The organism is Tsukamurella pseudospumae (assembly GCF_001575205.1).
In the GTDB taxonomy this organism is placed as follows: domain Bacteria; phylum Actinomycetota; class Actinomycetes; order Mycobacteriales; family Mycobacteriaceae; genus Tsukamurella; species Tsukamurella pseudospumae.
The window spans coordinates 338,221-393,709 of sequence record NZ_LSRE01000012.1 but is presented as its reverse complement, the minus strand read 5'-3'; the positions used below and the strand labels follow the sequence as shown (position 1 = coordinate 393,709).

The 55,489-nt window shown below is 70.3% G+C and carries 58 protein-coding genes and 1 pseudogene (2 of these 59 running past the window's edge); 30 read left to right on the top strand and 29 right to left on the bottom strand.

Going from position 1 to position 55,489, the window contains the following annotated elements; all coding sequences use genetic code 11:
• Positions 1–968: the 3' portion of a glycosyltransferase gene (locus AXK61_RS25680; RefSeq protein WP_068745227.1), read on the top strand. The gene continues 289 nt to the left of window position 1, outside the view; 968 of the gene's 1,257 nt are visible here — the last part of the coding sequence; its start codon lies off the left edge, out of view; the stop codon is at positions 966–968.
• On the opposite strand, the pseudogene AXK61_RS24340 reads toward AXK61_RS25680, so the two are convergent.
• From AXK61_RS24340 to AXK61_RS10715, 6 genes and pseudogenes are all read right to left on the bottom strand, one after another.
• Positions 943–1,485: pseudogene (locus AXK61_RS24340) on the bottom strand (TetR family transcriptional regulator); the annotation flags it as partial. The gene AXK61_RS25680 and the pseudogene AXK61_RS24340 overlap by 26 nt on opposite strands.
• A complete protein-coding gene (locus AXK61_RS10735) occupies positions 1,430–2,965 on the bottom strand; it encodes an MFS transporter (RefSeq protein ID WP_068745225.1) in 1,536 nt (511 codons plus the stop codon). The gene AXK61_RS10735 and the pseudogene AXK61_RS24340, both read right to left, overlap by 56 nt.
• Before the next feature lie 74 nt (positions 2,966–3,039).
• A complete protein-coding gene (locus AXK61_RS10730; protein ID WP_068745223.1) occupies positions 3,040–4,110 on the bottom strand; it encodes an ABC transporter ATP-binding protein in 1,071 nt (356 codons plus the stop codon).
• 47 nt (positions 4,111–4,157) lie between these two features.
• Entirely contained in the window at positions 4,158–5,471 is a 1,314-nt protein-coding gene (locus AXK61_RS10725) for an ABC transporter substrate-binding protein (protein WP_068745220.1), read from the bottom strand.
• 41 nt (positions 5,472–5,512) lie between these two features.
• Entirely contained in the window at positions 5,513–6,316 is an 804-nt protein-coding gene (locus AXK61_RS10720) for a carbohydrate ABC transporter permease (RefSeq protein WP_156485632.1), read from the bottom strand.
• A 38-nt stretch (positions 6,317–6,354) separates the two neighbouring features.
• Complete coding sequence (locus AXK61_RS10715; protein WP_082789298.1) at positions 6,355–7,287, bottom strand: carbohydrate ABC transporter permease; 933 nt, start codon at positions 7,285–7,287, stop codon at positions 6,355–6,357.
• A 193-nt stretch (positions 7,288–7,480) separates the two neighbouring features.
• On the opposite strand from AXK61_RS10715, the gene AXK61_RS10710 reads away from it, so the two are divergent.
• The 9 genes from AXK61_RS10710 to phoU all read left to right on the top strand — a co-directional run bounded on the left by AXK61_RS10710 (position 7,481) and on the right by phoU (position 15,649).
• The gene (locus tag AXK61_RS10710; protein ID WP_068745217.1) at positions 7,481–7,759 is read left to right on the top strand and encodes a hypothetical protein; all 279 of its coding nucleotides are present in this window, start codon (positions 7,481–7,483) and stop codon (positions 7,757–7,759) included.
• Between the two features lie 47 nt (positions 7,760–7,806).
• A complete protein-coding gene (locus AXK61_RS10705; RefSeq protein WP_068745297.1) occupies positions 7,807–8,730 on the top strand; it encodes an ABC transporter ATP-binding protein in 924 nt (307 codons plus the stop codon).
• Positions 8,727–9,551, top strand: a complete 825-nt coding sequence (locus tag AXK61_RS10700; RefSeq protein ID WP_068745216.1) for an ABC transporter permease — start codon at positions 8,727–8,729, stop codon at positions 9,549–9,551. Before AXK61_RS10705 ends, AXK61_RS10700 begins: the two co-directional genes overlap by 4 nt.
• Positions 9,548–10,771, top strand: a complete 1,224-nt coding sequence (locus AXK61_RS10695; RefSeq protein WP_231855504.1) for a sensor histidine kinase — start codon at positions 9,548–9,550, stop codon at positions 10,769–10,771. The genes AXK61_RS10700 and AXK61_RS10695 overlap by 4 nt, the downstream gene beginning before the upstream one ends.
• Complete coding sequence (locus tag AXK61_RS10690; RefSeq protein ID WP_068745213.1) at positions 10,768–11,394, top strand: response regulator transcription factor; 627 nt, start codon at positions 10,768–10,770, stop codon at positions 11,392–11,394. Before AXK61_RS10695 ends, AXK61_RS10690 begins: the two co-directional genes overlap by 4 nt.
• A 116-nt stretch (positions 11,395–11,510) precedes the next feature.
• The gene (locus tag AXK61_RS10685; protein WP_068573102.1) at positions 11,511–12,488 is read left to right on the top strand and encodes an acyl-ACP desaturase; all 978 of its coding nucleotides are present in this window, start codon (positions 11,511–11,513) and stop codon (positions 12,486–12,488) included.
• Between the two features lie 123 nt (positions 12,489–12,611).
• Positions 12,612–13,598 (top strand): acyl-ACP desaturase, encoded by a 987-nt coding sequence (locus AXK61_RS10680; protein WP_082778091.1) that lies wholly within the window; start codon positions 12,612–12,614, stop codon positions 13,596–13,598.
• A 129-nt stretch (positions 13,599–13,727) separates the two neighbouring features.
• Positions 13,728–14,921: a tRNA dihydrouridine synthase DusB gene (dusB, locus tag AXK61_RS10675; protein WP_068745211.1), complete on the top strand. Its 1,194-nt coding sequence runs from the start codon at positions 13,728–13,730 to the stop codon at positions 14,919–14,921.
• A 65-nt stretch (positions 14,922–14,986) separates the two neighbouring features.
• Positions 14,987–15,649 (top strand): phosphate signaling complex protein PhoU, encoded by a 663-nt coding sequence (gene phoU / locus AXK61_RS10670; protein WP_068745210.1) that lies wholly within the window; start codon positions 14,987–14,989, stop codon positions 15,647–15,649.
• A gap of 3 nt (positions 15,650–15,652) precedes the next feature.
• Here the strand turns inward: phoU and AXK61_RS10665 are convergent, their stop codons facing one another.
• The 7 genes from AXK61_RS10665 to AXK61_RS10635 form a co-directional block, all read right to left on the bottom strand.
• Entirely contained in the window at positions 15,653–16,804 is a 1,152-nt protein-coding gene (locus tag AXK61_RS10665) for an FHA domain-containing protein (RefSeq protein WP_068745208.1), read from the bottom strand.
• Between the two features lie 49 nt (positions 16,805–16,853).
• Positions 16,854–17,630: a phosphate ABC transporter ATP-binding protein PstB gene (gene pstB, locus AXK61_RS10660; RefSeq protein WP_068573094.1), complete on the bottom strand. Its 777-nt coding sequence runs from the start codon at positions 17,628–17,630 to the stop codon at positions 16,854–16,856.
• Between the two features lie 13 nt (positions 17,631–17,643).
• Positions 17,644–18,570 (bottom strand): phosphate ABC transporter permease PstA, encoded by a 927-nt coding sequence (gene pstA, locus AXK61_RS10655; protein ID WP_068573092.1) that lies wholly within the window; start codon positions 18,568–18,570, stop codon positions 17,644–17,646.
• Positions 18,567–19,586, bottom strand: a complete 1,020-nt coding sequence (pstC, locus tag AXK61_RS10650; RefSeq protein WP_068573090.1) for a phosphate ABC transporter permease subunit PstC — start codon at positions 19,584–19,586, stop codon at positions 18,567–18,569. The genes pstA and pstC overlap by 4 nt, the downstream gene beginning before the upstream one ends.
• A gap of 108 nt (positions 19,587–19,694) precedes the next feature.
• Positions 19,695–20,813, bottom strand: a complete 1,119-nt coding sequence (gene pstS / locus AXK61_RS10645) for a phosphate ABC transporter substrate-binding protein PstS (protein ID WP_414929995.1) — start codon at positions 20,811–20,813, stop codon at positions 19,695–19,697.
• A 129-nt stretch (positions 20,814–20,942) separates the two neighbouring features.
• Positions 20,943–21,899: a mycothiol synthase gene (gene mshD, locus AXK61_RS10640; RefSeq protein WP_068573088.1), complete on the bottom strand. Its 957-nt coding sequence runs from the start codon at positions 21,897–21,899 to the stop codon at positions 20,943–20,945.
• A complete protein-coding gene (locus AXK61_RS10635) occupies positions 21,899–22,645 on the bottom strand; it encodes a winged helix-turn-helix domain-containing protein (protein ID WP_068573087.1) in 747 nt (248 codons plus the stop codon). The genes mshD and AXK61_RS10635 overlap by 1 nt, the downstream gene beginning before the upstream one ends.
• Positions 22,646–22,752: 107 nt before the next feature.
• Here AXK61_RS10635 and AXK61_RS10630 point away from each other — a divergent pair, with 107 nt between their 5' ends.
• The 8 genes from AXK61_RS10630 to AXK61_RS10595 all read left to right on the top strand — a co-directional run bounded on the left by AXK61_RS10630 (position 22,753) and on the right by AXK61_RS10595 (position 28,531).
• Positions 22,753–23,568 (top strand): LmeA family phospholipid-binding protein, encoded by an 816-nt coding sequence (locus tag AXK61_RS10630; RefSeq protein WP_068745206.1) that lies wholly within the window; start codon positions 22,753–22,755, stop codon positions 23,566–23,568.
• Positions 23,569–23,839: 271 nt separating this feature from the next.
• On the top strand, positions 23,840–24,667 hold the full coding sequence (locus tag AXK61_RS10625; RefSeq protein ID WP_068573083.1) for a sulfurtransferase: 828 nt from the start codon (positions 23,840–23,842) through the stop codon (positions 24,665–24,667).
• A gap of 11 nt (positions 24,668–24,678) precedes the next feature.
• Positions 24,679–24,984: a DUF1416 domain-containing protein gene (locus tag AXK61_RS10620; protein ID WP_068573081.1), complete on the top strand. Its 306-nt coding sequence runs from the start codon at positions 24,679–24,681 to the stop codon at positions 24,982–24,984.
• A gap of 151 nt (positions 24,985–25,135) precedes the next feature.
• The gene (locus tag AXK61_RS10615) at positions 25,136–25,654 is read left to right on the top strand and encodes a methylated-DNA--[protein]-cysteine S-methyltransferase (protein WP_068745204.1); all 519 of its coding nucleotides are present in this window, start codon (positions 25,136–25,138) and stop codon (positions 25,652–25,654) included.
• Positions 25,651–26,121, top strand: a complete 471-nt coding sequence (locus AXK61_RS10610) for an RNA polymerase sigma factor (protein WP_068573078.1) — start codon at positions 25,651–25,653, stop codon at positions 26,119–26,121. Before AXK61_RS10615 ends, AXK61_RS10610 begins: the two co-directional genes overlap by 4 nt.
• On the top strand, positions 26,118–26,717 hold the full coding sequence (locus AXK61_RS10605) for a methylated-DNA--[protein]-cysteine S-methyltransferase (RefSeq protein ID WP_068573076.1): 600 nt from the start codon (positions 26,118–26,120) through the stop codon (positions 26,715–26,717). Before AXK61_RS10610 ends, AXK61_RS10605 begins: the two co-directional genes overlap by 4 nt.
• Positions 26,714–27,427, top strand: a complete 714-nt coding sequence (locus AXK61_RS10600; RefSeq protein WP_068573074.1) for a 2OG-Fe(II) oxygenase — start codon at positions 26,714–26,716, stop codon at positions 27,425–27,427. Before AXK61_RS10605 ends, AXK61_RS10600 begins: the two co-directional genes overlap by 4 nt.
• 57 nt (positions 27,428–27,484) lie before the next feature.
• Entirely contained in the window at positions 27,485–28,531 is a 1,047-nt protein-coding gene (locus AXK61_RS10595) for an alpha/beta fold hydrolase (protein WP_068745202.1), read from the top strand.
• 7 nt (positions 28,532–28,538) lie between these two features.
• Here the strand turns inward: AXK61_RS10595 and AXK61_RS10590 are convergent, their stop codons facing one another.
• Genes AXK61_RS10590 through AXK61_RS10570 form a run of 5 tightly spaced genes read right to left on the bottom strand, consistent with a single transcriptional unit; the run spans position 28,539 to position 32,710 of the window.
• The gene (locus tag AXK61_RS10590; RefSeq protein ID WP_068573070.1) at positions 28,539–29,162 is read right to left on the bottom strand and encodes a nucleoside/nucleotide kinase family protein; all 624 of its coding nucleotides are present in this window, start codon (positions 29,160–29,162) and stop codon (positions 28,539–28,541) included.
• Entirely contained in the window at positions 29,144–29,974 is an 831-nt protein-coding gene (locus AXK61_RS10585) for a PfkB family carbohydrate kinase (RefSeq protein ID WP_068745200.1), read from the bottom strand. The genes AXK61_RS10590 and AXK61_RS10585 overlap by 19 nt, the downstream gene beginning before the upstream one ends.
• Complete coding sequence (locus AXK61_RS10580) at positions 29,964–30,758, bottom strand: ATP-binding cassette domain-containing protein (protein ID WP_068573066.1); 795 nt, start codon at positions 30,756–30,758, stop codon at positions 29,964–29,966. Before AXK61_RS10580 ends, AXK61_RS10585 begins: the two co-directional genes overlap by 11 nt.
• Entirely contained in the window at positions 30,755–31,708 is a 954-nt protein-coding gene (locus AXK61_RS10575) for an ABC transporter permease (RefSeq protein ID WP_068573063.1), read from the bottom strand. The genes AXK61_RS10580 and AXK61_RS10575 overlap by 4 nt, the downstream gene beginning before the upstream one ends.
• A 3-nt stretch (positions 31,709–31,711) precedes the next feature.
• Positions 31,712–32,710 (bottom strand): substrate-binding domain-containing protein, encoded by a 999-nt coding sequence (locus AXK61_RS10570; protein WP_068573061.1) that lies wholly within the window; start codon positions 32,708–32,710, stop codon positions 31,712–31,714.
• A 133-nt stretch (positions 32,711–32,843) separates the two neighbouring features.
• On the opposite strand from AXK61_RS10570, the gene AXK61_RS10565 reads away from it, so the two are divergent.
• From AXK61_RS10565 to AXK61_RS10545, 5 genes are all read left to right on the top strand, one after another.
• On the top strand, positions 32,844–33,863 hold the full coding sequence (locus tag AXK61_RS10565; protein ID WP_068745198.1) for a LacI family DNA-binding transcriptional regulator: 1,020 nt from the start codon (positions 32,844–32,846) through the stop codon (positions 33,861–33,863).
• A 115-nt stretch (positions 33,864–33,978) separates the two neighbouring features.
• Positions 33,979–34,626, top strand: coding sequence for a heme-binding beta-barrel domain-containing protein (locus tag AXK61_RS10560; protein WP_068573057.1), 648 nt, complete (start codon positions 33,979–33,981; stop codon positions 34,624–34,626).
• Positions 34,627–34,871: 245 nt separating this feature from the next.
• Positions 34,872–35,150: a type II toxin-antitoxin system RelE/ParE family toxin gene (locus AXK61_RS10555; RefSeq protein ID WP_068573424.1), complete on the top strand. Its 279-nt coding sequence runs from the start codon at positions 34,872–34,874 to the stop codon at positions 35,148–35,150.
• Between the two features lie 11 nt (positions 35,151–35,161).
• Positions 35,162–35,452 carry a HigA family addiction module antitoxin gene (locus AXK61_RS10550; protein WP_082778090.1) on the top strand — a complete coding sequence of 97 codons (291 nt, stop codon included), beginning with the start codon at positions 35,162–35,164 and terminating at the stop codon, positions 35,450–35,452.
• Between the two features lie 237 nt (positions 35,453–35,689).
• Positions 35,690–37,369: a hypothetical protein gene (locus tag AXK61_RS10545; RefSeq protein WP_156485630.1), complete on the top strand. Its 1,680-nt coding sequence runs from the start codon at positions 35,690–35,692 to the stop codon at positions 37,367–37,369.
• A gap of 214 nt (positions 37,370–37,583) precedes the next feature.
• On the opposite strand, the gene AXK61_RS10540 is transcribed toward AXK61_RS10545, so the two are convergent.
• Together AXK61_RS10540 and AXK61_RS10535 are read right to left on the bottom strand one after the other, a co-directional pair.
• Positions 37,584–38,270 (bottom strand): DUF899 family protein, encoded by a 687-nt coding sequence (locus AXK61_RS10540; RefSeq protein WP_068745194.1) that lies wholly within the window; start codon positions 38,268–38,270, stop codon positions 37,584–37,586.
• Between the two features lie 36 nt (positions 38,271–38,306).
• Complete coding sequence (locus tag AXK61_RS10535; RefSeq protein ID WP_068745192.1) at positions 38,307–38,840, bottom strand: pyridoxamine 5'-phosphate oxidase family protein; 534 nt, start codon at positions 38,838–38,840, stop codon at positions 38,307–38,309.
• Between the two features lie 54 nt (positions 38,841–38,894).
• Here AXK61_RS10535 and AXK61_RS10530 point away from each other — a divergent pair, with 54 nt between their 5' ends.
• Positions 38,895–39,494, top strand: coding sequence for a TetR/AcrR family transcriptional regulator (locus tag AXK61_RS10530; RefSeq protein WP_231855503.1), 600 nt, complete (start codon positions 38,895–38,897; stop codon positions 39,492–39,494).
• Between the two features lie 23 nt (positions 39,495–39,517).
• Positions 39,518–40,345, top strand: a complete 828-nt coding sequence (locus AXK61_RS10525; RefSeq protein WP_068745190.1) for an SDR family NAD(P)-dependent oxidoreductase — start codon at positions 39,518–39,520, stop codon at positions 40,343–40,345.
• Here the strand turns inward: AXK61_RS10525 and cydC are convergent.
• From cydC to AXK61_RS10495, 6 genes are all read right to left on the bottom strand, one after another.
• Positions 40,312–41,889 (bottom strand): thiol reductant ABC exporter subunit CydC, encoded by a 1,578-nt coding sequence (cydC, locus tag AXK61_RS10520; RefSeq protein ID WP_068745188.1) that lies wholly within the window; start codon positions 41,887–41,889, stop codon positions 40,312–40,314. The two genes, AXK61_RS10525 and cydC, sit on opposite strands and share 34 nt — an antisense overlap.
• Positions 41,882–43,555 carry a thiol reductant ABC exporter subunit CydD gene (gene cydD / locus AXK61_RS10515; RefSeq protein ID WP_068745186.1) on the bottom strand — a complete coding sequence of 558 codons (1,674 nt, stop codon included), beginning with the start codon at positions 43,553–43,555 and terminating at the stop codon, positions 41,882–41,884. Before cydD ends, cydC begins: the two co-directional genes overlap by 8 nt.
• Positions 43,548–44,582 (bottom strand): cytochrome d ubiquinol oxidase subunit II, encoded by a 1,035-nt coding sequence (cydB, locus tag AXK61_RS10510; RefSeq protein WP_068745184.1) that lies wholly within the window; start codon positions 44,580–44,582, stop codon positions 43,548–43,550. Before cydB ends, cydD begins: the two co-directional genes overlap by 8 nt.
• A gap of 9 nt (positions 44,583–44,591) precedes the next feature.
• Positions 44,592–46,106: a cytochrome ubiquinol oxidase subunit I gene (locus tag AXK61_RS10505; RefSeq protein ID WP_068573042.1), complete on the bottom strand. Its 1,515-nt coding sequence runs from the start codon at positions 46,104–46,106 to the stop codon at positions 44,592–44,594.
• Between the two features lie 96 nt (positions 46,107–46,202).
• Positions 46,203–47,597, bottom strand: a complete 1,395-nt coding sequence (locus AXK61_RS10500; RefSeq protein WP_082778108.1) for an amino acid permease — start codon at positions 47,595–47,597, stop codon at positions 46,203–46,205.
• Between the two features lie 61 nt (positions 47,598–47,658).
• Positions 47,659–48,522 (bottom strand): aminodeoxychorismate lyase, encoded by an 864-nt coding sequence (locus AXK61_RS10495; RefSeq protein ID WP_068573038.1) that lies wholly within the window; start codon positions 48,520–48,522, stop codon positions 47,659–47,661.
• Between the two features lie 93 nt (positions 48,523–48,615).
• Here AXK61_RS10495 and ygfZ point away from each other — a divergent pair, with 93 nt between their 5' ends.
• The 3 genes from ygfZ (at position 48,616) to AXK61_RS10480 (ending at position 50,603) form a co-directional block, all read left to right on the top strand.
• A complete protein-coding gene (ygfZ, locus tag AXK61_RS10490) occupies positions 48,616–49,632 on the top strand; it encodes a CAF17-like 4Fe-4S cluster assembly/insertion protein YgfZ (RefSeq protein WP_068573420.1) in 1,017 nt (338 codons plus the stop codon).
• A complete protein-coding gene (locus AXK61_RS10485; RefSeq protein ID WP_068745182.1) occupies positions 49,629–50,267 on the top strand; it encodes an MOSC domain-containing protein in 639 nt (212 codons plus the stop codon). The genes ygfZ and AXK61_RS10485 overlap by 4 nt, the downstream gene beginning before the upstream one ends.
• Positions 50,268–50,402: 135 nt before the next feature.
• Positions 50,403–50,603 carry a DUF3073 domain-containing protein gene (locus AXK61_RS10480; protein WP_068573033.1) on the top strand — a complete coding sequence of 67 codons (201 nt, stop codon included), beginning with the start codon at positions 50,403–50,405 and terminating at the stop codon, positions 50,601–50,603.
• 77 nt (positions 50,604–50,680) lie between these two features.
• On the opposite strand, the gene purM is transcribed toward AXK61_RS10480, so the two are convergent.
• On the bottom strand, positions 50,681–51,757 hold the full coding sequence (gene purM / locus AXK61_RS10475) for a phosphoribosylformylglycinamidine cyclo-ligase (protein ID WP_068573031.1): 1,077 nt from the start codon (positions 51,755–51,757) through the stop codon (positions 50,681–50,683).
• A 61-nt stretch (positions 51,758–51,818) separates the two neighbouring features.
• Positions 51,819–53,384: an amidophosphoribosyltransferase gene (gene purF / locus AXK61_RS10470; RefSeq protein ID WP_068573028.1), complete on the bottom strand. Its 1,566-nt coding sequence runs from the start codon at positions 53,382–53,384 to the stop codon at positions 51,819–51,821.
• Positions 53,385–53,487: 103 nt separating this feature from the next.
• Here purF and AXK61_RS10465 point away from each other — a divergent pair, with 103 nt between their 5' ends.
• Positions 53,488–53,868 carry a sterol carrier family protein gene (locus AXK61_RS10465; protein ID WP_068573026.1) on the top strand — a complete coding sequence of 127 codons (381 nt, stop codon included), beginning with the start codon at positions 53,488–53,490 and terminating at the stop codon, positions 53,866–53,868.
• 9 nt (positions 53,869–53,877) lie between these two features.
• On the opposite strand, the gene AXK61_RS10460 is transcribed toward AXK61_RS10465, so the two are convergent.
• Positions 53,878–54,915 (bottom strand): LacI family DNA-binding transcriptional regulator, encoded by a 1,038-nt coding sequence (locus tag AXK61_RS10460; protein WP_068573024.1) that lies wholly within the window; start codon positions 54,913–54,915, stop codon positions 53,878–53,880.
• Between the two features lie 126 nt (positions 54,916–55,041).
• Between AXK61_RS10460 and AXK61_RS10455 the strand changes: the two genes are divergently transcribed.
• On the top strand, positions 55,042–55,489 hold the 5' portion of the coding sequence (locus AXK61_RS10455; protein ID WP_068745180.1) for a purine-cytosine permease family protein. The gene runs 1,043 nt beyond the window's last position; only the first 448 of its 1,491 coding nucleotides appear in the window; it begins with the start codon at positions 55,042–55,044; its stop codon lies off the right edge, out of view.

Sequence of the window (55,489 nt, the reverse complement as noted above, 5' to 3'; positions counted from 1 at the left end):
TGCGCGGCATGGGCCCGTGGGCGAAGGCGCACGGCATCGGCTCGATCATGATCAGCCACGAGCGGCTGGACCGGATGATCGAGTTGGGGGCACCGTCGTCCGTCGCGACCTGGGCCTCCGACGTCGCGAACCTGGGCACGGCCCGCAGCTACGACACCGTCGTCTGCACCACGGCCTTCGCGGGCGAGGAGTTCGCGCGCGTGCAGGCGCCCAACGTCGAGACCGTGCCGCTCGGCGTCGACCTCGACACCTTCCGCCCCACGCGCGCCACGCGCACGGCCCGCGCCACCTGGTCCGACGGTGCCGACGTCCTCCTCGTGCAGTCCTGCCGGCTCTCGATGGAGAAGCATCCCGCGCGCGGGATCGAGGTCCTCCGGGCCCTGCTGGCCGACGGTGTCCCCGCCCGCCTCGTCATCGCCGGCGACGGTGCGATGGCCGGCGAACTCCGCAGGCAGGCTCGGGGACTGCCCGTCGCTTTCACCGGGCACCTCACGGATCGCAACGCACTGGCGGACCTGCTGGCGTGCGCGGACGTCGCGATCTGCCCCGGCCCGCACGAGACCTTCGGCCTCAGCGCGATGGAGGCACTGGCCTCGGGGACACCGATCGTGGTGTCCCGCAACAGCGCACTGGCCGAGGTGGCGCGCGGCGATTGCGGCCTGCCGGCGGCCGACACCGGCGCCGCCTTCGCCGCCGCCGTCCGCACCGTCCTCGCGCGGGGCGACTACGCCGAGACCGCGCGGGCGCGCGCGGAGCAGTACACCTGGGACCGGGCGGTCGAGACGATGCTCAGCCTGCACCGTTCGACGGCGGACCGTCGGCGGTTCCTGCGGACCACGTCCGCACCGAATCCCACAGCCCTGCTTCGGCGGTCGCTGATACCGGTAGCCCCGCCTCGAACAGGTCCGCAACGGCGCGCATGGCCTCCGGAAGCATCATCGCCGGATTCTCTCGAGCGAGCGCGCTGACCGCACCGATCATCGCGCCGACGGCGGCGCGCACCGCGAGCGGATCCGCCGGTCCGGTCACGTTGTCGAGGACCGCGCGCACGAGCGCCTCCTCGGTGGCCTCGACGTCACGCGCCTGCGCGGCACGCAGTTTCGGCGAGGAGTAGAGCAAGCGACCGCGCTCCATCTCGATCTCGCGCTCGTCCGGGTCGAGGGCCTCGAACTCGTCTGCACCACCGCGCAGGATCTGCGCGGGTAGATTCTCGCCCGGGTCGATCGGCGGGACGTCCGCGAGCAGGATCGCGTCGTAGTCGTCCTCGAGGATCAGCGCGTCCTTGGTCGCGAAGTACCGGAAGAAGGTGGCCTGCGAGACCTCCGCAGCCTCCGCGATCTGCGCCACCGTCGTCTCCTCGAAGCCCTGCTCGCGGAACAACTCGTAGGCCACTCTGCGCAGCGTCACGCGGGTGCGGAGCTTCTTGCGCTCACGCAGTCCGAGGGACGCCGTCACGCTCTTGCTCGTCCTCGTCGGCCTGCTCATGGGCCGATTGTGCCGGAATCAGCAGGCACAGTGCCACCAGAACCACGCAGACGGCACTCGCGACCAGTCCGGACGCGGCGAGTCCGTGCTCGTAGGCGGCGACGATGCCGCTCACCGCGTCGGGCGCCGCGGCACGCGCCACGGCGGTGCCCGCCACCACGCCGTCCTCCGCCACGGCGCGCACCGCCCGAGGCATATCCACGGTGCCGAGCCGCTGCAGGTACGCGGTCGAAACGACCGACCCCAGAACGGCGACGCCGAGCGCGCTCGCGATCTGCCGCAAGGATTGCAGCAGCGCCGATCCCGAGCCCGCGTCGGAATCGTGCAGGTCGAGCGTCGCGAGCGACATCGCGAGCGGGATCAGGCCGCCGAGCCCGAGCCCCAGCAGGACCGACATCACCGCGTACACGCCGTAGCCGCCGCTCGCCGCCGTCGCCTGGACCACGCAGGCGGCCAGCAGCAACAGGCACGCGCCGGCCGCGACGGTACGCCGACCGAGGGCCCGGACCGCGGGCTCACCGATCCGTGTGGCGACGATGAGCGCGCCGATGATGGGGAGCATCCGCAGTCCCACACCCAATGCATCGGCGCCGAAGGCCGCCGAGAACTCCTGGGAGAACTGGAAGGTGGCCCCCGCCAGCACCATCATGGACATCGCCGCCAGGATCGTGCCCGCGCGGAATCCCGGACGGCGCAGCAGGTCGAGGCGCACCAGCGGATACGCGACGCGCAGTTCGCGCACGACGAATGCCACCAGGAACGCCGCGGCGACGCCGAGCCACGCCAGGAACGCCGCCGATGTCCAGCCGCTGCGCCCGGCGTCGGTGAAGGCGTAGACGAGCGCACCGAAGCCCACGATCGACAGCAGCGAACCCGGCACATCGAACCGCGCGCCCGTGGCGACGCCGCGCGAATCGGGGATCATCCGCCACACTGCGATCGCGCCGATCATTGCGATCGGGACGTTGATCAAGAACACCGATCCCCACCAGAAATGCTGCAGCAGAACACCTCCGACGATCGGCCCCAGCGGCATTCCCAACGCCGACGAGGCCATCCAGATCCCCATGGCGCGCTGTCGCTCGCCCGGCTCGGGGAACAAGCCCGGCAGCACCGCCATCGACAGCGGGGTCGCGGCCGCGGCACAGAGGCCGAGCAGGGCGCGCCCGGCGATGAGCATGCCCGGCCCCGTACTCACGGCGCACAGCGCCGAGGCGGCACCGAAGCCGAGCAGTGAGAGCGCCAGGAGTCGACTGCGTCCCCACCTGTCACCGAGGGCGCCGAGAGGGATCATGAAGGCACCCAGGACCAGCGGATACACAGTGGTGATCCACTGCAGCTGATTCGTGGTCGCACCGAGCTCGGTACTCAGCGACGGCAAGGCGACCATGAGCACCATCGTGTCCAGACCGATGACGAGCATGGCGAGCGAGAGCACTCCGAGCGCCCGCCAGGACGACCGGGTGGCGGTGATGGACATGACGAAACCTCCAGATCGAGAGTAACTCTTATTTGAGAGTGACTCTCAGAACCTGGTTTGTCAATGCCCTGTCGTCAGCGGAGGCGGTCCCCCGACTCCGCGTGGAAGAACAGCGCCTGATCCGCGGCGGGGAGCAGCCCCGTCTCCTCGCCCGCGCGCAGCGTCGTCGAGCGGTCGACCCGGGCCACCACGGGCTTGTCCTGCCCGTCCACGTTCACGTAGACGAGAGCCTCGGCGCCGAGCTCCTCCACCAGGGCGACGGCGCCCTCGGCCGCCCCCGGCGTGCCGGGCGCGACCACCTCGAGTCCCTCGGGCCGCAGCCCGACGGTCACCGTCGAACCGGATTCGACGGTGCGCGGAACCGGCACCACGGCGCCGGCGAGGTCGGCGCCGGCGTCGGAGCGGGGCACCGTCAGGAGATTCATCCCCGGCGAGCCGAGGAAGCCCGCCACGAAGGTGTTGACCGGATCGTCGTAGAGCTCGCGCGGGGGCGCGACCTGCTGCAGCAGACCGTCTTTGAGCACGGCGACGCGGTCGCCCATCGTCATGGCCTCCACCTGGTCGTGCGTCACGTACAGCGTGGTGACGCCGAGCCGGCGCTGCAGCGCGGAGATCTGCGAGCGGGTCGAGACGCGCAGGCGCGCATCGAGGTTCGACAGCGGCTCGTCCATCGCGAACACCTTGGGGTGCCGGACGATGGCGCGGCCCATCGCCACCCGCTGGCGCTGCCCGCCCGAGAGCCGCGCGGGCTTCCGGTCGAGCAGCGGCTCCAGCTCGAGCATGGCGGCGGCCTCCGCCACGCGCTTGGCCGTGTCCTCCTTGGACACACCGGCATTGCGCAGCGCGAAGCCCATGTTCCCCGCCACCGTCATGTTCGGGTACAGGGCGTAGTTCTGGAACACCATGGCCACGTCGCGCTTCTTCGGCGACACCGCCGTCACGTCGACGTCGTCGATGAGGATGCGGCCGTCCGTGACCGCCTCCAGGCCCGCGAGGGCCCGCAGACTGGTCGACTTGCCGCAGCCCGACGGGCCGACGAGCACGACGAACTCACCGTCGGCGATGTCCAGGTCGAGCGAGCTGACCGACGGCCGCTCGGCGCCCGGGTACTGGACGGTCGCACCGTCGAAACGCACCGTTGCCATGGTGTTCCTGTCACTCCTAGTTCGTACGAAACCGACTGCGCCGGAATCTACTTCGGCAGCTTGGGCTTGATCTGCGAGTCGATCTTGCCCTGGATGGTCTTCTGCAGCGCACCGAGCACGGCCGCGGCGTCGCCGCCGGTCGCGATCTGCTGCAGGGCCTGCCCGATGTCGCGGCCGCCGCCCGGCACGAAGACGCGGGCGTTGTCCTGGACGCGGGTCAGCGGCAGCTGCTTGACCGCGGTGCCGTAGTTCGGGTTCTTCTCGATGAAGGCCTTCATCGTGGGCTCGTCGACGGCGGCCTTTCGGACCGGCATGTAGCCCGTGCCCTGCGAGAACTTCGCTGTGTTGGCCGTATTGGTGAGGAACTCGATGAACTTCACGGCGGCGGCCTTGCGCTCGGCGGAGATCCCCTCCGCCACGGCGACACCCGCGCCGCCCGTCGGGCAGGACTTGCCGGCGGGGCCCGGCAGGAAGGCCGTGCCCAATTCGAACTTGGCGGTGGTGCTGATGGTCTTGAGCGAGCCCGTGGACTGCAGGGTCACGGCGGCCAGGCCGGCGCCGAAATCGTTCTCCGGCTTGCTGGTCAGCCGGCCCCACTTGCCGATGACCTCCTTGAGCTGGTTCGCCGCGGCGATCGACTCGGGGGTGGTGAACTTCAGGTCCCAGCCATCGGAGTAGGCGCCGCCCTTGGACCAGTTCCAGCCCTCGAAGACCCAGTCGATGTAGTTCGCCGAGTCGGCGAGCACGATGGCCTTCTTGTCGCCGCCGATCGCGTCCTGGATGCGCGGGGCCCACTGCACGAACTCGTCCCAGTCCTTGGGGCCGCGGTCCTCGAGGCCGGCCTTCTTCCAGACGTCCTTGTTGTAGTAGAACAGCGGTGTCGACCGGGCGTACGGCACGGCGTAGTGCTTGCCGTCGAACTTCGTGTCTGCCAGCAGCGAATCGACGTACTCCTCGGGCTTGAGGCCGGCGCCGGCGAACAGCTCGTCCAGCGGCGCGATCTGCTTGTTGAGCGCGAAGTTGAACCAGGTCACGTCGGAGACGACGATGACATCGGGCTTGGCGCCGCCCGAAAGCGAGGTCTGGAACTTCTGCGCGACTTCCTCGTAGTCCTTGCCGCCGTCGAGCAACTCCACCTTGATGCCGGGGTTCGCCTTCTGGAAGGCGTCGATCAGCTCCTGCTCCACGGCCTTCGAACTGCCGGGATGGTTGGTGAGGAAGCGCAGCGTGATGTCGCCGCCGCTGCCCCCGCCGGAGTTCGACGAGCCGCCGCCGGAACCGGATCCCGCGCACGCCGCGGCGACGGCCGCGGTGGCGGCGAGTCCGGTCGCGAGGAAGCCGCGCCTGGTGAAGTCGACCATGAGTTTCTCCCTTGGTGTTTCGTATTCGGTGGTGGTCCCGGTCAGCCCTTGACGGCGCCGGACGTGAGGCCCTTGATCATCTGCCGTTGCAGGATCAGGAAGACGACGAGCATGGGTAGCGCGGTGAGCAGCGTGGCGGCCATGACCGGCCCCCAGTTCACGCCCTGCTCGGTGTTCTGCAGCAGGGTCAGGCCGACAGGCAGCGGCGCCACCGCGGCGTTGTCGGACATGAGGAACGGCCAGAGGTACTCGTTCCACTCGTTCACCAGGGTGATCACCGCGAAGGCCACCATCGTGGGGATCGAGATCGGCAGGATCACCCGGAACAGCAGCCGCAGGTGGCCGGCCCCGTCCATCCGCGCGGCCTCGACGATCTCCTTGGGCAGGGAGAGGAAGTGGTTGCGCATGAGGAAGGTGCCGAAGGCCACGCCGGCGAGCGGCACGATGATGCCGAAGAAGGTGTTCTTGTAGTCCGCCATGAGCGCGAAGTTCGAGATCACCGTGATCTGGTTGGGCACCATGAGCGCCGCGATGATCACCACGAACAGGACCTTCTTGAACGGGAAGCGCAGGAACACCAGCGCGTAGGCGCTGCTCACGCCGAGCACGAACTTGATCGAACTGGTGACCAGCGTGATGATCGCCGAGTTCCGCAGGTACTGCCAGTACGGGATCTCCTGCGTGACATAGCTGTAGTTGCCCGGGTACCACGTCGGCGGCCACCAGGTGGCGGGCGAAACGAAGATGTCCGGCCGGTCCTTGAACGAGGTGATGACGATGAAGTACACCGGCACCGCCACCAGCAGCAGCGTGGCCAGCATGCCGAGGTAGCCGACGATCTTCATCCCGACGCTGCCCGTCGGTCCGGACTTGAGCAGGCTGCTCACTTGTCGTCCCCCCGGTCCATCATCCGCACCTGCACCACGGTCACGATCAGCAGTACGAGGAACATGATCGTGGCGATGGTCGCGCCGTAGCCGGCGCGCTGGTTGCGGAAGGTCTGCCAGTAGATGTCGAACACCATGGTCGTGGTGCCGCTCTGCGGCCCACCGTCGGGGAACATGATGTTGAGGATGTCGAAGACCTGAAGGCTGTTGAGCAGCACCGTGATCGATAGGAAGTAGGTGGCGGGCCGCAGCTGCGGCAGCGTGACCCGCCAGAACTTGCGCCAGGCGGGCGTCCCGTCGATCGCCGCGGCCTCGTCGAGATCCTTGTTGAGCCCCTGCAGCGCGGCGAGGTAGATGACGAAGGTGTAGCCCAGGTTCTTCCAGATGTAGGTGAACGTCACCAGGAACAGCGCCCAACCGGGACTCTGGTAGAAGTCCGGGCTCTCGATGCCGAACCAGCCGAGGATCGACGCCACCGCGCCGAACTGCGGGTTGAAAACGAAGTAGAAGGCGGCGCCGATCGCGGCGCCCGAGATCACGAAGGGCGCGAACACCGCGGAACGGACCAGGTTGCGGCCCTTGAGGTTCTGGTCCAGCAACATCGCCAGGGCCAGGCCCAGCACCATCGAGAACACCACCGCGCTCACGGTGAAGATCAGCGTGACGGTGACGACCTGCCAGCTCTCCGCCTTGGTGAAGAACTCCCGATAGTTGTCCAGGCCGATCCACTTCGCGGGCTCGGAGCTCGCGAGCGACCAGTCGTGGAAGCTCAGCCGCACGTTGTCGATCAGTGGGCGATACGTGAAAACGGCGAGCAGCACCAGATTGGGCACCACGAACAACAGGAACAGCAGGTTGTCCTTGGGTACCAGGTCGGCGGCCAGCCCCCTCTTGGGTGATGGCTCCACCCGTTCCGTCGTGGCGGTCACTGCCGTAGCGTGCTGCACTTCCCCGTCCGGCGGACGAAAACCGAGAAAAGATTCGGTAACGAATTCATGATCGCACGGGGCGGGGGGGCCACCTGCGGCATGACAGATGTCATCGGGAACCGGTGACAACCAGCGGGAATCCTCTGACTGCGCGCACTACTGACGCGGCCCGAACCCGGCGAGGGTTGATCACATGAACGCCAACGACCTGCACACCGCCCACCGTCCGGAACACCGTCCGGCACCGTCGACCTCCGGTCTGCACGACCTGTTCGTCGACTCGTGCCGGCTCGGCCCCGCTCCTACCCGCGCCCGGGAGGGGGCGGTGATCATCGCCACCGTCGTGCTCATCGCGCTCGTCGTGGTCCTGCTGCAGCCCCCGCTGCTGCTCGCCGCGATCGTCACCGGCGTCGTCGCCGTGCACCTCGCCGTGCGCTGGGTCCTCGGCACCCGGAAGTGGGGCCGCTCGTGACCGCGGGCGAGGCGAGCACCGCCACCGTCGACCCCGTCATCGCGGCCATGGGCCTGCGCCGGACCTACGGCTCCGGCGCGGACGCCTTCGAGGCCGTCCGCGGCATCGACCTCGACATCCGCGCCGGCGAGGTCTTCGCCCTGCTCGGGACCAACGGCGCCGGCAAGACCTCCACCCTGGACCTGCTCGAGGGCCTCGCGGAGCCGAGCGGCGGCGAGCTCGCCGTCTTCGGACTCGACCCCCGCCGGGACCGGCGCCGCGTGCGGCCGCTCACCGGCATCATGCTGCAGTCCGGCGGCCTGCCCGGCGAGCTCACGGTCCGCGAAACGCTCGAGATGTGGCGCGGCACCTGCAGCAACCCGACCACCGCCGACGCCGTCCTCGAGCGCGTCCGCCTCACCGACCGCGCGGACGTGCGGGTGCGCGCGCTGTCGGGCGGCGAGCAGCGGCGCGTGGACCTCGCGTGCGCCCTCATCGGACAGCCGCGCCTGCTGTTCCTCGACGAGCCGACCACCGGACTCGATCCCGAGAGCCGCCGCGCCACCTGGCAGCTCCTCGCCGAGCTCAAGCGCGACGGCGTCACGATGGTCCTGACCACGCATTACCTCGACGAGGCCGAGGCGCTCGCCGACCGGATCGCGATCATGCACCGCGGCACCGTCGCGCGGCTCGGCACGCTCCGCGAGATCGTCGAGGGCCACCCCGCGGAGATCGTCCTCGACGATCCCGCCGTGCCCCTGCCCGCCCTCAGTGCCGCCTGGAACCAGGCGCCCGACGGTGCCGGCCGCGTCGCCCTACGCACCCACCGTCTCCAGGACGACCTGCACACCCTTCTCGACTGGGCCGCCGACCGCGGCCTCACGCTGTCCGGACTGCAGGCCCGTCACCCCTCCCTCGAGTCCGTCTTCCTCGCCATCGCGACCGAGGACGACGCGACCCACTCCCCCGAGCCGATCGGAGCGCGAGCATGACCACGGCCACCGCCCAGACCCGCCCCGGAGTCGGCTACGGCAGGCACCCGCTGCGCGCCCTCGCGCACGCCGAGTACCTGCAGTTCCGCCGCAACAAGACCCTGCTGTTCATGGGGACCGTCTTCCCCGTCGGGACCCCCTTGTTGCTGTTCTTCGTCGCCCGCGGCGACCAGGCGCCCAAGCCGGTGGGCGTGGCGACCACGATCGAGATGTTCGCGGTGTTCGCGCTGCTGTTCGTGCAGTACTACTCGGTGCTGTCGATGGTCACCACGCGCCGCTCGGAGGGCGTGCTCAAGCGGCTGCGCACGGGCGAGTCCTCGGACCTGCAGATCCTCACCGCCCCCGGTATCCCGGGCATCGGCCTCACCCTGGTCGGCGCGGCGATCGTGTGCGCCGCCGTCTACGGCGCCGGCGGGCCAGTCCCGGTGAACGCACTGCTCATGGTGTTCGCGCTCGCCGTCGGCCTGGTGATCTTCACCCTGCTGGCGCTGGCGACCAGCGCGGTCACCAAGAACGCCGAGGCCGCCCAGATCACCTCGATGCCGGTGATGATCGTGGCGATGGCGGGCATGGCGAACATCCGGCAGATCCTCCCGGAACGCCTGGCCCTGGTCGCCGACTGGACGCCCTTCGCCGCCGTCTCCGACCTCATCCGGCTCGGGCAGGCGGGCATCGCGCCCGGCATGTCCGACGACGCCGCGCCGCTCGGCTTCGCCGCCACCTTCGGCGAGACCGGCCGCCCACTTGCGACACTGGCGGTATGGACCGTGATCGCGCTCGTGATGGCCAAGCGCTGGTTCCGCTGGGACGATCGCGGGTGATCCCCGCCCGCTTCGGGAAGAGCCTCGACTGGTGGCACGCGAAGTCCAGCGCCGACAAGTTCCGGCTGTACACCCGCGCGGTGCTGCAGATCGTGATGATCACCTTCGTGGTCATGATGGCCACGTCGGGCACCACGCTCTGGCCGGTGATCGGCATCGTCGTCGCAGGTCTCGCGTCCATCGCGGGGATCGAGGCACAACCCGACCTGTCCATCCGCGCCACCGACCGCCAGCGTCGTATCGCGTGGCGGTTCGCGCTCGCCGGCCTCGGCGCGGTGTGGTCAGCCGGCGTCGTCGGCGCGCAGATCGCACCGCACATCGGCGCCGATCCCGCCGGCTCGCGGGTCATGTGCTCGGTCGCGTACGCGATGGCGACCTGCGCGGTGCTGCCCTTCGTCCGGCACCGATGGGCCCTCCTGCTGGTCGCCGCGGCGGCCACGGCCCTGCTCCTGCGCCCCACGAACGCTCCGGCCTTCTTCGCGCTGTTGCTCGCCATCGGCGTGCTGTTGATGTGGACCTCGCGCACCACGGTCTGGAGCCTGCAGATCCTCACCGAATTGGAGGAGGGCAAACGGGCGGCCGCGGAACTCGAGGTCGCCGAGGAACGACTGCGCTTCTCCCGCGACCTGCACGACGTCGTCGGGCGGGCCTTCTCGGCGGTCGCGGTCAAGAGCGAGCTGGCCGCGACCCTCGCCCGCGCGGGGGCCGTCGACCGCGCGGTCGCCGAGATGGACGAGGTGAAGGCGCTGGCCGTCTCGTCGATGGAGGACACCCGCTCCCTGGTTCGCGGCTACCGCGGGATCGACCTCGGCACCGAGGTCGCGGGCGCGCGCTCGCTGCTGTCCGCGGCCGGCTGCGAGCTCCGGGTCATCGGCACCCCCGACGACGTCCCCACCGACCTCCACGAGGCCGCCGCGTGGGTCGTCCGCGAGGGCGTCACCAACATCGTCAAGCACTCCGCTGCGGGCCAGGCCGTGCTCACGCTGAGCCCGTCGGGCCTGGTCCTGCGCAACGACGGGGTGCTGCGTCCCGAACGGGACGAGGGCGCACGAGCCGCCTCGCGAACGGAGCCACTGGACGGGGCCCGCGCGGCACCAGGATCGGTGGAGGGCTCGGGCCTGGACGGCCTGCAGGGCAGGCTCCGGGCCGTGGGCGCGGGCCTCGACGGTGCCCGCGAGGGCGAGGAGTTCGTCCTGACCGCGACCTGGGAGGAAGCATGACGATCGAGGTGATGCTCGCCGACGACGAGCACCTGATCCGGACCGCGGTGGCCGCGCTGCTCGACCTGGAGCCCGACATCACGGTCGCGGCCGAGGCGGCGTCGGGCACCGAGCTGATCGCGCTGTGGGAGCGGCGCGCCGCGGAGGGCCTGCCGTCCGCCGTCGCGGTGATCGACCTGCAGATGCCCGGCCCCGACGGCATCGACACCGCCGCCGAACTGCTGCGCCGCACCCCGGGCGCCGCGACCCTCATCGTGACGAGCCACGGCCGGCCCGGCTACCTCAAGCGCGCGCTCGCGACGGGCGTGCGCGGCTTCCTCCCCAAGACCGCACCGGCCGCGACGCTGGCGCAGGTCATCCGCACCGTCCATGCCGGCGGACGGTACGTCGACCCCGAGTTGGCCGCCGACGCGATCAGCGCGGGCGACTCGCCGCTCACGCCCCGGGAGGCCGACGTGCTCGAGTTCGCCATCGACGGTGCCTCGGTCGACGAGATCGCGCGGCGCGCGCACCTGAGTCCGGGCACGACCCGCAACTACCTCTCCTCGGCGATGGCGAAGCTGGGCGTCGCGAACCGGTACGAGGCGGCCGTGCGGGCCCGGGAACTGGGCTGGATACTGTGACCGTCGTCGCAGTACCGACCCGTTCAGGCGTTATGTGCGCCACAGATCGGTGAATGCCGGACCCGACCTGGCGGTTCTGCGTAACGTCCTCGTGGTTCTCGGCGATGAAAGGGACCATGCAGCGCGAATTGACCCAGATCGAGCTCCTCCAGGAGCTCTCCGGGGTGGCTGAGCAGAACGTGAACCGCCACCTGTCCATGACCAGGGACTGGAACCCGCACGACTACGTGCCGTGGGACGAGGGCCGCAACTTCTCCGCCCTCGGCGGCGCGGACTGGGATCCGGCGCAGTCGCAGCTCTCGGACGTGGCACGCGCGGCGATGATCACCAACCTGCTCACCGAGGACAATCTCCCCAGCTACCACCGGGAGATCGCGGACAACTTCTCCATGGACCACGCCTGGGGCCACTGGGTGGGCCGGTGGACCGCCGAGGAGAACCGCCACGGCATCGCGATGCGCGACTACCTGCTGGTCACCCGCGCCGTCGATCCGGTCAAGCTCGAGGAGTTCCGGATGACCCACATGGGCAACGGCGCCACCTCCGAGGGGCACACCGGCGCGGAGCTCGGCGACCGCAGCATCCTGCACCTCGTCTCGTACGTGACCTTCCAGGAGCTGGCCACCCGCGTCAGCCACCGCAACACCGGCAAGGCCTGCAACGATCCGACCGCGGACAAGTTGCTCCAGCGCATCGCGGCCGACGAGAACCTGCACATGATCTTCTACCGCAACATCTGCGGCGCGGCCCTCGACCTGGCCCCCGACCAGGCCCTGCGCGCCATCGCCGACATCGTCACCGGCTTCCAGATGCCCGGCCTCGGCATGCCCGACTTCCGCCGCAACGGCGTGCTCATGGCCAAGCACGGCATCTACGACCTGCGCCAGCACCGCGACGAGGTCGTCATGCCCGTGCTGCGCAAGTGGAAGATCTTCGAGCGCGAGGACTTCGGCGCTGTGGGCGAGCAGGCCCGCGACGAGCTGGCGGTGTTCCTGGCCGACCTGGAGGTCCAGGCCGCGAAGTTCGAGGAGATGCGCGACCGCTCGCTGGCCCGCGAGGCCGCGCGTCGCGAGCGCACCGGGCTGGCCGTCTGAGCGCGGTCCGCCCCAAAACCGCTGGACGAAACCGTCACTTTCACACTGAGGACATTGAGTCCGCGGTCCGAAGTGCGTAGACTCCCGGGGTAATCTGGAATTGATCCAAACGTCGAAAGAGGAATGATGTCGACCCGCCAACTCACCCAGCTCGAGCTTCTGCAGGAGCTCTCTGGCGTCGCCGAGGACAACGTCAACCGCCATCTCTCGATGACGAAGGACTGGAGCCCCCACGAGTACATCCCGTGGTCGGACGGCAAGAACTACGCCGCGCTCGGTGGTCACGACTACGACCCCGAGGAGAGCCAGCTCGACGAGGTCGCCAAGGCCGCGATGATCACCAACCTCCTCACGGAGGACAACCTCCCCACGTACCACCGGGAGATCGCCGCGAACTTCTCCATGGACGACGCCTGGGGCCACTGGGTGGGCCGCTGGACCTCGGAGGAGAACCGGCACGGCATCGCGATGCGCGACTACCTCGTGGTGACCCGCGGTGTCGACCCGGTCAAGCTCGAGCAGGCCCGCATGATCCACATGACCAACGGGTGGGACCCGCAGGGCAAGGTGGCTCAGCACACCGAGCAGAAGATGACGATGCTGCACTCCGTGGCGTACGTGACCTTCCAGGAGCTCGCCACCCGCGTCAGCCACCGCAACACCGGCAAGGTCTGCAAGGACCCGATCGCCGACAAGATGCTTCAGCGCATCGCGGCCGACGAGAACCTGCACATGATCTTCTACCGCAACATCTCCGCGGCGGGCCTGAACCTGGTCCCGGACCAGGCGATCCGCTCGATCACCGACACCATCAAGCACTTCGAGATGCCCGGTGCCGGTATGCCCGACTTCCGCCGCAACGGCGTGCTCATGGCCAAGCACGGCATCTACGACCTGCGCCAGCACAAGGACGAGGTCGTCATGCCCGTCCTGCGCAAGTGGAAGATCTTCGAGCGCGAGGACTTCGGCCCCGAGGGTGAGCGCACCCGCGAGGAGCTCGCGGCGTTCCTCGACGAACTCGAGGCCGCGGCCGTGAAGTTCGAGGAGATGCGCGACCGCTCGCTGGCCCGCGAGGCCGCGCGTCGCGAGAAGCAGGGTCTGGCCGTCTAGCACCGACGCTTCGGAACCCGTCGCGCCTCCCCGAGGCACGGCGGGTTCTTCTCGTTTCGTGGACCCGCGGTTTGCCGTACCCCTGCGGCGCCAGCGATCATGGAACGAGATGACCCGGGAGATTTTCTGATGACCACAGCCACCACCGCTCCGAAGCTGCGCATCGGCCGGTTCGAGCTCGACTCACCCGTCGTGCTCGCGCCGATGGCCGGTGTCACCAACGTGGCCTTCCGCAGCCTGTGCCGCGAGCTGGAGCGGGCGCGCACCGGCACCGTCGCCGGGCTGTACGTGTGCGAGATGGTCACGGCCCGGGCGCTCGTCGAGCGGCATCCGGTCACGATGCACATGACCACCTTCGCGCCCGACGAGGACCCGCGCAGCCTGCAGCTCTACACCGTCGACGCGAAGTGGACCTACGAGGCGGCGCGGATGATCGCCGAGGAGGGCCTCGCCGACCACCTCGACATGAACTTCGGCTGCCCCGTCCCCAAGGTCACCCGCCGCGGCGGCGGCTCGGCCCTGCCGTACAAGCGGAACCTGTTCGCGAGCATCGTCGACGCGGCGGTCCGCGGGATCGCCGACGGCGGCCAGGGCGGCCACATCCCCGTCACCGTCAAGTTCCGCGTGGGCATCGACGACGAGCACCACACCCACCTCGACGCCGGCCGGATCGCCGCAGAGCAGGGCGCGGTGGCCGTCGCGCTGCACGCGCGCACCGCCGCGCAGCGCTACTCGGGCCAGGCCGACTGGGACGAGATCGCCCGCCTCAAGGAGCACGTGCACCACCACTTCGGCGACACCGTCCCGGTGCTCGGCAACGGCGACATTTTCGCCGCCGAGGACGCCGTGACCATGATGGAGCGCACCGGCTGCGACGGCGTGGTCGTGGGCCGCGGCTGCCTCGGCCGCCCGTGGCTGTTCTCCGAGCTCTCCTCCGCGATCAACGGCACCCCGATGCCCGTGCCGCCGAACCTCGGCGAGGTCACCGAGATCATGTACCGGCACGGCGAGCTGCTCGCGGCGCACCACGGCGAGGACAAGGGCATGCGGGAGATCCGCAAGCACGTCGCCTGGTACCTGCGCGGATTCCCCGCCGGCGGCGAGCTGCGCACGCGCCTCGCCACCGTCAAGGCCCTGGCCGACCTGCGCGCGCTGCTCGACACCCTGGACCGGGACGTGCCCTTCCCCAAGGACGCCGAGGGCCCGCGCGGCCGGCAGGGCACGCCCGGCAAGGTGGTGCTCCCGGAGGGCTGGCTCGACGATCCGTGGGAGGCCGACGCGGCGGCGATGCCCGGCGCGGAGGCCGAGACCAGCGGCGGTTAATCGTCGTTCACCCGGCGTTCACCCAACGCTGAGGTCGCGTACGAACACGCCGATATACTGCACGCATGCGTAATGCGTACATCCAGCAGATGGCTGCCTTCAACGACATCCTCGGCGACATCTGCGACAAGTCCGGCATCGCCATGGAGAAGGCCACCAATTCGCTGCTCCAGGCCGACCTGGCGCTCGCCGAAGAGGTCATCACCGAGCACGACGAGATCGTCCGGCTCAGTCGCCGCGCCGAGGAGGAGGCCTTCTCCCTCCTCGCGTTGCAGGCCCCCGTCGCCGGTGACCTGCGGATCGTCGTCTCCGGGTTCCAGATCGTCGCCGATGTCGACCGCATGGGCGCGCTCGCCCTGCACGTCGCGAAGGTCACCCGCCGCCGCTTCCCGAACAAGACCCTCCCCGAGGAGGTCAACGGCTACTTCGCCGAGATGGGCCGCCTCGCGGTCGAGCTGGCGAACTCCGCCCGCGAGGTGCTGCTCACGCAGGACCCGAAGCAGGCCGCGGAGATCGAGGAGCAGGACGATGCGATGGACGACCTGCACCGCCACCTGTTCACCGTACTCATGGACCGCGAGTGGAAGCACGGCGTGGCCGCCGCCGTCGACGTGACGCTGCTGGGCCGCTACTACGAGCGGTTCGCCGACCACGCCGTCGAGATCGGCCGCCGCGTGATCTTCCAGGCCACCGGCAGCCCCGAGCCCACCGCCGACGTCTCGAAGTAGCTCCTAGGCCCCGACGCCGTCCTGCAGCTGCAGGATCCGGCCGCCGAGGTGGATGTCCGACCCGACGGTGAGCGGCACGGGCTGCCCGGGCGGCAGCCGCAGCGGCTGCGGCGACGCGGGCGGGCGCACCCAGGTGCCGTTCGCCGAGCCCACGTCCACGGCGAGCAGCTGCCAGCCGTCGATCCGGATCTCGAGGTGCGCGCGGGAGAGTGCCCCCGTGCGGTCCTGGAGGACGATCGGCAGGAGCCGTCCGGCACCGTCGAACGACCGGCCCGCGCGCTGCGCGACATAGGCGGCCGGGTCGCGCCCGAGCACCATGTCGTCGTCCACGACGAAGGCGGTGCCGTCGTCCGCGACGAGTAGGCCGAGCGGCGGGCGCGGGCCCGTCTCGAGCGGCGCCCGGCGGTCGACGAGGGCCCCGCACCGCGTGCAGTACGCGGCGACCGGGGAGTTCAGATGCCCGAACGCGCAGCGCCGGCCCTCGATGATCGGCCCGGTGATCACGGGCTCGGCGGGGCCCTGGACCTCCACGTCGTACTCGGTGGCCGCGAACAGCGGGCTCACGCCGGTCGGCTCCTCGTTGGTGGGGGCGTCGGCGGGGAAGACATCGGTGGAGATGTCGCCCTCGCTGGTGGTCTCCAGCGACTCGTCGGACCACAGCACCGCGCCCGCGCCGGGAACCGCGCCGCGCAGCAGGTGCAGGGCCGTGGGGCCGCACACCGGTGCCGGCGGAGGCGGGGGCCCGACGGTGACCGTCACCACCGCGCCCGGAGCCACGGGCGCCACGCGCTCGACGAACTCGGCGCCGGCGTGCAGCACGTGCTCGGGGGTCGCCGCCCCGGCCGAGGCGAAGATCGCTACGGTCAGCGTCCGCTCCTCGGGCGCCCCGGCCGTACCGCGCAGCAAGGCGCGGACCGATCCCGCTGTGCTCTCCACGACGACGAACGAGGGGCCTCCGCGGTCCCGGAGGATCGCGGCGAGGTCACCGTCGACATCGAGGGCCGCAGCGAGGTCCGCGGCCTCGGGCGTCGCGCCGAGTGCGGGCGCGTCGACCACGAGCACGGCACCGCGCACCCTGGCGACGACGCGATCGCCGGGGAGCACCGTGCTGTACTGCACGCCCGCGGCGGGCGCGTCCTGGGTCTGCGCTGTCACAGGGATAGGATACCGTCGATATCCCAGGCCGCGGCGGGTGTGTGACCCGTCAGCCGAAGCGTCCGGAGATGTAGTCCTCGGTGGCCGGCTGATCCGGGTTGGAGAACATCTTCTCTGTGGGGTTGATCTCGATGAGCTTGCCGGGCTTGCCGGTGGCCTCGAGGTTGAAGAACGCGGTCTGATCGGACACGCGCGCGGCCTGCTGCATGTTGTGGGTGACGATCACGATCGTGTACTGCTGCTTGAGCTCGCCGATGAGGTCCTCGATCGCCAGCGTCGAGATCGGGTCGAGCGCCGAGCAGGGCTCGTCCATGAGCAGCACGTCGGGGCTCACGGCGATGGCGCGGGCGATGCACAGGCGCTGCTGCTGACCGCCGGACAGGCCGCCGCCGGGCTTGTTCAGCCGGTCCTTGACCTCGTCCCAGAGATTGGCGCCGCGCAGCGAGGACTCGGCGATCTCGTCGAGCTTGCCCTTGCTACGCATGCCCTGCAGCTTGAGCCCGGCCACGACGTTGTCGCGGATCGACATGGTGGGGAACGGGTTCGGGCGCTGGAAGACCATGCCGATGGTCTTGCGGACGCCCACCGGGTCCACCCCCGTGCCGTAGATGTCAGCTCCGTCGAGAGTGATGTGCCCGTCGACGCGCGCGCCGGGGGTCACCTCGTGCATACGGTTGATCGACCGCAGCACGGTCGACTTGCCGCAGCCGGACGGTCCGATGAAGGCGGTCACGGAGTTCGGCGGGACGGTGAGGGAGACGTCCTGCACCGCGTGGAACGCGCCGTAGTAGATGTTCAGGTCCTTGATGTCGAGACGCTTGGCCATGAGTCGACTCCCTTTACTTCGTCTTCGGCGCGAGCACGCGGGACATGAGTGCGGCGAGGCCGCTCGCGATGCCCACGAGGAGCACCAGCGTGAGTGCGGCGCCCCACGCGCGGTACTCACCCACCTCGCCGGGGTTGTTGCGGATCTGGTCGTAGATGAACAGCGGCAGCGAGGACATGTTGCCGTTGAAGACGTCGTAGTTGCGGCGGTCGCTGATGCCCACCAGGAGCAGCACCGGCGCGGTCTCGCCGACCACGCGGGCGATCGCCAGGAAGACGCCGGAGACCATGCCGGAAACAGCGGTCGGCACGACGATCCGCACGATCGTCTTCCACTTCGGTACGCCGAGCGCGTAGGACGCCTCGCGCAGCTCGTTCGGGACCAGCTTGAGCATCTCCTCCGTGGAACGCACCACGACGGGGACCATGAGCAGGATGAGCGCGAGGCTCACCGCGAACGCGGACTGCGGCATCCCGATCGTGGTGATCCAGACACCGAAGATGAACAGCGTGGCCACGATCGACGGGATGCCGGCGAGCACGTCCACCATGAAGGTGGTGACCTTGCCCAGGCGGGTCCCCTCGGCGTACTCGACGAGGTAGATACCCACCATGACGCCGATCGGGACGGAGAACACCGTCGCGATCCCGGCCTGGACGAGCGTGCCGTAGATGGCGTGGCTGATGCCGCCGGCGTACGAGTCCGGCGCCACGCGCACCATCGACTTGGTCCACCACTCGGGGTGGATGATCGCCGGGAAGCCGTTGACGATCACCATGTACAGCAGCGAGATCAGCGGCACGAGGGCGAGCAGGAAGCAGCCCCCGAAGATGATCGCCGCGGCGTTGTTCTTGAGCCTCCGGACCGTGGAGGTGCGGTGGAAGACGGTGCCGCTCTTGGCGATGCTGTCGAGCGCAGGGCTGCGGTCTTCGGTGGTCATCCGTTCACCCGTCCCCCGCCGATCCAGCGCGCGATCGCGTTCACCACGAAGGTGAGCACGAACAGCACGAGGCCGGCTGCGATGTAGGCGCCGCGCTGGTCGACGTTGTCGAACTCAGCGGCGGCGGAGGCGATCTTCGACGCGAAGGTGTAGCCGCTGTCGAAGAGCGACCAGATGGAGTTCTTGGTGGCGGCGAACAGGATGATGAGCACCGCGATGGTCTCGCCGAGCGCGCGGCCCAGAGCCAGCATGGAGCCGGCGACGATGCCGGACCGGCCGTACGGGAGCACCGTCAGCCGGATGACCTCCCACTTGGTGGCGCCCAGGGCCAGCGCGGCCTCCTGCTGCGCGACCGGGGTCTGCCGCAGCGACTCCCGCGTGATCGAGGTGATGATCGGCAGGATCATGATCGCCAGCACGATGCCGGCGGTGAACACCGTCGAGCCGAGCGAGAGCTCGACGTTGCCCGTCTTGAACAGGAAGAACCAGCCGAGGTTCTCGTTGAGCCACTCCTGCAGCGGCACCAGGAAGGGCGCGAGCACGAAGATGCCCCACAGGCCGTAGATGATCGACGGGACCGCGGCCAGCAGGTCGATGACCGCGCTGAGCGGCCGGGAGAGGCGCTGCGGCACGTACTGGACCAGGAAGGTCGCGATGCCCACCGCGACGGGCACGGCGATGATCAGCGCCATCACCGAGGAGAGCACCGTGATCTTCAACAGCTCGAGGATGCCGAACCGCATGTTCGACGGGCTCGTCTGCCACTCGGAGCTGGTGAGGAAGTTGACGTGGTTCTTCGACAGTGCCGGGATCGCCTGCACCACGAGCTGCAGGAAGATCAGCGCGATGACCACGACGAGGAGCAGCCCGGACGCGTACGCGGCCCATTTGAAGGCGTTCTCCATCCGGCCACCGCTACCGGCGAAGGCCGTGGTCTCCGGCGCCTCGGCGCGCGCGGTGTCGGGCGTCGACGGTGCGCCGTCGTCACCCTTTCGCGATTCGTCCTCAGTCGCCATGTTTCCCCGATGTTCCGCCACGCGAGAGCTGTCCTTCCGGCTGGGCCGGGGGCCGTGCGCGGCTCCCGGTCGGGGAACCGCGCACGACCTCCGGTGTAGCAGGTGTCGTTACTGGATGGAGTCGATCGACTCGTTCAGTGTGGTGCGGAACGAGTCGGGGATCGGCGCGTATCCCTTGTCGGCGAGCTGATCCTGCGTGGACTTGCTCGCCGCGACCTTGAGGAAGGTCTTGAGGCCCTTGGCCAGCTCGGGATCCGAGTTCTTCGAGCACACGATCTCGTAGGTCGCCAGGACGATCGGGTAGGCGCCCGCGGTGGTCGGCTTGTAGAAGCCGGCGGTATCGAGGACGAGGTCCTTGCTGCCCGGGGTCTTGAACTTCGCGGCCGCGATGGTCTTACCCACCGACTCGGCACTGAGCGTGACGGCCTCGGGGCCGGCCGAGGTGATGATGTTGGCGATCTGCAGCTTCTGCGCCTTGGCGAAGCTCCACTCGGTGTAGGTGACGGTGCCGTCGGCCTTGTTGACTGTGGCAGCGACCTGCGAGTTGCCGCTGGCGCCCTGGCCCACGCCGCCCTTGAAGGCCTTGCCCGACTTGTCCGCTGCCCAGTCCTCGGGGGCCGCCGCGGCGAGGTACTTCTGGAAGTTCTCGGTGGTGCCCGACTCGTCGGACCGGAAGACGACGGTGATGTCCTTGTCCGGCAGGGCGGCGCCCTTGTTCTCGGCCGCGATCTCAGGGGCGTTCCACTTGGTGATCTTGCCGGTGAAGATCTTCGCCAGCGTCGGGGCCGACAGGTTCAGCGTGACACCGTCCAGCTTGTAGGCGACCGCGATCGGCCCGAAGACCAGCGGCAGGTTCAGCGCGGGCGAGCCGCACTTGTCCTCGGCCTTCTTCGCCTGGTCTGCGTTGAGGGGCGAGTCCGAGCCGGCGAAGTTGGTCAGGCCCGAGGTGAACTCGGTGATGCCCTGGCCCGAGCCGTTGCCGCTGTAGTCCACGTTGGAGCTGCTGCAGTCCTGGCCGAAGGCGTTCTTGAAGACGGTCATGGCGTTGGCCTGCGCCGTCGAGCCACTGCCCTTGAGCTGCAGCTTGCCGTCGCACTGGACACCCGCGCCGCCGGCGGAGGAGCTACCCCCGGCGCTGCTGGCCTCCTCGCTGCCGCACGCGCTCAGGGTCAGGGACAGGGCGGCCACGGCGGCAAGGGCCGTAACGGATCCACGCTTGAAATTCACCGAGATTCCTCCGGGTCGGGTCAGACTGAGCACACCGGGATGCGGGTGTCATCCAGCAACCTAGAGAGGCCGGGTGTCCGATCCGGGTGTCCCGGGTGAACGACGGGCAAACTCGCCTGGTCGAGTGGATTACCGTAGCGCGTACGCGGCGTGTCGTTCGTGTTCCGCGAAGCCCAGTGCGGCGTAGGTCCGCAGGGCCGCGGTGTTGTCGCCCTCCACGTACAGCTCGACCTCGGACAGCCCGCGGCCCGCCAGATACTGCAGCCCCACGGCCGTCAGCAGCCGCCCGAGGCCGCGCCCCTGCCCCTCCGGGGCCACCGCCACGATGTACACCTCCCCACGGGGGCTCCGCCCCCGTGAACCCCCGCTCTCCTCTCCCTCGCCCAGTCCGGCGGCCGGGTCCGCGACCTTGGTCCAGTGGAAACCGAGCAGCCGGTCCTGGTCGTCGACGGCGAGGAACAGCCCGGCAGGGTCGAACCACGCCGCCCCGGTCCGCTCGTCGATCTGCTGCTGCGTCCATCCACCTTGCTCGGGGTGCCAGGCGAAGGCCGCGTTGTTCACCGCGAGGATCGCGGCGTCGTCCTCGGAGCCGGCGTAGGTGCGCACGGTCACGCCCGGCGGGTTCGACGGTGCGGTGTCCGGTCCGGCATCATTCGGCCCGCTCGCTCCGCTCCCGGCGCCGTGCAGCCCCCTGCGGAGGTTGAGCAGGGTCCGCACGGCCGTCAGGCCGAGGTCGGCGGCCAGCGCGCGGGCGGCCGGCAGGTCGCCGTGGGCCCAGACGGTGCCGCCGTCGCCCACCAGCTCGAGCGTCCCGGTCACCAGGGCGCGGCCCAGGCCCCGTCGGCGCTGCGACGGTGCCACGACCACCTCCGCCGAGCCCGGCCCACCGGCGGGCGGGACGACGACGCCCGCGTAGCCGGCCACGGCCCCGTCGGGCCCTGCGGCCAGCAGGTGCGGGCCCGCGTCGGTGACGCCGAGCCGGAACTGCTCCGACAGGGCGCCGATCCCGTCGGATCGCTCCGCCTCCGCGGCGATCGCCAGTACTGCCGCCGCGTCGGCGACCGGTCCGCGCACCGTCTCGACCATCAGGCCCCCTCGAGATCCTCGTCCGTCGGTTCCATGTCCTCTGAATCGTCGAGGGCGGGGCGCTCCGTCTTACCTCGGACGGGCCGCACCGCCTTGTAGCCCACGTTACGGACGGTGCCGATCATGCCCTCGTGCTCGGCGCCGAGTTTGGCGCGCAGGCGCCGGACGTGCACGTCGACGGTGCGGGTGCCGCCGAAGAAGTCGTAGCCCCACACCTCCTGCAGCAGCTGGGCGCGCGTGAACACGCGACCGACGTTCTGCGCCAAGAACTTCAGGAGTTCGAACTCCTTGTAAGTGAGGTCGAGCGGCTTGCCGCGGAGCCGGGCGGTGTAGGTGCCCTCGTCGATGAGCAGCTCGCCCAGCGTGATCTTGTCGGCGACCTCGTCCTCGGCGTCCGCGCCGCGCCGCGCCACCACCAGCCGGAGCCGGGCGTCGATCTCGGCCGGGCCGATGCCGGGCAGCAGGAAGTCGTCGAGGCCCCAATCGGCACTGGCCGCCACGAGCCCGCCCTCGGTGAGCACCGCGACCACCGCGACCGCGCCGCCTCCGGTCGTGCCGAGCAGGCGGCAGAGCCCGCGTGCGGTGACCAGATCGGTCCGGGCGTCGACGAGTGCCACATCGGCGGAGCCGACCTCGAGGAGCGAGGAGACGTCCGCGGGCAGCGCCCGGACGGTGTGCGGCAGCAGAGACAGGGAGGGCAGCACCGTGTCCGGTTCCCGGTCGGACGTGAACAGGATGAGATCCACATGCCCTCCCCGGTGCGCGGCGGTCTGATTGGAATGAACGAATGTCACAATAGCGGTGGTCAGAGCGTCGTGCGTAGCGGCGCCGGTGCGAATGAGAGGGAGCGGGCGTGACGCAGGGGCAGGGACGGGCGTGGATCCGGCGCATTCTGGTCGTCGGTGCGATGCTCCTCACACTCGCGTTCCTCGCCGAGGTCGGCACCGCCGCGACCGCCGAGTACCGGCTCTCCCGGGAGTTACGGGCCGCAGCCGGCCTGGCGGATGATCCGGAGGTCACCGTCGGCGGATTCCCGTATCTGACGTCGGGCGGGAGGCATTCCAAGCTCACCATCGCGGTCCCGGCGGAGATCGACGGACGCAATGCGCGCCTCGAGGCCGAGTTCGCGGACGTGACGATCCCCGGCGGCCTCCTGCCGACGTTCACGCCGGACACGCCGATCCGGGCCGGGCACGTGGAATCGCGGGTGCGACTCGACCAGAAGACGGTGGGCCGGTACATGGACATCGTCGACCTGCAGGTGCACACCCCCGCCCCGAAGCGGCCCGGAGCGGGCAGCCCCGCCGACGGCTACGTCAAGGCCTCGAAGGGAATCGTGCTCACCGGCACCGTGCCCCTGCCCACCTCTGCGGATCCGAAGCGGACGGTGCTGATCTCGGTGGCGGCGGACTTCTCCGCCATCGGCGACGCGATCGCGGTGCGGGCCACGGGGATCTACACGGGCCCCGAGGACCACGCGAAGGCCGACCTGCTGCCGGGCGAGGAGCCGACGGTGCTCGCCCGCTTCACCCACACCCTGCCCGCGATGGCCCTGCCCTTCGGCGTCCGGCCCACGGGCGCGCGGGGCGAGAACGCCGATGTGGTGCTGCTCGGCGAGGCCGACGGTGTCACCGTGACGCCCGGCGCCTTCCACCGATCCCTCCCGTAGACCCTCCCGTGACGCGCGGCCGCGGCTTCGGTATTCTGGGCCCCATGCGCAACCGCTGTGAGCTGCTGCTCACCCGCCGTCTGGCGGTCGACCTGTGCCGTATGGCCGGTTGTCGCTGTCTGGGCTAGGCCCGCTCTCTCTCCCCGGGCAGGGTGCTTTTCTCCGCGTATCGCGATGCATCCGTTCCGCCCTCCCAGCGCTTCCCGCGCACCCCTCGAAGTAGCGTTCGCGCCTTCATTCGCACGTCATGGACTCAACGAAAGGGATCCTCATGGCTCGCTCCGACGTCCTGGTCTCCGCAGACTGGGCTGAGCAGAATCTCGACACCCCGGGTGTCGTCTTCGTCGAGGTCGACGAGGACACGTCGATCTACGACGACAACCACATCAAGGGCGCCGTGCGCCTCGACTGGCGCAAGGACCTGCAGGATCCGATCCGCCGCGACTTCCTCGACCAGGAGGGCTTCTCCAAGCTCCTGTCCGAGCGCGGCGTCGGCAACGACGACACCGTCGTGCTGTACGGCGGTAACAACAACTGGTTCGCGGCCTACGCCTACTGGTACTTCAAGCTGTACGGCCACCAGGACGTCAAGCTGCTCGACGGCGGCCGCAAGAAGTGGGAGCTCGACGCCCGCCCGCTGTCGACCGACGCGGTGACCCGCCCGGCCACCACCTACGTCGCCAAGCCCGTCGACCTGTCGCTGCGCGCCTTCCGCGACGAGGTGATCGACTCGATCGGCAAGAAGAACCTCATCGACGTCCGCTCGCCCGACGAGTTCTCCGGCAAGATCTCCGCGCCGGCGCACCTGCCGCAGGAGCAGGCGCAGCAGCGCGGCCACGTCCCCGGCGCGATCAACATCCCGTGGTCGACCACCGCCAACGAGGACGGCACCTTCAAGTCCGACGACGATCTCGCCGCGCTGTACGCGGAGAAGGGCTTCGACGACGCCAAGGAGACCATCGCGTACTGCCGCATCGGCGAGCGCAGCTCGCACACGTGGTTCGTGCTGCAGGAGATCCTGGGCAAGAAGAACGTCAAGAACTACGACGGCTCGTGGGTCGAGTACGGCTCCCTCGTCGGCGCCCCGATCGAGAAGTAAGGAATCGCATCATGTGTGGAGCTCCCAAGCAGGGTCAGGTCCTTCCCGCCGGTGTCGACGTCGAGAAGGAGACCGTCCTGACCGGACAGGTCCTCGACGCGGCCGGTAACCCCGTCGCCGGCGCGTTCGTACGCCTGCTCGACGGCACGGGTGAGTTCACCGCCGAGGTCGTGGCCTCCGGTACCGGCGACTACCGCTTCTTCGCGGCGCCGGGCACCTGGACGCTGCGCGCGCTGTCCTCCGTGGGCAACGGCGACACCCAGGTCTCCCCCGAGGCCAACGGCGTCTACAACCAGGACATCACCGTCTCGAAGTAGCCGCCCCACCCCCTCAATTGAACACCGTTATGGAGAGCGAATCCGCAGGTCGGATTCTCCGTAACGGTGTTCAATTGCGTTCTGGGGAGTGCATCTCACGTTTCCGTCCGCCCCGGCGTCTACTGGGCAGGATCGAGACAGGAGAGATGACATGAACAGCAGGCACATCGTGGCGGACACCGCCCTCGGCGTACTGACCGTCGTGTCCGACGGTGCCGCGGTGACGGGCGTGTACTTCCCGCACCACATCCGCCGGCCCGAGGCGGCGACCTTCGGCGAGCGGGTCGCCGCGGATCCGCTGCTCGACGAGGCGGTGCACCAGATCCGTGCGTACCTCGCGGGCGAGCGCCGCGACTTCGACCTGCCGCTCGCCTCGGGCGGCACCGAGGTCCAGGAGGCGGTGTGGACGATGGTCCGGGAGATCCCGTTCGGGGAGACCACGAGCTACGGCGCGATCGCTGAGCGGCTCGGCGGGATCGTCTCGGCGTGGGGTGTCGGGCAGGCGGTGGGCGCGAACCCCCTGTGCGTCCTGGTGCCGTGCCACCGCGTCCTCGCCTCGACGGGAGCGCTCACCGGCTATGCGGGCGGGCTGGGACGCAAGCGCACGCTTCTCGACCTCGAGGCCGCCGCGGACGGCGAGCCCTGGCTGCCCGGCTTGGGGGCCGCATGAAGCCGCCCTTCGAGCGGCTCGTCGATGAGCACGGGGCGACGGTGCTCCGGGTCTGCCGCGCCGTCCTCGGCCCGCACGACGCCGAGGACGCCTGGTCGGAGACCTTCCTCTCCGCGCTGCGCGCCTACCCGGACCTGCCGGAGTCCGCGAACGTCGAGGCCTGGCTGGTGACGATCGCGCACCGCAAGGCCATCGACCAGATCCGCGCGACGCAGCGCCGCGCCGTCCCCGTGGACGCGCTCCCGGAGCGCCCCGTCACGTCCGCCGTCGCCGACGGTGACCTCTGGGTCGCCGTGGCGGCCCTGCCGGACAAGCAGCGGCAGGCGGTGGCCTACCGCTACGCCGCCGATCTGCCCTACGCCGAGATCGCCGGGATCCTCGGCGGCACCGTCGAAGCCGCGCGCCGCGCCGCCGCCGACGGCCTGAAGAAGCTGCGCACCACGCACTCGAGGGAGGACCTCGCATGAACGACATCACCGAATCCCTATCCGCTCCCGCCGATTCCGCCACCCTGGACCGGCTCCGCGCCCGACTCACGGCCCACGCCGCCGCCGACGGTCTGCTGGACATCGCCTACACCACCGTCGACTCCCCCGTCGGTGTCCTGCTGCTCGCGGCCACTGAGAAGGGCCTCGTACGGGTCGCGTACGCCCGCGAGGACCACGACGCGGTCCTGGAATCCCTGGCGCACAAGGTCAGCCCGCGGATCCTGCGCGCCCCGCGGCGGCTCGACCTCGCGGCCCGCGAGCTGGACGAGTACTTCGCCGGTCGGCGAACCGCGTTCGACCTTCAGCTCGATCATGCACTCTCGCACGGCTTCCGGCAGCTGGTCCAGAGCCGCCTGCCCGAGATCGGGTACGGCTCCACGCTGAGCTACAAGCAGGTGGCGGAGCTGGTCGGCAACCCCGCGGCGGTCCGCGCGGTGGGCACCGCGTGCGCCACGAACCCGCTGCCGGTCGTGGTGCCTTGCCACCGCGTGATCAAGACGGACGGCGGTATCGGGCAGTACGTGGGCGGGGTCGAGGCGAAAGCCGCTCTGCTGGAACTCGAGTCGGCGGCATGACCGCGATCGACGGCCCCGCGATCGACGACGCCGACTGGGACGTCGTGGCCGCGGAGTTGGACGCGGTCGGCGGTGCGCTGCTCCCCCGCCTGCTCACCGACGCACAGACCGTCGCGCTGCGCACGTCGTACGACCGGGACGAGCTGTTCCGCAGCACCGTCGACATGGAGCGGTACCGGTTCGGGGCGGGCGAGTACCGCTACTTCGACCGGCCGTACCCCGAACCGATCGACGAACTCAAGCACGCGCTGTACCCGCACCTGCTGCCGATCACGCGACGGTGGTGGGAACGCCTGGGCCGCACACCTCCCTGGCCGGACGACCTCGACGAGTGGCTCGCCATGTGCCACGACGCCGGCCAGCGCCGGTCGACGGCGATCCTGCTCGCATACGGCGCCGGCGACTGGAACGCACTGCACCGCGACCTCTACGGCGAGCTGGTCTTCCCGCTGCAGGTGGTGATCGCCTTGAACGAGCCTGGCGTCGATCACACGGGTGGCGAGTTCCTGCTCGTCGAGCAGCGGCCGCGGGCGCAGTCCCGCGGCACCTCGTTCACGCTGCCGCGCGGCCACGGCTTCGTCTTCACCACCCGCGACCGCCCGGTCCGCTCGGCGCGGGGCTGGTCGGCAGCGCCGGTGCGGCACGGGGTTTCGACGGTGCGCTCCGGCTCCCGGCACACGCTCGCTCTGGTCTTCCACGACGCGGAGTGAGCGGGTAGCGTCGACATCAGTACCGAATCGGTACTAATGCCGACCCGAGGAGTCCCCATGCCCGCTCCCACCGACGCCGAGTACTTCGACCTCGGAGACCTCACGCTCCAGTCCGGTCACACCCTGCGCGACGCGCGCCTGGCGTACAAGACCTTCGGCGCGCTCAACGCCGACAAGTCGAACGTGATCGTCTACCCCACCTGGTACTCGGGCTGGCACACCGACAACGAGTGGCTGGTCGGCACGGACAAGACGCTCAACCCCGACGAGTACTTCATCGTCATCCCCAACATGCTGGGCAACGGCCTGTCGACCTCGCCGTCGAACGCCGCCTCGCCGTACGACCACGCCCGCTTCCCGCTCGTCACCTTCTACGACCAGGTCGAGGCGCAGCACCGGTTGCTCACCGAGAAGTGGGGGATCTCGACGATCGCGCTGGTCACCGGCTGGTCGATGGGCGCGGGCCAGACCTATCAGTGGGCGGTGAGCCATCCCGAGATGGTCGAGCGGGCGGCGCCCTTCTGCGGGTCGAGCCGCACCGCCCCGCACAACCAGGTGTTCCTGGAGTCGCTGCGGGTGGCGCTGCAGGCCGACGCGGCCTGGGCCGACGGCGACTACGACCCCGCACGGCCGCCGATCAAGGGCCTGCGCGCCTTCGCCCGGATCTACTCGGGCTGGGGCTTCTCCCAAGCCTTCTACTGGCACGAGACGTGGCGCGAGCTCGGCTTCACCTCGCTCGACGATTTCCTCTACGGCTTCTGGGAGCAGTTCTTCCGAGACGGCCGCGACCCCAACAACCTGATCGCGATGATCGGCACGTGGCACGCCGGGAACGTCGGCACCACCCCCGGATTCGACGGTGACCACGAGGCCGCGCTCCGCTCGATCCGGTGCCCGCTGCTCGCGATGCCGGCCGAGAAGGACCTCTACTTCCCTCCGGAGGACGAGGCGTGGGCCTCGCAGTTCATCGAGCACGGCGAGGTCCGTGTGATCCCCGGCGTCTGGGGGCATTTCGCGGGCGGCGGCAAGAACCCCGTCGACACGGCGTTCATCGACGGGGGCCTGCGCGACCTGCTGGCCCGTCCCGGTCGCTCCCAGCTGTAGCCGCTCGTCACGCCCCGTCGACGATGCGGTCGGCGCGGACCGCCGTGGCCTCGATGAGGCGGGCGTTCGCCTCGTCGGAGCCGGCGGCGCGCTCGCGGGCCTCGACGGGCGTGCGCCCGAACCGCATGTGCCGCTCGATGAGTCGCTCGCGCCGCAGCACCGGGTCGATGCGCAGGAACCACACCTCGTCGAGGGCGGCCCGCGCGTGCGGCCACGCGCCGGTGTCGGCGAGCAGGTAGTTGCCCTCCGTCACCACGAGCGGCACGTCCGGCGCCACCTCGATCGCGCCGCCGACGGACGCCTCGAGACCGCGGTCGAACCGGGGCGCATAGACCGTGTCCCCACCGCTGCGCAGGCGCTGCAGCAGGTGCGCGAAGCCGGCACCGTCGAAGGTGTCGATGGCGCCCTTGCGTTCCCAGCTCCCGTGCCGGCGCAGCACGGCGTCGTCGAGGTGGAAGCCGTCCATGGGGACGAGCACCGCGTCGGCGCCGAGCGCCTCGACGAGGCGCTCCGCAAGCGTCGACTTCCCGGACGCGGGCGCGCCGGCGATGCCGAGCAACGCGCGGCCCGGGCGCGTGACGAGCTCCCGTGCGCGCGTGAGCAGTTCGTCCGTCACAGCGTCGCCAGCCATGCCCTCACCCCCGGGTGTCGACACTTCGCGGAGGCGTGCGCCGCCGCGAACCGCAGCGCACCCACCGGCGCATCGCCCCGCGCGATCGCGAAGGCGTACGCCCCGTGCAGCACGTCGCCCGCGCCGAGCGTATCGACCACGGGCACGGTCGGAACCTCTACGGTGCCCGTGGCGCCGTCGATCTCGTACCGGATCGGCCCGGCACCGTCGGAGACCGCGACCACCGCCGGGCCGGTGACGGGGGCACCGTCGGGCGGACGGAAGTCCGCCGAGCAGACGGCGTGCCCCGCGTACATCAGGAGCTCGGCGAACACGGGGCGCCAGCGGCCGGCGTCGAGCACGATCGGCACGGACGCCTCGACGGCGCTCCGCATCGCCGCTCGAGCCGCGGCGGGGCCGTGCCCGTCGAGCAGCAGCACGTCGAATCCCTCGGCGTGGATCGGGGGCACGAGGTCGGGATAGCCGGTGCCGTCGAACGAGACGACCTGCCGGTCGCCCGTGGGGGCGTGCACCGTGACCGCGGAGACGGGCGGGCCGAAGCCCGGCGGCGCGAGGTCGATGAGCTCGACCCCGCACGCCGCCAGGTCCTCGTGCACGAGGTGGGCCAGCGCTCCGTCGCCGACGGGGGCCGCGAGCACCGCCCGCCCGCCGAGCGCGGCGAACACCGCGGCCGCGTTGAGCGCGGGGCCGCCACCGGAGACGTCCTGCCGGACCGCGGTGACCTTGCCGTTGCGCGGGGGCAGCTCCTCCACGCGGGAGATCACGTCGACGGTGGCCAGACCCACGAACAGGCCCGACGGCTTACGGTCCACCCGCGGCCTCCTCGTCGGTCGGCGCGAGCGCGCCGGTCATGAGCGCGACGACCTCGGACATGCTGCGCTGCTTCGGGTCGACGACGGCGGCGCGGCGGCCGAGCCGGTGCACGTGGATCCGGTCGGCGACCTCGAAGACGTGCGGCATGTCGTGGCTGATCAGGATCACGGGCGTGCCGCGATCGCGGATCTGCCGGATCAGATCGATGACCTGCCCCGATTCGCGGACGCCGAGGGCCGCCGTCGGCTCGTCCATGATGATCACCTTCTTGCCGAAGGCTGCCGCCCGCACCACCGCGACGCCCTGCCGCTGGCCGCCGGAGAGCGTTTCGACCGCTTGCGTCGGCGACTTGATGCCGATCTTGAGGTCCGCGAGGTGGCCCGCTGCCGCGTCGCGCATCGCCCTGCGGTCGAGCTGTCGGAACACCGAGCCGAGGATCCCCGGCTTGCGCAGCTCCCGCCCCAGGTAGACATTGGCCGCGATGTCCAGCGCGGGGATCACCGCGAGGTCCTGGTAGACGGTCTCGATCCCCGCGTTGCGGGCGTCGAGCGTGCTCTTGAAGTGGACCGGCGCACCGTCGAGCAGGATCTCGCCCTCGTTCGGGACCAGCGCCCCCGAGAGCGCCTTGATGAGGCTGGACTTGCCGGCTCCGTTGTCGCCGATCACGGCGAGCACCTCGCCGGCGCGGAGCTCGAAGTCGGCGCCCGCGATCGCCTGGACCTGCCCGTACTTCTTGACCAGGCCCTTCGCCTCGAGCACCGGCCTGGCATCCTGCGCGCTCATTGCAGCCTCCTGCGCGAGATCTGGTCCAGCGCAACGGCGGCGATCACGAGGACGCCCGTCGCGATGTTCTGGTAGAGGTTGTCGATCCCGACGAGAGTGAGCCCGTTGCGCAGCACGCCGACGATCAGCGCGCCGACGAGCGTGCCCAGCACCGAGCCGCGGCCGCCGAAGAGGCTGGTGCCGCCGATCACGACCGCGGTGATCGTGTCGAGGTTGGCGGTCTGGAAGGCGTTGGGGTCGGCCGTCGGGATGCGCCCGAGGGCCGCCCACGCCGCGATCGCCGCGATGACGCCCGACGCGAGGTACACGCCGAACACCGTCTTGGAGGTCTTGATGCCCGCCAGCGACGCCGAGACCGGATTGCCGCCCACCGCGTACACGTGCCGGCCGGTGGCCGTGCGGTTGAGCACGTACCAGGCCACCGCGTACACGATCAGCAGCACGAGCAGGCCCAGCGTGAGCGGGAACCCGAAGATCTTGAAGCCCGTACCGAGAGCCGTCAGCGGACCGTCGGCGACGCGGTAGGTCTGCGAGCCGGCGTAGAGCTGCGTGGCCGCCGCGACGATGGTGAACATGCCCAGGGTCACGATGAAGGGCGGCAGCTTGAGCACCGTCACCAGGGCACCGTTGATCGCGCCGATGAGCACGCACACGCCGAGCGCGACGACCATGGCGAGGACCGGGTCGGTGCCGGCCACCTTCGCCAGGACGACGGTGCCGAGCACGCACGTCGCGCCGATCGACAGGTCGATGCCGGCAGTGAGGATGATCAGCGATTGCGCCACCGCCAGGATCCCGATCACCATGGACTGCTGCAGGATCAGCGAGATGTTGTAGCCCGTCGCGAACTGCGGCGTGAGGATGAAGAACACGACGCACGCGACGACGAGCGCCGCGAGCGGTCCGGCGAGCGGCTCACGCAGGAGCCGTTGGAAGGTCGAAGCGGACACGTGTCAGCCCCAGCAGTTCTGCTCGCCCCACGCGGTGTCCTTCGACGGGACGCCGGCGACGGGCTTGTCGGTCACCAGCTGCGAGCCGGTGTTGGTGAATCCGGAAGGCTTGGTGCCGTTCTGGGCGAAGGCGACCACCGCGTCGACGCCCTGCTCGGCCATCTTCGCGGGGAACTGCAGCACCGTGGCGCCGATGATGCCCGCCTTGACGTTCCGGACGCCGGTGCAGCTGCCGTCGACGGAGCCGATCACCAGCTGGCCGGCCTTGCCCGCCTTCTTGGCCGCCTCGTAGCCGCCCGCCGCCGCGGGCTCGTTGATCGTGTACAGCGAGTTGGCGTCCGGGACGCGCTGGAGCAGGTTCTCCATGGCGGTCTGGGCCTTGGTCTGGTCGCCGTTGGTGTTCTCCTTGCCCGCCACCTCGGGGCTGTTCTCCGTGAGGCCGATGCCCTCCAGGAAGCCCTGGTGCCGGAAGGTGTCGACGGTGCCGCCCGGCGTCCCGTCGAGCATGAGGAGCTTGGGGGCCTTCCCCGCGAGCGCGCCCTTGACCCACGCGCCCTGCAGGCGTCCGGCCTCCTTGTTGTCGGTGGCGAAGGTCGCGTCGACGGCGTTCTCCGGATCGGTCGCCGTGTCCAGCGCGATGACGATGACGCCCGCGTCGCGCGCCTTCTTGATCGCCGCCAGGATGCCGCTCGACGAGTTGGGGGTGATGAGGATGCCCTTGACGCCCTGGCTGACCAGGTTCTCGATGGCGGCGACCTGGCCCTCGTTGTCCCCGTCGAACTTGCCCGCGAGCGCGACGAGATTCGCCCCCTTCGCCTCGGCCTCCTTCTTGGCGGCCTCGCGGATCTTCACGAAGAACGGGTTGGTGTCGGTCTTGGTGATGAGGCCGACCTTCACGCCGCCGGAGTCCCCGCCGTCGCGGTTGCAGGCGGCCACGGAGGTGAGGCCGACGGTGAGAGCGCAGCAGATCGCGGCGATGCGCACGGTGTTCCGACTGGTCATGGAAGGCTCCGATCGATTGTGTGATGGATCACATGGTTCCGGGTAGCCAGGACGCTATACCCGCAGTCAGGACCCGCGCAAGGGTTTGCGCAAACGCTTGCGCGTCGTGGAGCGGTGCGGGCATGATGGTGCGATGGGGAACATGGCCGACGTCGCCGCCGCAGCCGGCGTGTCGATCAGCACCGTCTCCCATGTGATCAACGAGACGCGGCGCGTGGATCCGCGCACCCGGGACGCGGTGCTCGAGGCGATCGTGGCCACGGGCTACCGCCGCAACGCGCTCGCCGCCGCGCTCGCCACCTCACGCTCCGGCGTTCTGGCACTGAGCATCTCGGCCTGGCAGAACCCCTACTTCGCGCCGCTCGTGCGCGCCATCGAGTCCCGCGCGGGCGAACTCGGCTACGCCCTGATGATGGGCGACTCGCACGACGATCCGACCATCGAGTCCTCGCTCGTGGGGTCGCTGCTCGATCGGCGCGCGGACGGCCTGATCCTCGCGCCCGCACCCCGCGCCGAGCGCACCACCATTCCGATGATCCGCAGCGCGGGCACCCCCCTGGTCCTCATCGACCGCCTGTCGTCGGCCCCCGTCGACCAGTTGGCCTCGGAGGGCTCCGAACCGGTGGCGCGCCTGACCTCCCACCTCATCGAGCTGGGCCACGTGCAGATCGGCGCGATCACGGGCCGGCGCGGCATCCAGTCCTCCGTCGAGCGCGCCGAGGCCTTCACCACGGCGATGGCCGCCGCGGGACTGCACGCCGCCCCGCGGCACATGCGCTGCGGCGATTCGAGCGTCGATGAGGCGTACACGCAGACTCTCGCGATGTTCCGCGGCCGCGGCCCGCGCCCCACGGCCCTGGTCGTGCTCAACAACGCCATGACGGTCGGTGTGATGCGCGCCCTGCGGGAGCTGGAGTTGCGAGTCCCGCAGGACGTCGCGCTGGTCTGCTACGACGATTTCGAGTGGTCGGACCTGTTCACGCCCGGGCTCACCGCCGTCGCCCAGGACGTCGAGTCGATGGGTCGGCGGGCCGTCGACCTGCTCGTCGAGCGGATCGACGGGTTCGACGGTCCGCGGCGCGTCGAGCGGCTGCCCACCACCTTCCACCACCGGGACTCGTGCGGTTGCGAGCGCGTGCGCGCCGGGGTCTAGTATCGACGGCATGGTCATCTTCTTCGAGATCCTCATGGCGGTGGCATCGGTCGCGATCTTCGCGTTCGCCGTGTTCGTGCTGTACCGCGTCCTCACCGACGGCCAGTAGGCGCCCGTGAGCGACGAGGCCACGCCCCCGTCCGACGCTGCGGCCGGTTCCGGCCAAGAGGCGCTGGACGCTGCGATCGAACGCTCCGAGACCACGTCGTCGCGCAACATCTCGAACCTCCCGGGTCTGCCCCTCGCCGACGACACGGCCAACCTGCGACAGGGCCCCGACCTGCACTCGGGCCTCCTCGGCCTGCTGCCGCTCGTCGGCGTCTGGCGCGGTGAGGGCGAGGGCCACGACGCGTCCGGCGACTACCACTTCGGCCAGCAGATCGTCGTCAGCCACGACGGCCAGAACTTCCTCTCCTGGGAGTCGCGGTCGTGGAAGCTCGACGATCAGGGCGAGTTCTCCGAGCCCGACCTGCGCGAGGCCGGCTTCTGGCGGATCGGCGAGGACGACGAGATCGAGTTCGTCGTCACCCACGCCAGCGGCATCGTCGAGCTGTACTACGGCAAGCCCGTCTCCCAGACCGCGTGGGAGCTCGAGGCCGACGTGGTCATCCGCTCCAAGACCTCCCCGCTGGCCGGCGCGTCCAAGCGCCTGTACGGCCTCGTCGACCAGGGCGGTTCCCTCGCCTACGTCGAGGAGCGCATCGATGCCGACGGTGCGCTCGTCCCCCGCTTGAGTGCCAAACTGAACCGCTACGCCGGCTGACTCCGCTTCCCCCTCCCGGCTGCGGGCAGAACGGGTGCGGGAAGCCATCCGCACCCCTTGCGCGCAGTCGCACCCGGCATGCCGGGTGCGCTCGGGTGAAACGGGGGCGGGAGCCCATCCGCACCCGAAATGACTCGACGCCGTGCCAGCTCTGCACCTCGCCGCGACTTGTCAGTGCGATCACGTAGGTTGACTCCTAAGTCATATTACGTTGCGCGATAGTATCGCGAGGCGATAGGATGTCGATGATTCGCACCTTCAACAACTCGGAGACCGAGGCGATCTGGGATCTCACCTTCACGAAACGAGTCGGCCCACAACTCGCTCAACGGGCGCGCGTCAAACTTCAGCTGTTGGACGCGGCCGGCAGTCTTGAAGACCTGCGGATCCCGCCGGGGAATCGGCTGGAAAAGCTGAGCGGCGATCGCGAAGGCCAGCACAGCATTCGCGTGAACTCCCAGTGGCGCATCTGCTTCCGCTGGGATGAAGGCGCGTTCGATGTCGAACTCGTCGACTACCACTGAAAGGAGCAGCCGTGACCGACTTCCTCCCCAGCCATCCTGGCGAGATTCTGATGGCAGAGTTCCTCGAGCCACTCGGAATCAGCCAGTACGCTCTGGCCAAGGCGGCCGGGGTACCACTGCCTCGGATCAACGCGATCGTCAACGCGAAGCGCTCGATCACTGCCGACACGGGCCTACGCATCTCCCGCGTGCTCGGACTCTCCGAGATGTACTGGATCACCTTGCAGGCGCGGTACGACGCAGATCTGGCGCGGGCACTGATCGCGGACGAACTGGCCGCGATCACACCGCTTGCAGGCTGACCCCGCTTCCACCCGTCCCGGCTGCGGGCAGAACGGGTGCGGGAACCCATCCGCACCCCTTGCGCGCAGTCGCACCCGGCATGCCGGGTGCGCTCGGGTGAAACGGGGGCGGGAGCCCATCCGCACCCGAAATGCCTCGACGCGCGGCCGTCCACTGCTCCGAAGCACGCTGCCCGACCGCGGAATTCATCCGATCGGACGACGCGCCGCGGGCAGCGCGCCGACTACCGTCGAACGATGCGACAACTTCTCGCGATGACGGCTGTCATCACCCTGGTCGCGGGGTGTTCCGCGACACCCGCGAAGCAGGCTGCCGCGCCGACTCCGCCGGCCTCGACCACGGCATCGACCGCCGCGCTCACGGACGCCAACAGCGCCACGGGCAAGGTCGACGGGGTCACCGTCAGGGCCTCCATGCCCGACGGTGCCGCTCCCTCCGGTGAGAAGCTCAGTGTCGCAGCCTCCTCCACGGAGATCCCTGCGGCGAAGGCTCAGGTGGATGGCGTCAAGACGGTGCGAGTCCGGCTCGGGGACTCGGGCGCGCAGCCGACCAAGCCGATCACCCTGACGTTCGATCTCTCCGGCAAGCCGGAACTCGCCGCGAAGTTCAGCGACACGGTGATCCCCGTCGTCGAGTCCGTTTCCGAAGACGGCGACGCGGCCGACCTGGTCCGCGCCACCTGGGATCCCGCCGGCCGCACCGTCACCGCGACGACCACCCACCTCAGCGACTTCCGTCTCGGCGCGATCGACCTCGGCAAGGTCGCGGACGGATTCGCCGCCGCGTACAGATACATCCGCGGCGACTCCACGTCGTCCTGCCGTGCGTCGAGCGAGGTGAAGATCAAGGACACCACGTACACCCTCACCGCTACGACGCCGGGACCCGTGGCGGGCTGCTTGACGAACGCGGGCGGCGCCGTCGCAGTCGACTTCACCAACGCCACACAGCAGTTCTACGCGGTGACATCCACACCCAAAGGCGCGTGGACCAGCACCGTGAGGCCGGACCTGTCCAATCTCGCGGCACGGCTGGCCAGCGCGCTCGGCAATGCGAAGATCTCCGACCTTCTGACCGGACGCGGAACCGGACGACTCACGTTCGGTCCCGGCACCACCCGGGCGACCATCAACCTCCGCGCCGACCCGGCCGCGCTCCAGGCGGCGACGATCATCACCGGCCTGGAGATGCTGACGGGTATGCGCGCGGTCGGCGGGGTGGTCAAGGCCGCTCCCGCGATCCTCGACTCGGGGACCGACCTCTCCACCGTGTCGACCTGCCTCGGTCAGGCGCTCGACTTCGCCGACGCCAAGCCCGGCCAGAAGGTCACCCCGGACGAATTCCGACGGGCCATGTCGACATCCTCCGGCTGCGCGAGCGCTGCGATCGAGGCGGGCGCGAAGAACTCGATCGTCAAGCAGGCGTACAGCACGCTCGGCACCGTCTTCGCGATCACCGGCGACCTGCCGAGCCAGTTGGCGGCGACCGTGACCGGCGCGATCGGCGAGGTGGTCGGCGACAACTCACTCGACTTCGCGCTCACCAGTTCGGCTCCGTCGACCTCCGTCAAGCCCTCAGCCGAGGGGCCGACGACGATCGACCGGGTCCAGGTCGACACCTGGGCCTACGACAAGGTCGGACCCGACACGTACACGATCCCGCGTGGCGGGCCGGCGACGGTGTACTTCCAGTGGAAGGCGTTCAGCGGCAGCGCGGAGACCCGCGGCGACTGCGAGTCGACCATCACCGTCACCGGCGGCGGCACGACGAAGACCAAGATCACGAGCAACTGCGGTTCCTACAACCCCGGAACGTACTTCGAGCTGAGGAACCGCGGCACGTACACCGCGACCATCACCATCGTCCAGAAGGGCGGCGGCACGACCACCGCGACCAAGACGGTCACCCTCCAGTAGGCCCCGGAACCGACGGAAGCCCCCTCCGGGCGTGAACATCACGCGCCGGAGGGGGCTCCGCTATTCCAGGTGGGCGACCGCCGTCAGGCGGCGGCCACCTCCTCAGTCCTGAAATTCACCATTTCTCGGACCACCTCCTTTCGATTGACGTCTTCGACGGTACGCCCGCGCGGCACCGTCGGCAACGGAATTACTCGGAGAGCGAAAGCGCAGGTCAGGAGGTTTTCTCGCCGTACCACTCGGCGAACTGCTTCGACGATGCCCAGCGCGAGTAGGTGGGGCCCTGGGGCCAGCCGTCGGGCACGTCCTGCCACTCCTCCTGGCGACCGTAGGGCAGCACGTCGAGGAGGCCGAAGGTGTAGGACACCTGCTCGGCGCCGCGGCTGAAGGTCTGCCAGAGGTGGTAGACGGTGTCGCCGTCGCGGACGAAGGTGTTGTAGGCGAAGCCGCCTCCGGGGCCGGCGCCCACCTCGGTCCCGAAGTCCGAGCCGTTGGTGGAGTACCAGGTCATGGTGTTCCCGACGCGCTTCTTGTAGGCGAGCACCTCGTCCATCGGGCCGTTGGTGATCACCACCATCCGCGCATCCCAGTTGTCGAGGAACTCCATGCGCGCGTAATGCGCTGTGACACCGGTGCATCCGGGACACTGCCACTCGTTGCCGTCGGTCCACATGTGGTGGTAGGTGATGAGCTGGCTCTTACCGTCGAAGACCTCGGCGAGGCTCACCTCGGAGCCGTCCTCGGCGATCAGCCGGTACTCGGGCAGCCGCACGGCGGGCAGTCGCCGGCGCTGCGCGGCGATGGCATCGAGCTCGCGGGTGGCGGCCTTCTCACGGGCGCGCAACTCGTCGATCTGCTGCTGCCAGGTGTCGCGGTCGACGACGGGCGGGACGGCGGTCATGATGGATTCCTCTCCGGTGATGGATGATTCGCAGGTTCAGGGACGGAAGCGGGTCTGAGCGAACTCGTCGCCGCGGGCGAACGACAGGATCTTGACGGGGCGGACCCCGAAGACGGGCAGCGAGGCGGCGTCGGGGTTCGGGGCCTGCCCGTCGGTGCGATGCCGGAAGCCCGCGTCGTCCACGTCGTAGGGCCAGTCGAGCCGGGACTCCCACATCCGGGCGAGCGTTTCGAGTACGGCGCGATCGGTGCACCGTTCCGCGGAGCCCTCCACGGTCACGTCATGGCCACGCAGGTACTCGTTGCTCCCGGTGGTGAGCACGCAGCGCGGGTTCCGCACCAGGTTCACGGCCTTCTGCTCCTCCCACCCGGTCACGAAGTACAGCGCACCGCCGAGCCACATGGCCGGCAGTGGACAGACGTGCGGACTGCCGTCGGCTCGCACGGTGCTGAGCCAGAACATCTCGGCGTCGTCCAGGATCCGCTCGACGTCCGCCCACGGCGTTGCGACAGCACCCGGGGTACTGAAACCGGTGTGCAGAACCGGAACGGGTCCGATGCTCGTGGTCATGGCGACTCCTTACATGTTCACAGCGTCCACATCTGTTATGTTCACACCGTACACTTGAGCGACAGGGGACACAAGGGGATGGCGTACCACCACGGCGACCTCGCACAGGCACTCGTCGACGCGGGCCTGGAGGTCACGCGCGGCGGCGGACCGTCGGCGTTGACCATCCGCGAGGTCACCCGCCGCGTGGGCGTCAGCCCGAACGCCGCCTATCGTCATTTCCCTGACCGCCTCGCTCTGCTCCGCGCCGTGAGTACCGCGATCGAGCAGCGCATGGCCGACGCGATGCCCGTCCACCCGGACCAGGGCCCGAAGGACCGACTGCGCGCAGTGGGCCTCGGCTACATCGCCTTCGCGCTCGCCGAGCCCGGCTGGTTCTCGGTCTGCTTCTTCGGCGACGAGGCCCCCGATCCCGAGTCGCTGAGCGGCATTCCGCCGTACGTCGCGCTGTCCGAGTCACTCGACCTCATGGTGCACGCGGGCCTGTTGCGCCCCGAGTCCCGACGGTCCGCCACCTGGTCCTGCTGGTCGATGGTGCACGGCTTCGCCGAGATGGCGCTGCGCGGACCGCTGCACCACCTCCCCGGCGATCAGCAGTGGCCGCTGGCCGAGGCCGCCGTCGACACCGCGATCACCGGAATCCTGCGCGACTGAGCCCTCGGGGGCACGATGGGGGCATGACGGATTCCCCCGTGTGGCTGGTGACCGGCGCGTCGAAGGGCATCGGGCTCGAGGTGGTGAAGGCTGCGCTCGCGAGCGGCGCCCGGGTCGCGGCCACCACCCGTAGCCCCGAGAAGCTCTCCGCCGAACTGCGCGATCCGAACCTGCTGGCGCTCGCCGTCGACCTCACCGACGAGCACGACGTGCGCCGCGCCGTCGCCCAGGTGCAGACGGAGTTCGGGCACATCGACGTGCTCGTCAACAACGCCGGGTACTCGCTGCTCGGCGCGGTCGAGGAGGTCTCACTCGCGGACGTGCGGGCCAACTTCGACATCAACGTCTTCGGCGTCCTGACGATGACCCGTGCCGTCCTGCCCGGCATGCGCGACCGAGGCAGCGGCCGGATCCTCAACCTCGCCTCGATCTCCGCGAGCGTCACCGGTCCGGCGCAGGGGATCTACAGCGCGACCAAGGCAGCGGTCCTCATGCTCACCGAGGCCCTCGACGCCGAGATCGCCCCGCTCGGCCTGCACGCCACGGCGATCTGCCCCGGCGGCGTGCGCACCGACTTCCTCGACGCCTCGTCCATGCGCCGCCCCGAGGTCACGATTCCGGGCTACGACGGGGTGGCCCGCACGCTCGCGGCCCTGGACCGGCTCAACCACAGCCAGGGCGGCGACCCGGCGCGGCTGGCCGGCGCCCTGGTGCAGATCTCCGCCCTGCCCGATCCACCGTCCCGGATCTACCTGGGAACCGATGCGCTGCACGCGATCCTGCACAAGTCCGACGAGGTCCGCGCCGACGCGGAGCGCTACGCCGACGTGAGCCGCTCGATCACCAGCTGACGCACCCCGTCGGGCGGCCCCGCATGCCCCGCCACCACGACGGTGCGACCGGGGAACAGCCCTGAAGGGTCGAGGATCTCGGCCAGCAGCCGCGCCGCGTCGGCCCGGTCCAGGTGCTCCGTCGGCTCGTCCAGCAGGACGCCGGCGACGTCACTCACCAGGGCACGCGCCAGCAGTAGTCGCCGGCGCTGTCCGCCCGACAGGGAGTCCGCGCCGTGCTCGAGCGGGGTCCGCACGCCGTGGGGGAGGGAGTCCGTCCACTCCCCCAGTCCGACTCGCCGCAGCGCGGCGTCGACCTCCGCGTCGGTCGCGTCCCCGCGCGCCACCCGCACGTTCTCGGCCACCGTCGTCGCGAAGACGTGCGCCGCCTCACCGAAGAACCCCACCGCCGTAGGGAGATCCGCGAACCGGGACGCGGGAGAGCCGTCGACGAGCACCTCGCCGCCGCGCTCATCGAGGCCCGCGAGCGCGAGCAGCAGCGTCGTCTTGCCCGCGCCGGACTCGCCGCGCACGACGAGCCGGTCGCCCGGCGCCAGCTCCAGGCCGCCGAGCCGGAGCGCGGGATGCGCGGGTACCGAGGCGGTTCCGGAGGGCACCGCGGAGAGTGTCAGCAGCGGCGCGAGCCGACCGGCCGCATCGACGGAGCGGACGTACTGACGGGCCGCATCGGGCAGGGTCGACACCGCCTCGAAGGCGCTCAGCGGCAGCAGGATCAGGATGCCCAGCGTCGTGGCGTCGACGGGGCCGGCACGGGTACCGGCGACCAACAACGCCGCGATCACCGCCAGGCCCACGGCCAGCGGCACGGCCGCGTCCGCGAGCGCGCCGGTGCGGGCGGACCGGTCGACGGCGGACCGTCGGGCGTCCTCCGCGCGGGCGGCGCGGGCCCGCACCTCGTCGAGCCGTCCGGCGACGGCGAGCTCGCCCGCGTGGTCCAGGACCGCGGAGGCGGCGGCGCCGAAGGCCTCACTCCCGGCGGCCTCGGCGGCGGCCCGTGCGCGCGTCGCGCGCGCGACCGCCCAGGGCACGAGAACCCCCGCCAGCAGTAGGCATCCGGCCAGTATGAAACCTGCCCGCGGGTCGACGAACCCCAGCCAGCCCACCGCGGCGCCCGATACGACGACGGCGACCGCGACGGGGATCACGGTGCGCACCAGCGCATCCCCCACGGCGTCGACGTCTGCGCCGGTGCGGGCCAACAGCTCACCGTCGGAGAGCCGGACGGATTCGGAGGGCGCGGCGCGCGAGAGGCGCGTGTACAGCGCGACCCGCAGTTCCGTCAGCCCGGAGAGCGCGACCCGGTGCGCGGCGAGGCGCTCGACGTACCGCATCAGGCCCCGCGTGATGCCCAGCGCACGCACCGCGGTGACTGCGACGGAGAGCGTGAGCACCGGCGGCATGGTCCACGCCATCGTGATCAACCACGCCGACAACCCGGCGAGCGCCAGCGCGCTGCCCGCGGTGAGCACGCCCGCACCGATCGCGGCCAGGACCGCGAGCGGGCGGGAGCGCAGGGCGCGCAGGCAGATCAGCAGGTCACGCACGGACGACCTCCAGCACGTCGTCGGCGGCGGCGAGCACCTGGGCGTCATGCGCGACGAGCACGACCACCGCCCCGGCGTCGGCCCGCGCGCGCAGCTCCGCCAGCACGCGCGCCGAGAGCTCCTCGTCGAGATGGGCGGTGGGCTCGTCGAACAGGAGCACGGAGCGACCCAGCGCGAGCGTGCGGGCCAGCGCGAGCCGCTGCCGCTGACCCGCCGAGAGCCCGGCCCCACCGACGCCCACCGCACGATCCCAACCCGCCTCGGCCACCACCTCGTCGAGCCCCGCGGCGGCCACGACCTCCGGAACGGTCCGCGGGTCGGGGGCGCCGAGCAGAGTGAAATTGTGTGCCAGCGTGCCCGGTTCGAGGTACGGGTGCTGCGGACACCACGCCACGTGCGCCCACCAGTCGGGGCCGCCGGCCAGCGGTGCACCCCCGTTCCCCGGGCCGTCGACCGCCCCGGTAGCGCCCGGGGCCTCTGTCACGGCATCGCTCACGACGGTGACCGTCCCCGCGTCCGGCACCGCCAACCCGGCGAGCACGGTGAGCAGCGTCGACTTGCCGGACCCGTTGGGCCCGGTCAGCGCGGTGATCCGGCCCGGCCGGAAGGTCCCGTCGAAGCCCGATGGTGCCTCCCCGTCCCGCCCGGCCACGCTCACGCCCCGCGCGACGAGCACGCCGGGTCGCGTGCTGCCCTGCGACGGTGCGGGTTCCGGCGCGTCCAGCAGTGCGAACACCCGGGAGGTGGCCTCCACGCCCTGCTCGGCGGCGTGGAAGCTCGCACCCACCCGGCGCAACGGCTGATACACCTCGGGCGCCAGGATCAGGGCGAACACACCGGCGAACAAGGACATCTCGCCGAACACGAGACGCAGGCCGATGCCCACCGCCACCAGCGCGACGCAGAGCGTGGCGAGCAGCTCCAGCGCCATCGAGGAGAGGAAGGCGATGCGCAGGGCGGACATCGTCTCGGCGGCGTTGCGCTCCCCCAGCTCCCGAACGGTGCGTTCCGGTCCACGCTGCCGTCCCAGTGCCCGCAGCGTCGGCAGGCCGGCGACCAGGTCGAGCAGGCGCGAGGACAGCCGCGCCATCGCCGCGAGGCGGCGGCGGGTGCGGTCACGAGTGAGCAGGCCGATCAGCACCATGAAGATCGGCAGCAGCGGCAGCGTACCGAGCGCGACGGCACCGGAGATCGGGTCGGCGACGAACATCGCGATCACCAGCGCCGGCGTCGCGATCACACTGAGCGCCAGCGCCGGGACGTAGCCCGTGAGGTACGGCGGCAGGTCGTCGAGGCCGCGGGTCAGCGCGGTCCGCAACTCCTCCCGGTCCACCGGCGACCGGCCGGGCCCGACCGCACCCAGTGCGGCGGAGCGCAGTTCGGAGACCACGCGGTCGGCGGCGCGGTGCTCGATGCGCGACCGCACGAGCGTCACCACCACGCGCACCGCGACCGCGCCGGCCACGAGCGCGATCGGGCCGGGCAGGTCGTGCGGTCCCGTCACCAGCCGGGAGAGCACGATCGCGACGCCGTACGCCAGGGCGATGATCGCAGCGGTCTCGATGACACCGCACGCGATCACGACCGTCATCAGCCCGCGCGAGCTGCGCGCGTACCGGAGCAGCCGCGGGTCGATCGGCCCGGAGCGGCGCGCGGTGTCAGGCACGCGGGCTGAGCCCGATCGACGGCGGGATCTGCGCCGTGGAGATCCGCCTGCGGAACACGATGTAGCTCCACGCCTGGTAGATCATCACCAGTGGCAGCAACACGACGGTGCACCAGGACATCACGACGAGCGTGTAGTGCGAGGACGCCGCGGCCTCGATGCTGATCGACCGCGCCGGATCGGTCGCGTTCAGCACGTTCGGGAACAGCGCACCGAAGAGCAGCACGCTCACGCCGATCACCGCGAGCGACGTGGACAGGAAGGCGGCCAGCTCACGGTCGGCGCGGATCGACAGCCCCGCCGCGATCAGGGCCGCCGCGGCCAGCGCCACCATCGCCCAGGTCCACCCCTTGCCGTGCGCGAACTGCGTCCACACCACGAATGCCGCGCCGATCACGGTGACCGGCAACCAGATCCGCGCCGCGAACCGCCGGGCGTCCACCCGGACGTCACCGTCGGACTTGAGCGCGACGAAGACGGCTCCGTGCAGGAGGAACAGGCCCAGTAGGGCGACCCCGCCCAACAGCCCGTAGGGGTTCAGCAGGTCCCAGACGTCCGAGGTCATCCGGCCCCGTCCGTCGATGTGCACCCCGTGGACGATGTTCGCGAACACCAGTCCCCACGCGAAGGCGGGAATCCAGGAGCCGAGGCCGATGCCGACGTCGGCCCAGCCGCGCCAACGCGGGTCGTCGATCTTGCCGCGCCACTCGATCGCGCAGACCCGGACGATGAGCCCCACCAGGATCGCGAGCAGCACGAGGTAGAAGCCCGAGAACACCGTGGCGTACCAGACCGGGAACGCGGCGAACATCGCTGCGCCGGCGGTGATCAACCACACCTCGTTGCCGTCCCATACGGGACCGATCGTGTTGAGCAGCACGCGGCGACGCTGCTCGGCGTCGGGGTGGTTGCGCTTGCGCCCGAGGATCGGCATGAGCATGCCGACGCCGAAGTCGAAGCCGTCCAGCACGAAGTAGCCGGTGAACAGGAAACCGATCGCGAGGAACCAGTAGTCGGGAAGTGTCATGACCGCCTCCTAGTACGCGAACGAGAGTTGATCGGACGAGGACTTCTTCGCGCCGGTGCCGTCCGCACCGTCGGGACCGTCGCCGCCGGGCGGCGCACCGTCGTCGTGGTCGTCGTGCCCGTCGAGCGGGCTGTGCAGGTCCGGCCCCTGGATCACGTACCGGCGCAACAGCAGGAACCACAGGATGTACAGCACCCCGTAGACGGCGGCGAAGGTGATGATCGAGAAGGCCATCATCGCGGTCGAGTGGCCGGAGACGGCCTGCGAGACCATGAGCCGGATCGTCGGGTCGCCGTTCGGATTCGGCGCCACCACCCACGGCTGGCGGCCCATCTCGGTGAACACCCAGCCGCAGCTGTTGGCCAGGAAGGGGGTGGGCAGGGCGATCAGGCAGAGCCTGCTGAACCACTTCGACGACGGGACCCGCCCCTTGCGGGTGACCCACAGGCCGGCGAGCGCGAGCACACCGGAGCCGACGGACCAGCCCATCATGAACCGGAAGGCCCAGTACGAGACGAACAGGTTGGGCCGGTAGTCGCCGGGACCGAACTTCTCGACGTACTCCTGCTGCAGCTCGGTGACGCCCTTGAGCGTCGAGTTCGGGTCGCCGTTGGCGAGGAACGAGGTCAGGTACGGCACCTGGATGAGGTGCTGCACCGACTCGCAGTTGTTGTGCGTCCCCACGGTGAGGATCGAGAACGAGGCGGCGGTCTCGGTGTGACACAGCGATTCCGCCGACGCCATCTTCATCGGTTGCTGCTCGAACATGAGCTTCGCCTGCGCGTCGCCGGTGATGCCCAGCCCCACCGCGGAGACGATCATCACGCCCAGGCCGAACCGCGTGACGGGGCGGAAGGAGTGCGCCAATTCGATCGCGTCCGCGTCGCCGCGGCGCATGCCGCGCACCATCCACCAGCCGCCGATCGCGGCGACGAAGGTGCCCGCGGTGAGCCACGCACCGAACACCGTGTGCGGGAACGCCGCCAACGCGGTCGAGTTGGTGAGCACCGACCAGATGCTGGTGAGCTCCGCGCGGTTCTTCTCCGGATTGAAGGTGGCGCCCACGGGGTGCTGCATCCACGAGTTCGCGGCGATGATGAAGAACGCGGAGGCATTCACCCCCAACGCGACCATCCAGATGCAGCCCAGGTGGACGAGTCTGGGCAGCCGGGTCCAGCCGAAGATCCACAGGCCGATGAAGGTCGACTCCATGAAGAAGGCGACGAGGCCCTCCAGCGCGAGCGGCGCACCGAAGACATCGCCGACGAACTTGCTGTACTCGCTCCAGGCCATCCCGAACTGGAACTCCTGGACGAGGCCGGTGGCCACACCGAGGGCGAAGTTGATGAGGAAGAGCTTGCCGAAGAAGTTGGTGGCCTTGAGCCAGGCGTTCTTACCGGTGATCAGCCACGCCGTCTGCATCGCGGCCACCATCGGCGCGAGGCCGATGGTCAGCGGGACCAGGATGAAGTGCATGACCGTGGTCATGCCGAACTGCCAGCGGGCGATGTCGAGTGCGGTCATTCGCGCTCCCTGGGCCGAGGGATTATTACTACACGCCGTAGTGCTAACTGGGATAGTAGACGCCCACCCCCCGGAAGTCGAGGTACTTGTCCCAGGTCACACCCTAGAAGAGTCACCCCGCTTCGCACCGCGCTTCTCCACACGCTTCTGGTGCACGATGCTCGCGACCAGCACGATCGCCGCCAGGGCGGTCGACAGCCCGACGGAGCTGCGCTGGTCCGGGTCCAGGATCATCGCGACGATCACGAAGACGATGAACGCGATCACCGCGTAGGTCAGCCACGGGAACAGCCACATCCGGATCGGCGCCGGCTCCGTGGCGCGCCGCCGCAGCGCGATCTGACTGATGGCGATCACGAGGTACACGAACAGCGCCACCGCGCCCGTCGTCGCCAACAGGTAGCCGAACAGCTTGTCCGGCAGCACGTAGTTGCCGATCACCGCCAGGAATCCCAGCGCCATCGACGCGAGCACCGCGACGGCCGGTACCCCGCGCGCCGTCGTCCGGCCCGCCGCACGGGGAGCGTCCCCGCGCCGCGCCAGCGAGTACAGCATCCGGGACGCGGTGTAGAGCGCGCTGTTGAGGCAGGACGCGACCGCGACCAGGACCACCACGTCCATGATCCCGGCGGCGGCCGGGATGTTCATCGCCTTGAGCACGGCCTGGTACGAGCCCGTCGCACCGTCGACGGAGTTCCACGGGACGAGGGCGACCACCACGAAGATCGAGCCCAGGTAGAACAGGCAGATCCGCCAGACCACCGAGTTCACGGCCTTGGTGATCCCCTTCTCCGGGTTCGGCGACTCGGCGGCGGCGATGGTCACGATCTCGGAACCCATGAACGTGAACATCGTGGTGAGCATCGCCGCCAGCACCGCTTTCACGCCGTTCGGCATGAATCCACCGGTGTCCCAGAGATGACTCACGCCGGAGACGCTCGACCCCGGCAGCACCCCGAAGATCGCGAGCGCGCCCAGCACCAGGAAGGCGGCGATCGCCACCACCTTGATCAGCGCGAACCAGAACTCGAATTCGCCGTAGTTGCCGACCGAGAAGAGGTTCGTGGCGGTGAGCAGGACCACCACGACCAACGCCCACGACCACTGGGGCCCGCCCACCACCTTGGACAGGATCACCGCCGCGGCCGTGGCCTCGACCGGGATCACCAGCACCCAGAACAGCCAGTACAGCCAACCGATCGTCGAACCCGCCCAGCGGCCGAGGGCCCGCTCGGCGTACGTGGAGAAGGAGCCCGTGTCCGGCTGGGCCGTCGCCATCTCGCCCAGCATGCGCATCACGAGGATCACCATCAGCCCGGCGAGGGTGTACGAGATCAGCACCGCCGGGCCCGCCAGCTTGATCGCGTTCGCGGAGCCCACGAACAGGCCGGCCCCGATCACCCCGGCGATCGAGATCATCGTGATGTGCCTGGGCTTCAGGCTGGTTCCCAGCTGATCGCCGTCGACCTCGGTATCGGTACGCGTGCTCATCATCGGCACGCTAATCCGATCGGGCCGTCCGCACCGGCGGTGTCAGGATTGTCCGGAACGCCTACGGCGTGTTGTGGATCCCCGCGTCGATGAGGGAGCGCACGGTCTCGTCCATCGGTGCGTCGGGCAGCTTCCGCCCGTCCAGGGTGTGCACGCGGGCGCACAGCGTGATCGAGGAGACGAGCCACACCCCGTCGTTCATTACCAGGTCCGCCGGGAAGAGCGGCTCGATCGCGGTGGCGACGCCCTTGTCCTCCGCGGCGTCGAACAGTGCGCGCACGGTGGTTCCCGGCAGAATGCCCTGCTCCTCGGGCGGTGTCACGAGCGTGCGCCCGCGTGCGATCACGACGGTGGCCCGGGGCGCCTCGAGCACCCGGCCCTCACTGGAGGTGAAGATCACGTCGTCGGCGCCCTGCTCCGCGGCGTATCGCGCGGCGGCCATGTTCACCGCGTAGGACAGCGTCTTCGCGCCCAGCAGCAGCCACGGCGCGTCCGTGCCCAGCCCCGTCGAGTAGCCGCGGCTCAGCGTGATCGCGGAGACGCCCTCCGTGCGGGCCCGCACCGCCCGCTCGGGGAGCGGCGACACCGACACGTAGGCCGTGGGCGTACCCGGCACGGACTCCCGGCCCCGCGTGTAGACGAGCCGCAGCGCGCCCTCCGCGCCGCCGGATTCCTCGCCGTAGAGCATCGCGGCGCGCTGCATGGCCGCCCACCAGGCACCGTCGTTGATCGCGGGGAGCCCGAGCGCCGCGGCCGAGCGGGCCAGGCGGTCGAGGTGCGCACGCCCCTTGAGCGGCGCACCGTCGCGCACGAGCACGGTCTCGAAGCACCCGTCGCCCCGGACCGCCCCGAGATCGTCGGCGTAGAGCAGCGGCGAATCGGGAGCACGTACCGAACCGTCCAGAGTGACCACCACGGATGCCATGGCGGCAACACTATTCGACGCCCCGGAGCCCCGCTCGGGCAGCGCGCGTAGGCTGAAGAGGTGGCGATCGACGTTCATTCCGCGTCCGGCATCATGAATCCCGAGGACACCCCCGATGCCGGTGTGACCTGGCATTTCGGTGATCCGTTCGGAGAGCAGCGGGCCGCGGAGCGCGGCGCGGCGGTGATCGACCGCTCGCACCGCCGGGTGATCACACTGACCGGTACCGAGCGGCTGAGCTGGCTGCACTCCATCACCAGCCAGCACCTGACGCACCTGCCCGACCGCACCGCGACCCAGGACCTCAACCTGGACGGCAGCGGCCGCGTGCTCGACCACTTCCACCTCATCGACGTCGACGGCACCACCTACCTCGACACCGAGCCGGCGGCGCTCGCCCCCGCGGAGGCGCCGCTCAGCCCGGACCTCGCGACCTACCTGCAGCGCATGGTGTTCCGCTCCGACGTGCAGGTGCAGGCGCGGCCCGACCTCGCGGTGCTCACCGTGATCGGTCCGGACGCGGAGGCCGTGGCGGCGAAGGTCGACGGAGTCCGCCGCGCCGAACCCGGCGAGGTGAACCTCATCGTCCCGCGGGAGGAGCTCCGCGCCTCCTTCGACGCGCTCGTCGACGCCGGGGCGCGCCCGGCGGGCACCTGGGCCTACGAAGCCCGACGGGTCGCCGCCGCTCGTGCCCGGCAGGGCCTCGACACCGACGTCAAGACCATCCCGCACGAGACGGACTGGATCGCCACCGCCGTGCACCTCGACAAGGGCTGCTACCGCGGACAGGAAACGATCGCGCGGGTGCACAACCTGGGCCGGCCACCGCGCCGCCTGGTCCTGCTCCACCTCGACGGTTCCGCCGACGCGCGGCCCGCGACGGGCGACCCCGTGACGCTGGACGGACGCACCGTGGGGCGGCTCGGCACCGTCGTCGAGCACGCCGACTACGGGCCCATCGCCCTCGCCCTGATCAAACGGTCGATCCCCGACGACGCGAAACTCGACGCCGGCGGCGCCGCCGCGGCGATCGACACCGAGGTCACCCCGTCCGCGGACGCCGGCGAACAGGCCGGACGGTCCGCCGTCGACCGGCTGCGCGGCCGGTGACGCCGACCCGCGTCCTCGCGGTCTGCGTCGTCGATGAGGAACTCCGGCTCGACTCCCGCAAGCCGGACCAGCGCACCGCGATCGACAAGCGGCCCGCCGACGGCCCCGTCGAGGTGGGCCCGCTGGGCCCGACCACCGACCACGTGTGCGACACCAGGCACCACGGCGGCCACGAGCAGGCGGTGTACGCCTACTCGGACCACGAGGCGCGGCGCTGGGCACAGGAGCTCGGCCGCGACCTCCCGCTCGGCTGGTTCGGCGAGAACCTGCGCCTCGAGGGCGACACCACCGACCTCGTCGTCGGCACCAGGCTCCGTGTCGGGGACGCGCTCGAGCTCGAGGCGACCATCCCCCGCACCCCGTGCCGGACCTTCGCACTGTGGTCCGGCGAGGACGGCTGGGTCAAGAGGTTCACCGCGCGCGGCGACAGCGGCGCCTACTTCCGCGTCCTGACCCCAGGCCCCGTCGCCGCCGGCGACCCGGTCACCGTCATCCACGTCCCCGAGCACGGAGCGACGATCCGTGACCTGTTCGTCGGGTCACGGCCCGACCGGTTGCGGGCGCTCCTCATGGTCGATGACCTGCCCCCGAAGGTCGAACGGGACGCCGCGCGGGCCCTCCAACGCGCCGACTGACACCCAGGCGGCAGCACCATCGGCGGGAGCACGCTAAACTGGGCATCAGGAAGAATTAGTAGACGGAGAAAGGGGCCGCCACCCGCCGGGCAATCCGGTAGTTGGCCGCCCCTTCATTGCGCAAGGGGGTCCCCCATGGGCCGCGGCCGGGCAAAGGCGAAGCAGACCAAGGTTGCACGCGAACTCAAGTACAGCTCGCCCAGCACTGACCTGAAAAGGCTGCAGGACGAGCTGGCGACGGGTGAGAACGAGGAGGCCGATGTGATCGCCTCGCACCCCGAGTGGAGCGACGTCGCGGGCGATCCTTACCGCGAGGACGAGTGGCGCCGCGCCTGACGCGCGCCGCACCCTCCAGCTAGCACCCCCGCCTCTAGGCACCGTGACCACGGGTCACGGTGCCTATGGCGTTGTCTTCAGAACTTCGGGTGGGAGCCGCTCAGGACGGCCCGCTCCCCCGCACCGTCGGACTTCTTGATCGTGCCCAGGACCCAGCTGTCGATGTGGCGTGCCGTGAGCACGGCCAGCGCGCGGTCCACGTCCTCGGGCGCCACGATCGCGACCATGCCGACGCCCATGTTGAAGGTCTTCTCCATCTCGGCCTGCTCCACGCGGCCGCGCTGGGCGATCAGGGCGAACACCGCCGACGGGCTCCACGTGTTGCGGTCCAGTTCGGCGACGAGACCCTCCGGGATCACGCGCCCCAGGTTCGCCTCGAGGCCGCCGCCGGTCACGTGGCAGAAGGTGCGCACCTGCGTCTCCTGCGTGAGCCGCAGGCAGTCCAGGGCGTAGATGGCGGTGGGCTCGAGCAACTCCTCGCCGAGCGTGCGGCCGAACTCCTCGACATAGCCGCCGAGGTCCATGTGGCCCCAGTCCAGCAACACCTTGCGGGCCAGGCTGTAGCCGTTGCTGTGCAGGCCCGAGCTCTTCATCGCGATGACGACGTCGCCCGCGCGCACGTTGTCCGGGCCCAGCACCTCGTCGGCCTCGACGACGCCGACGCCCGTCGCGGACAGGTCGTACTCCCCCTCGGCCATGAGTCCGGGGTGCTCGGCGGTCTCGCCGCCCAGGAGGGCGCAGCCGGCGCGGACGCAGCCCTCGGCGATGCCGCCGACGAGCTCGGCGACCGTCTCCGGGACGACCTTGCCCACAGCGATGTAGTCCTGCAGGAACAGCGGCTCGGCGCCGGTCACGACGAGGTCGTCGACGACCATCGCGACCAGGTCGATGCCCACGGTGTCGTGCTTGCCCATCGCCTGGGCCACGGCGATCTTGGTACCGACGCCGTCGGTCGAGGCCGCGAGCACCGGCTCCCGGTACTTCTTGAGGGCGAACAGGCCGGCGAAGCCGCCCAGGCCGCCCAGGACCTCGGGCCGCGTGGCGCGCTTGGCGTGCGGCTTGAAGAGTTCGACGGCCCGGTCACCGGCCTCGATGTCGACTCCTGCTGCGGCGTACGAGGCGCCCTGCGGCGGCTGGGTGTTGGAATCCGTCACGGATGCATAGGCTACCGGACTGCGCCCGCCGAGGCCCCCGCCGGACTGCGCGGCAGCCCCGTCAGGGACGCCGGAGAGCCGATGCGTTGTCGTTGTCGGCCTGCAGCGGGTCGCCCTCCGCGGCGCCCGCCTTGAGCATGTTCTCCAGCACGGCCTTGCCCATCGACGTGGACTCGGGCAGCGGGATCGGGTAGACCCCGTCGAAGCAGGCGCGGCACATCGACTCGCCCTCGTGCTCCGTCGCGGCGGTCATCTCGTCCAAGGAGATGTAGCCCAGCGAGTCGGCGCCGATCGCGGCCCGCACGGACTCGACCATCGCCTCGAAGGAGTCTGCGCCGCCGCCGTTGGCGATGAGCTCCGCCGGGGAGGCGAAGTCGATGCCGTAGAAGCACGGCCACTTCACCGGCGAGGACGCGATGCGCACGTGGATCTCGGCCGCACCCGCCTCGCGGAGCATGCGGATCAGCGCACGCTGGGTGTTGCCGCGCACGATCGAGTCGTCGACGACGACGAGCCGCTTGCCGCGGATCACTTCCTTGAGCGGATTGAGCTTGAGCCGGATGCCCAGCTGGCGGATGGTCTGGCTGGGCTGGATGAAGGTGCGGCCCACGTAGGCGTTCTTCATCAATCCCTGGCCGTAGGGGATGCCGGACTCCTGCGCGTAGCCGACGGCCGCCGGGGTGCCGGACTCCGGCACGGGGATCACCAGGTCGCCGTTGGCGGGATGCTCCCGGGCCAGTCGGCGGCCGATGTCGACACGGGTCGAGTGCACGGACCGGCCCTGGATCACGGAGTCGGGCCGGGCCAGGTAGACGTACTCGAAGATGCAGGTCTTCGGCGTCGGCTGGGCGAAGCGGGTGGACCGCACGCCGTCCTCGTCGATGGCGAGCAGTTCGCCCGGCTCGATGTCGCGCACGAACGACGCGCCGACGATGTCGAACGCGGCGGTCTCGGAGGCCACGACCCAGCCGCGGTCCAGACGGCCGAGGGACAGCGGGCGGACGCCGTGCGGGTCGCGCGCCGCGTACAGCGTGTGCTCGTCCATGAAGGTCAGGCAGAAGGCGCCCTGCACCGTGGGCAGCAGCTCCATCGCGGCCTGCTCCAGCGTGCGGTCGGCCGCGGCGTGGGCCAGCAGTGCCGTCAGGATGTCCGAGTCGGAGGTGGCGGCGTTCCGACCGCCGGCCACGCCCAGTTCGGCGGCACGCGTCGCCAGTTCGGCGGTGTTGACCAGGTTGCCGTTGTGGCCGAGCGCCACGCCGTTGCCGGCGCTGGTGGTACGGAAGATCGGCTGGCTGTTCTCCCAGGTGGTGGAGCCGGTGGTCGAGTAGCGGCAGTGGCCGATCGCGACGTGTCCGGGCATCGAGCTCAGCGTCTGCTCGTCGAACACCTGGCTCACGAGACCCAGGTCCTTGAACACGAGCACCTGCTGGCCGTCACCGACTGCGATGCCCGCGGCCTCCTGGCCGCGGTGCTGCAGGGCGTACAGGCCGTAGTACGAGAGCTTCGCCACGTCCTCACCGGTGGCCCAGACGCCGAAGACGCCGCACTCCTCCCGGGGCTCGCGCTCCTGCCCGTCATCGAGGGGACCGGTGGTGGAATCGACGACGGTGAGCGGAAGCTGCTGCACGGCTACTCCTGGGGCTGGCTGGGGGCGGGCCTCATTCGATTGTAGGACCGATTCGGTAGTTGGAACGAATCGGTGAGTAGGTTTCTTCCGGAAGGACGGTGTGATGGCGAAGACGATCGACCCCGCGGAGATGCGCGCCGCGGTGCTGGCCGTACGGGACTGGCTGACCGACGACGAGGCACCCGAACCGCCCCGACGCACCGTCGCCGCGGCGGTCAGGTCGACCGCCCGCACGCTGGCGCAGGACGCCCCCGGCGGGTCGGTGGAGGTGCGGGTGCCGCCCTTCGTCGCGGTCCAGTGCGTCGACGGTCCGCGGCACACCCGCGGCACGCCCCCGAACGTCGTGGAGTGCGCGCCGCGCGTGTGGCTGCGGCTGGCGACGGGCCTCGTCACCGTCGACGAGGCGACGGAAGCCGCCGACCTGATGGCCAGCGGCTCCCGTGCGGGCGAGATCGCCCGGTACCTCCCCGTCCTGCGCCTGTAGCGGAGGAGGTCAGTACGCCGTCGATCCGCGGGGCACGAGCCGGCCGACGCCGGGCGGCAGGGCGGGCGGATCGGTCCCGCGCAACGTGGCGATCAGCGTCGTCACCGCTCGGCGCGCCAGTTCCTCGGGCTGCAGGTCGACGGCGGTGAGGTCGGCCGCGCGGGCCTCCTCGGCGTCGGAGCCGACCGCGATCCGAACGGCGCCGGGCACCTCGTGGCCGAGTTCCCGCAGCCGTGCGACCGCCCCGACCGCAGGCGCGGCGGCGAGGCAGAACAGGGCGTCGGGGGCACCGTCGACCCCCGGGACGGAACCGGGCGGAAACCATCGGTCCACGGCGTCCCGTCCGGCCTCGACGCCGATGGAGTCGACGTGCCGCACCACGCGAGCGGGCATCCCGCGGGCGGCACACCACCGGCGGTAGACCTCGACGGACCTCAGTGACCACTCGTCCCGCTCGTCCGCGGCCAGGAAGGCGATCTCGCGGGCGCCCGCGGCGACGAGGTGCTCGAGCACATCGACGGTGAGCCGCTCGGTCTCGATCCCGACGTGTCCGGGGGCGTCGTCGTCCCAGGTCCCGTCGTCGCGTGGGGGCAGTCCGACGGTGACGCAGGGCGTCCCGATCCGCTCGCACAGGTCGATCAGCGGGTCGTCGAGGGTCGGCTCGGTGAGCAGTATCCCCTCGGCCGCGAGGGCGGCGGACGGCGCGTCGTCGCGCGCGGGGTCGCCGACGAGCATGAGGCAGTACCCCGCGTCGAGCGCGGCCATCGCCGCCGCCCCGGCGAGCCGGAGGAAGTAGTCCACGCCGGTCAATTGATCCGGCGCGATCCGGTCCAGCGGACGCGCGACGAGGGCGAGCACGCTGAGCCGGTTGCGCCGCAGCCCCTGGGCGAGCACGTCGGGCCGGTAGCCGAGCTCGTGCGCCGCGGCCCGCACCCGCTCGCGCGTCTCGGCGGCGACCACGCCGTTACCGCTGAAGGTGTGCGAGACCGTCGTCACCGAGACGCCGGCGCGGCGCGCGACGTCGGCGATCCGAGGCCGGGTGCTCATGCGGTTCACGGTAGCCCCTCGAGAAAAATCCGCCACACTCTTGTCCAAATCGTTTTGGAAACTTAGCGTGATCCAGGCCACACCCCGTCGCCGCCTGCGGCGCTACCGATCCCCCGTGGAGGCCCGATGACGCCGACCCAGCCGACCCCGCACCCGGTCCCCGTCCCCGTCCCCGTCCCCGTCCCCGACGACGTGTCCGCCGCCCCCGGCGCGGCCCGCCCCCGGGTCGAGGCCCACGGCATCGACGTCATCCCCGACGCCGAGCGACACGGCCGCGCCCGCGACCTGTTCCTACTGTGGTGCGCCCCCAACATCAACTACCTCGGCTTCGTGGTGGGAGCGGCGCTGGTCCTCATGGGCCTCGAGCTGTGGCAGGCCGTTGCCGTCGCGGTTGCGGGCAACCTGTTCGCGGTGGTCACCGGCATCGTCGCGGTCCCGGGCCCGGCGTCCGGCACACCGAGCCAGGTGACCACCCGCGCGATGTACGGGGTGCGCGGCAACCGCGTCGCGATCGCGGTCAACGGCTGGTTCGTCTCGGTCTGCTACATCGCGATCAACTGGGCCGCGGCCGCAG

Excerpts from the sequence above, each read along its gene's own strand:
- AXK61_RS10735 (WP_068745225.1), bottom strand. The coding sequence starts at position 2,965 with ATGTCCATCACCGCCACCCGGTCGTCCTGGCGGGCGCTCGGAGTGCTC.
- AXK61_RS10730 (WP_068745223.1), bottom strand. The coding sequence starts at position 4,110 with ATGGCAACGGTGCGTTTCGACGGTGCGACCGTCCAGTACCCGGGCGCC.
- AXK61_RS10725 (WP_068745220.1), bottom strand. The coding sequence starts at position 5,471 with ATGGTCGACTTCACCAGGCGCGGCTTCCTCGCGACCGGACTCGCCGCC.
- AXK61_RS10720 (WP_156485632.1), bottom strand. The coding sequence starts at position 6,316 with ATGAAGATCGTCGGCTACCTCGGCATGCTGGCCACGCTGCTGCTGGTG.
- AXK61_RS10710 (WP_068745217.1), top strand. The coding sequence starts at position 7,481 with ATGAACGCCAACGACCTGCACACCGCCCACCGTCCGGAACACCGTCCG.
- AXK61_RS10705 (WP_068745297.1), top strand. The coding sequence starts at position 7,807 with ATGGGCCTGCGCCGGACCTACGGCTCCGGCGCGGACGCCTTCGAGGCC.
- AXK61_RS10700 (WP_068745216.1), top strand. The coding sequence starts at position 8,727 with ATGACCACGGCCACCGCCCAGACCCGCCCCGGAGTCGGCTACGGCAGG.
- AXK61_RS10690 (WP_068745213.1), top strand. The coding sequence starts at position 10,768 with ATGACGATCGAGGTGATGCTCGCCGACGACGAGCACCTGATCCGGACC.
- AXK61_RS10685 (WP_068573102.1), top strand. The coding sequence starts at position 11,511 with ATGCAGCGCGAATTGACCCAGATCGAGCTCCTCCAGGAGCTCTCCGGG.
- AXK61_RS10680 (WP_082778091.1), top strand. The coding sequence starts at position 12,612 with ATGATGTCGACCCGCCAACTCACCCAGCTCGAGCTTCTGCAGGAGCTC.
- dusB (WP_068745211.1), top strand. The coding sequence starts at position 13,728 with ATGACCACAGCCACCACCGCTCCGAAGCTGCGCATCGGCCGGTTCGAG.
- phoU (WP_068745210.1), top strand. The coding sequence starts at position 14,987 with ATGCGTAATGCGTACATCCAGCAGATGGCTGCCTTCAACGACATCCTC.
- pstB (WP_068573094.1), bottom strand. The coding sequence starts at position 17,630 with ATGGCCAAGCGTCTCGACATCAAGGACCTGAACATCTACTACGGCGCG.
- pstA (WP_068573092.1), bottom strand. The coding sequence starts at position 18,570 with ATGACCACCGAAGACCGCAGCCCTGCGCTCGACAGCATCGCCAAGAGC.
- pstC (WP_068573090.1), bottom strand. The coding sequence starts at position 19,586 with ATGGCGACTGAGGACGAATCGCGAAAGGGTGACGACGGCGCACCGTCG.
- mshD (WP_068573088.1), bottom strand. The coding sequence starts at position 21,899 with ATGGTCGAGACGGTGCGCGGACCGGTCGCCGACGCGGCGGCAGTACTG.
- AXK61_RS10625 (WP_068573083.1), top strand. The coding sequence starts at position 23,840 with ATGGCTCGCTCCGACGTCCTGGTCTCCGCAGACTGGGCTGAGCAGAAT.
- AXK61_RS10620 (WP_068573081.1), top strand. The coding sequence starts at position 24,679 with ATGTGTGGAGCTCCCAAGCAGGGTCAGGTCCTTCCCGCCGGTGTCGAC.
- AXK61_RS10615 (WP_068745204.1), top strand. The coding sequence starts at position 25,136 with ATGAACAGCAGGCACATCGTGGCGGACACCGCCCTCGGCGTACTGACC.
- AXK61_RS10610 (WP_068573078.1), top strand. The coding sequence starts at position 25,651 with ATGAAGCCGCCCTTCGAGCGGCTCGTCGATGAGCACGGGGCGACGGTG.
- AXK61_RS10605 (WP_068573076.1), top strand. The coding sequence starts at position 26,118 with ATGAACGACATCACCGAATCCCTATCCGCTCCCGCCGATTCCGCCACC.
- AXK61_RS10600 (WP_068573074.1), top strand. The coding sequence starts at position 26,714 with ATGACCGCGATCGACGGCCCCGCGATCGACGACGCCGACTGGGACGTC.
- AXK61_RS10595 (WP_068745202.1), top strand. The coding sequence starts at position 27,485 with ATGCCCGCTCCCACCGACGCCGAGTACTTCGACCTCGGAGACCTCACG.
- AXK61_RS10590 (WP_068573070.1), bottom strand. The coding sequence starts at position 29,162 with ATGGCTGGCGACGCTGTGACGGACGAACTGCTCACGCGCGCACGGGAG.
- AXK61_RS10580 (WP_068573066.1), bottom strand. The coding sequence starts at position 30,758 with ATGAGCGCGCAGGATGCCAGGCCGGTGCTCGAGGCGAAGGGCCTGGTC.
- AXK61_RS10570 (WP_068573061.1), bottom strand. The coding sequence starts at position 32,710 with ATGACCAGTCGGAACACCGTGCGCATCGCCGCGATCTGCTGCGCTCTC.
- AXK61_RS10565 (WP_068745198.1), top strand. The coding sequence starts at position 32,844 with ATGGGGAACATGGCCGACGTCGCCGCCGCAGCCGGCGTGTCGATCAGC.
- AXK61_RS10555 (WP_068573424.1), top strand. The coding sequence starts at position 34,872 with ATGATTCGCACCTTCAACAACTCGGAGACCGAGGCGATCTGGGATCTC.
- AXK61_RS10545 (WP_156485630.1), top strand. The coding sequence starts at position 35,690 with ATGCGACAACTTCTCGCGATGACGGCTGTCATCACCCTGGTCGCGGGG.
- AXK61_RS10540 (WP_068745194.1), bottom strand. The coding sequence starts at position 38,270 with ATGACCGCCGTCCCGCCCGTCGTCGACCGCGACACCTGGCAGCAGCAG.
- AXK61_RS10535 (WP_068745192.1), bottom strand. The coding sequence starts at position 38,840 with ATGACCACGAGCATCGGACCCGTTCCGGTTCTGCACACCGGTTTCAGT.
- AXK61_RS10525 (WP_068745190.1), top strand. The coding sequence starts at position 39,518 with ATGACGGATTCCCCCGTGTGGCTGGTGACCGGCGCGTCGAAGGGCATC.
- cydB (WP_068745184.1), bottom strand. The coding sequence starts at position 44,582 with ATGACACTTCCCGACTACTGGTTCCTCGCGATCGGTTTCCTGTTCACC.
- AXK61_RS10505 (WP_068573042.1), bottom strand. The coding sequence starts at position 46,106 with ATGACCGCACTCGACATCGCCCGCTGGCAGTTCGGCATGACCACGGTC.
- AXK61_RS10500 (WP_082778108.1), bottom strand. The coding sequence starts at position 47,597 with ATGAGCACGCGTACCGATACCGAGGTCGACGGCGATCAGCTGGGAACC.
- AXK61_RS10495 (WP_068573038.1), bottom strand. The coding sequence starts at position 48,522 with ATGGCATCCGTGGTGGTCACTCTGGACGGTTCGGTACGTGCTCCCGAT.
- ygfZ (WP_068573420.1), top strand. The coding sequence starts at position 48,616 with ATGAATCCCGAGGACACCCCCGATGCCGGTGTGACCTGGCATTTCGGT.
- AXK61_RS10480 (WP_068573033.1), top strand. The coding sequence starts at position 50,403 with ATGGGCCGCGGCCGGGCAAAGGCGAAGCAGACCAAGGTTGCACGCGAA.
- AXK61_RS10465 (WP_068573026.1), top strand. The coding sequence starts at position 53,488 with ATGGCGAAGACGATCGACCCCGCGGAGATGCGCGCCGCGGTGCTGGCC.
- AXK61_RS10460 (WP_068573024.1), bottom strand. The coding sequence starts at position 54,915 with ATGAGCACCCGGCCTCGGATCGCCGACGTCGCGCGCCGCGCCGGCGTC.